This window comes from Caldicellulosiruptor naganoensis (assembly GCF_026914285.1).
Classification (GTDB): domain Bacteria; phylum Bacillota; class Thermoanaerobacteria; order Caldicellulosiruptorales; family Caldicellulosiruptoraceae; genus Caldicellulosiruptor; species Caldicellulosiruptor naganoensis.
In genome coordinates this window covers 2,405,514-2,463,184 of the sequence record NZ_CP113864.1, presented here as the reverse complement: position 1 = coordinate 2,463,184, position 57,671 = coordinate 2,405,514, and the positions used below count along the sequence as shown (strand labels likewise).

Annotated in this window: 44 protein-coding genes, 2 tRNA genes and 10 pseudogenes (2 of these 56 cut by a window edge); 48 read left to right on the top strand and 8 right to left on the bottom strand. The window is 35.1% G+C overall.

What is annotated here, in order from left to right; all coding sequences use genetic code 11:
• From OTJ99_RS12230 to OTJ99_RS13110, 6 genes and pseudogenes are all read left to right on the top strand, one after another.
• On the top strand, positions 1 to 196 hold the 3' end of the coding sequence (locus tag OTJ99_RS12230; RefSeq protein ID WP_045166047.1) for a hypothetical protein. It extends 782 nt beyond the left edge of the window; 196 of the gene's 978 nt are visible here — the last part of the coding sequence; its start codon lies off the left edge, out of view; the stop codon is at positions 194 to 196.
• A gap of 1,286 nt (positions 197 to 1,482) precedes the next feature.
• Positions 1,483 to 2,289: pseudogene (locus OTJ99_RS12225) on the top strand (IS200/IS605 family accessory protein TnpB-related protein); the annotation flags it as partial.
• An 81-nt stretch (positions 2,290 to 2,370) separates the two neighbouring features.
• Positions 2,371 to 2,562, top strand: coding sequence for a hypothetical protein (locus OTJ99_RS12220; protein ID WP_045166387.1), 192 nt, complete (start codon positions 2,371 to 2,373; stop codon positions 2,560 to 2,562).
• Positions 2,563 to 3,529: 967 nt separating this feature from the next.
• Positions 3,530 to 5,410 (top strand): hypothetical protein, encoded by a 1,881-nt coding sequence (locus OTJ99_RS12215; protein ID WP_045166048.1) that lies wholly within the window; start codon positions 3,530 to 3,532, stop codon positions 5,408 to 5,410.
• Between the two features lie 154 nt (positions 5,411 to 5,564).
• Positions 5,565 to 7,349: pseudogene (locus OTJ99_RS12210) on the top strand (IS1182 family transposase).
• Positions 7,234 to 8,079: pseudogene (locus OTJ99_RS13110) on the top strand (Athe_2463 domain-containing protein); the annotation flags it as partial. The pseudogenes OTJ99_RS12210 and OTJ99_RS13110, both read left to right, overlap by 116 nt.
• A 290-nt stretch (positions 8,080 to 8,369) precedes the next feature.
• Here the strand turns inward: OTJ99_RS13110 and OTJ99_RS12205 are convergent.
• Positions 8,370 to 10,073 (bottom strand): IS1634 family transposase, encoded by a 1,704-nt coding sequence (locus OTJ99_RS12205; protein WP_045164485.1) that lies wholly within the window; start codon positions 10,071 to 10,073, stop codon positions 8,370 to 8,372.
• A gap of 159 nt (positions 10,074 to 10,232) precedes the next feature.
• Between OTJ99_RS12205 and OTJ99_RS12200 the strand changes: the two genes are divergently transcribed.
• From OTJ99_RS12200 to OTJ99_RS12160, 9 genes and pseudogenes are all read left to right on the top strand, one after another.
• On the top strand, positions 10,233 to 10,934 hold the full coding sequence (locus tag OTJ99_RS12200) for a hypothetical protein (protein ID WP_235374902.1): 702 nt from the start codon (positions 10,233 to 10,235) through the stop codon (positions 10,932 to 10,934).
• 143 nt (positions 10,935 to 11,077) lie between these two features.
• Positions 11,078 to 11,632 carry an IS607 family transposase gene (locus OTJ99_RS12195; RefSeq protein WP_235375009.1) on the top strand — a complete coding sequence of 185 codons (555 nt, stop codon included), beginning with the start codon at positions 11,078 to 11,080 and terminating at the stop codon, positions 11,630 to 11,632.
• Positions 11,601 to 13,127: pseudogene (locus OTJ99_RS12190) on the top strand (IS200/IS605 family accessory protein TnpB-related protein). Before OTJ99_RS12195 ends, OTJ99_RS12190 begins: the two are co-directional and overlap by 32 nt.
• A gap of 220 nt (positions 13,128 to 13,347) precedes the next feature.
• Positions 13,348 to 13,587: a hypothetical protein gene (locus tag OTJ99_RS12185; protein ID WP_045166049.1), complete on the top strand. Its 240-nt coding sequence runs from the start codon at positions 13,348 to 13,350 to the stop codon at positions 13,585 to 13,587.
• Positions 13,588 to 14,113: 526 nt separating this feature from the next.
• The gene (locus OTJ99_RS12180) at positions 14,114 to 14,455 is read left to right on the top strand and encodes a hypothetical protein (RefSeq protein WP_052671515.1); all 342 of its coding nucleotides are present in this window, start codon (positions 14,114 to 14,116) and stop codon (positions 14,453 to 14,455) included.
• Between the two features lie 204 nt (positions 14,456 to 14,659).
• Positions 14,660 to 15,970, top strand: a complete 1,311-nt coding sequence (locus OTJ99_RS12175; RefSeq protein ID WP_052671516.1) for a hypothetical protein — start codon at positions 14,660 to 14,662, stop codon at positions 15,968 to 15,970.
• A 7-nt stretch (positions 15,971 to 15,977) separates the two neighbouring features.
• Positions 15,978 to 16,694, top strand: a complete 717-nt coding sequence (locus tag OTJ99_RS12170) for an Athe_2463 domain-containing protein (RefSeq protein ID WP_045166050.1) — start codon at positions 15,978 to 15,980, stop codon at positions 16,692 to 16,694.
• 21 nt (positions 16,695 to 16,715) lie between these two features.
• Complete coding sequence (locus OTJ99_RS12165) at positions 16,716 to 17,135, top strand: hypothetical protein (RefSeq protein WP_045166051.1); 420 nt, start codon at positions 16,716 to 16,718, stop codon at positions 17,133 to 17,135.
• 53 nt (positions 17,136 to 17,188) lie between these two features.
• Positions 17,189 to 18,118, top strand: a complete 930-nt coding sequence (locus OTJ99_RS12160; protein ID WP_045166052.1) for a hypothetical protein — start codon at positions 17,189 to 17,191, stop codon at positions 18,116 to 18,118.
• Positions 18,119 to 18,218: 100 nt separating this feature from the next.
• On the opposite strand, the gene thiT is transcribed toward OTJ99_RS12160, so the two are convergent.
• On the bottom strand, positions 18,219 to 18,866 hold the full coding sequence (gene thiT / locus OTJ99_RS12155; protein WP_269015374.1) for an energy-coupled thiamine transporter ThiT: 648 nt from the start codon (positions 18,864 to 18,866) through the stop codon (positions 18,219 to 18,221).
• Positions 18,867 to 19,034: 168 nt separating this feature from the next.
• Here thiT and OTJ99_RS12150 point away from each other — a divergent pair, with 168 nt between their 5' ends.
• From OTJ99_RS12150 to OTJ99_RS12135, 4 genes and pseudogenes are all read left to right on the top strand, one after another.
• Positions 19,035 to 20,318: an adenylosuccinate synthase gene (locus tag OTJ99_RS12150; protein ID WP_045166054.1), complete on the top strand. Its 1,284-nt coding sequence runs from the start codon at positions 19,035 to 19,037 to the stop codon at positions 20,316 to 20,318.
• Positions 20,319 to 20,445: 127 nt separating this feature from the next.
• A pseudogene (locus tag OTJ99_RS12145) lies at positions 20,446 to 20,664 on the top strand (ABC transporter ATP-binding protein); the annotation flags it as partial.
• Between the two features lie 81 nt (positions 20,665 to 20,745).
• A tRNA-Lys gene (locus OTJ99_RS12140) sits at positions 20,746 to 20,821 on the top strand.
• Between the two features lie 22 nt (positions 20,822 to 20,843).
• Positions 20,844 to 20,918, top strand: a tRNA-Glu gene (locus tag OTJ99_RS12135).
• Between the two features lie 401 nt (positions 20,919 to 21,319).
• On the opposite strand, the gene OTJ99_RS12130 is transcribed toward OTJ99_RS12135, so the two are convergent.
• On the bottom strand, positions 21,320 to 21,901 hold the full coding sequence (locus tag OTJ99_RS12130) for a stage II sporulation protein M (RefSeq protein WP_235374904.1): 582 nt from the start codon (positions 21,899 to 21,901) through the stop codon (positions 21,320 to 21,322).
• Positions 21,902 to 22,070: 169 nt separating this feature from the next.
• Between OTJ99_RS12130 and OTJ99_RS12125 the strand changes: the two genes are divergently transcribed.
• From OTJ99_RS12125 to OTJ99_RS12070, 12 genes and pseudogenes are all read left to right on the top strand, one after another.
• Entirely contained in the window at positions 22,071 to 22,703 is a 633-nt protein-coding gene (locus OTJ99_RS12125) for an MBL fold metallo-hydrolase (RefSeq protein ID WP_045166056.1), read from the top strand.
• A gap of 59 nt (positions 22,704 to 22,762) precedes the next feature.
• Positions 22,763 to 24,940: an O-antigen ligase family protein gene (locus tag OTJ99_RS12120; RefSeq protein ID WP_045166057.1), complete on the top strand. Its 2,178-nt coding sequence runs from the start codon at positions 22,763 to 22,765 to the stop codon at positions 24,938 to 24,940.
• A 62-nt stretch (positions 24,941 to 25,002) separates the two neighbouring features.
• Positions 25,003 to 26,076: a glycosyltransferase family 4 protein gene (locus OTJ99_RS12115; RefSeq protein WP_045166058.1), complete on the top strand. Its 1,074-nt coding sequence runs from the start codon at positions 25,003 to 25,005 to the stop codon at positions 26,074 to 26,076.
• Positions 26,077 to 26,121: 45 nt separating this feature from the next.
• A complete protein-coding gene (locus OTJ99_RS12110) occupies positions 26,122 to 27,450 on the top strand; it encodes a hypothetical protein (protein ID WP_045166059.1) in 1,329 nt (442 codons plus the stop codon).
• Positions 27,451 to 27,452: 2 nt separating this feature from the next.
• Entirely contained in the window at positions 27,453 to 28,571 is a 1,119-nt protein-coding gene (locus tag OTJ99_RS12105; RefSeq protein WP_045166060.1) for a glycosyltransferase family 4 protein, read from the top strand.
• Positions 28,571 to 29,662: a glycosyltransferase family 4 protein gene (locus tag OTJ99_RS12100; RefSeq protein WP_045166061.1), complete on the top strand. Its 1,092-nt coding sequence runs from the start codon at positions 28,571 to 28,573 to the stop codon at positions 29,660 to 29,662. The genes OTJ99_RS12105 and OTJ99_RS12100 overlap by 1 nt, the downstream gene beginning before the upstream one ends.
• Positions 29,659 to 30,783 carry a glycosyltransferase family 4 protein gene (locus OTJ99_RS12095; protein WP_045166062.1) on the top strand — a complete coding sequence of 375 codons (1,125 nt, stop codon included), beginning with the start codon at positions 29,659 to 29,661 and terminating at the stop codon, positions 30,781 to 30,783. Before OTJ99_RS12100 ends, OTJ99_RS12095 begins: the two co-directional genes overlap by 4 nt.
• Positions 30,780 to 31,553, top strand: coding sequence for a glycosyltransferase family 2 protein (locus OTJ99_RS12090; protein WP_045166063.1), 774 nt, complete (start codon positions 30,780 to 30,782; stop codon positions 31,551 to 31,553). Before OTJ99_RS12095 ends, OTJ99_RS12090 begins: the two co-directional genes overlap by 4 nt.
• 49 nt (positions 31,554 to 31,602) lie before the next feature.
• The gene (locus OTJ99_RS12085) at positions 31,603 to 32,979 is read left to right on the top strand and encodes an undecaprenyl-phosphate glucose phosphotransferase (protein ID WP_052671535.1); all 1,377 of its coding nucleotides are present in this window, start codon (positions 31,603 to 31,605) and stop codon (positions 32,977 to 32,979) included.
• Between the two features lie 21 nt (positions 32,980 to 33,000).
• Positions 33,001 to 34,134, top strand: coding sequence for an NUDIX hydrolase (locus OTJ99_RS12080; RefSeq protein WP_235374906.1), 1,134 nt, complete (start codon positions 33,001 to 33,003; stop codon positions 34,132 to 34,134).
• A pseudogene (locus OTJ99_RS12075) lies at positions 34,135 to 34,338 on the top strand (sugar transferase); the annotation flags it as partial. It lies immediately after the preceding gene.
• Positions 34,339 to 34,417: 79 nt separating this feature from the next.
• A pseudogene (locus tag OTJ99_RS12070) lies at positions 34,418 to 34,936 on the top strand (hypothetical protein).
• Between the two features lie 69 nt (positions 34,937 to 35,005).
• Here the strand turns inward: OTJ99_RS12070 and OTJ99_RS12065 are convergent.
• Positions 35,006 to 35,557: a macro domain-containing protein gene (locus OTJ99_RS12065; protein ID WP_045166065.1), complete on the bottom strand. Its 552-nt coding sequence runs from the start codon at positions 35,555 to 35,557 to the stop codon at positions 35,006 to 35,008.
• Between the two features lie 427 nt (positions 35,558 to 35,984).
• On the opposite strand from OTJ99_RS12065, the gene OTJ99_RS12060 reads away from it, so the two are divergent.
• The 9 genes from OTJ99_RS12060 to OTJ99_RS12020 all read left to right on the top strand — a co-directional run bounded on the left by OTJ99_RS12060 (position 35,985) and on the right by OTJ99_RS12020 (position 45,764).
• Entirely contained in the window at positions 35,985 to 36,134 is a 150-nt protein-coding gene (locus OTJ99_RS12060) for a hypothetical protein (protein ID WP_235374909.1), read from the top strand.
• A gap of 192 nt (positions 36,135 to 36,326) precedes the next feature.
• A complete protein-coding gene (locus OTJ99_RS12055) occupies positions 36,327 to 36,578 on the top strand; it encodes a hypothetical protein (protein WP_235374911.1) in 252 nt (83 codons plus the stop codon).
• Between the two features lie 118 nt (positions 36,579 to 36,696).
• Positions 36,697 to 36,849 (top strand): hypothetical protein, encoded by a 153-nt coding sequence (locus OTJ99_RS12050; protein ID WP_157841370.1) that lies wholly within the window; start codon positions 36,697 to 36,699, stop codon positions 36,847 to 36,849.
• 92 nt (positions 36,850 to 36,941) lie between these two features.
• Entirely contained in the window at positions 36,942 to 37,664 is a 723-nt protein-coding gene (locus tag OTJ99_RS12045) for a hypothetical protein (protein WP_045166066.1), read from the top strand.
• A 56-nt stretch (positions 37,665 to 37,720) separates the two neighbouring features.
• Positions 37,721 to 38,620, top strand: a complete 900-nt coding sequence (locus OTJ99_RS12040; protein ID WP_045166067.1) for a CPBP family intramembrane glutamic endopeptidase — start codon at positions 37,721 to 37,723, stop codon at positions 38,618 to 38,620.
• Positions 38,621 to 38,834: 214 nt separating this feature from the next.
• Complete coding sequence (locus OTJ99_RS12035; RefSeq protein WP_052671517.1) at positions 38,835 to 39,332, top strand: S-layer homology domain-containing protein; 498 nt, start codon at positions 38,835 to 38,837, stop codon at positions 39,330 to 39,332.
• Entirely contained in the window at positions 39,314 to 43,309 is a 3,996-nt protein-coding gene (locus tag OTJ99_RS12030; protein ID WP_052671518.1) for a transglutaminase domain-containing protein, read from the top strand. Before OTJ99_RS12035 ends, OTJ99_RS12030 begins: the two co-directional genes overlap by 19 nt.
• A gap of 51 nt (positions 43,310 to 43,360) precedes the next feature.
• Entirely contained in the window at positions 43,361 to 43,966 is a 606-nt protein-coding gene (locus OTJ99_RS12025; protein ID WP_045166068.1) for a hypothetical protein, read from the top strand.
• Between the two features lie 166 nt (positions 43,967 to 44,132).
• Positions 44,133 to 45,764 (top strand): CTP synthase, encoded by a 1,632-nt coding sequence (locus tag OTJ99_RS12020; RefSeq protein ID WP_045166069.1) that lies wholly within the window; start codon positions 44,133 to 44,135, stop codon positions 45,762 to 45,764.
• A 41-nt stretch (positions 45,765 to 45,805) separates the two neighbouring features.
• On the opposite strand, the gene OTJ99_RS12015 is transcribed toward OTJ99_RS12020, so the two are convergent.
• Positions 45,806 to 46,303 carry a hypothetical protein gene (locus OTJ99_RS12015; RefSeq protein ID WP_045166070.1) on the bottom strand — a complete coding sequence of 166 codons (498 nt, stop codon included), beginning with the start codon at positions 46,301 to 46,303 and terminating at the stop codon, positions 45,806 to 45,808.
• A 171-nt stretch (positions 46,304 to 46,474) separates the two neighbouring features.
• On the opposite strand from OTJ99_RS12015, the gene OTJ99_RS12010 reads away from it, so the two are divergent.
• The 6 genes from OTJ99_RS12010 to OTJ99_RS11985 all read left to right on the top strand — a co-directional run bounded on the left by OTJ99_RS12010 (position 46,475) and on the right by OTJ99_RS11985 (position 52,087).
• Entirely contained in the window at positions 46,475 to 47,167 is a 693-nt protein-coding gene (locus OTJ99_RS12010) for a response regulator (protein WP_045166071.1), read from the top strand.
• Between the two features lie 52 nt (positions 47,168 to 47,219).
• Positions 47,220 to 48,929, top strand: coding sequence for an ATP-binding protein (locus tag OTJ99_RS12005; RefSeq protein ID WP_045166072.1), 1,710 nt, complete (start codon positions 47,220 to 47,222; stop codon positions 48,927 to 48,929).
• A gap of 72 nt (positions 48,930 to 49,001) precedes the next feature.
• Positions 49,002 to 49,505, top strand: coding sequence for a hypothetical protein (locus OTJ99_RS12000; RefSeq protein ID WP_408612522.1), 504 nt, complete (start codon positions 49,002 to 49,004; stop codon positions 49,503 to 49,505).
• Positions 49,506 to 49,520: 15 nt separating this feature from the next.
• Positions 49,521 to 50,816 carry a hypothetical protein gene (locus OTJ99_RS11995; RefSeq protein WP_045166073.1) on the top strand — a complete coding sequence of 432 codons (1,296 nt, stop codon included), beginning with the start codon at positions 49,521 to 49,523 and terminating at the stop codon, positions 50,814 to 50,816.
• 21 nt (positions 50,817 to 50,837) lie between these two features.
• Positions 50,838 to 51,566: a two-component system regulatory protein YycI gene (locus tag OTJ99_RS11990; protein WP_045166074.1), complete on the top strand. Its 729-nt coding sequence runs from the start codon at positions 50,838 to 50,840 to the stop codon at positions 51,564 to 51,566.
• 236 nt (positions 51,567 to 51,802) lie between these two features.
• Positions 51,803 to 52,087 carry a helix-turn-helix domain-containing protein gene (locus tag OTJ99_RS11985; RefSeq protein WP_052671519.1) on the top strand — a complete coding sequence of 95 codons (285 nt, stop codon included), beginning with the start codon at positions 51,803 to 51,805 and terminating at the stop codon, positions 52,085 to 52,087.
• Here the strand turns inward: OTJ99_RS11985 and OTJ99_RS11980 are convergent.
• Positions 52,055 to 52,998, bottom strand: a pseudogene (locus OTJ99_RS11980) (IS256 family transposase); the annotation flags it as partial. The gene OTJ99_RS11985 and the pseudogene OTJ99_RS11980 sit on opposite strands and share 33 nt — an antisense overlap.
• 196 nt (positions 52,999 to 53,194) lie before the next feature.
• On the opposite strand from OTJ99_RS11980, the gene OTJ99_RS11975 reads away from it, so the two are divergent.
• Positions 53,195 to 54,898 carry an IS1634 family transposase gene (locus OTJ99_RS11975; RefSeq protein WP_045164709.1) on the top strand — a complete coding sequence of 568 codons (1,704 nt, stop codon included), beginning with the start codon at positions 53,195 to 53,197 and terminating at the stop codon, positions 54,896 to 54,898.
• Between the two features lie 477 nt (positions 54,899 to 55,375).
• Here OTJ99_RS11975 and OTJ99_RS11970 read toward each other — a convergent pair.
• Together OTJ99_RS11970 and OTJ99_RS11965 are read right to left on the bottom strand one after the other, a co-directional pair.
• Positions 55,376 to 55,717 (bottom strand): annotated as a pseudogene (locus OTJ99_RS11970) (transposase); the annotation flags it as partial.
• 344 nt (positions 55,718 to 56,061) lie between these two features.
• Complete coding sequence (locus tag OTJ99_RS11965; protein ID WP_083943569.1) at positions 56,062 to 56,724, bottom strand: peroxiredoxin; 663 nt, start codon at positions 56,722 to 56,724, stop codon at positions 56,062 to 56,064.
• A gap of 523 nt (positions 56,725 to 57,247) precedes the next feature.
• Here OTJ99_RS11965 and OTJ99_RS11960 point away from each other — a divergent pair.
• Positions 57,248 to 57,671, top strand: a pseudogene (locus tag OTJ99_RS11960) (IS256 family transposase); it runs 260 nt beyond the window's last position.

Sequence of the window (57,671 nt, the reverse complement as noted above, 5' to 3'; positions counted from 1 at the left end):
TCAACGACCAAATAACAAAAATAGTAGATACAACTATGTCAAACGCCAAGCTATAGAATTTTTTCCTAAGGAAGATTTGAGAGGGCTTGATGAAAATAGCCTCGAATACAAATTTAAAAGATTTAATCAATTTTATACTAATAGAAAATTATTAATTGAGGAACGTAGAACTGGGCAGATTTCTTTCTTTGATTGAAATATAAAAACAAATACGCTAAAAGAAATATTAACCAAACGTTTGCATAATTTTCTACTCCCGGTTGGAATTAAAGCCACAACTAAACATTTAGGCAAATCTGGCACCAAATATATTAGTTTGTACACACCAGAGTACAAAAGACTGGGTTTTATCCCCTTCTATTCATAGGAAAATAAATTAGCACACTTCTTTTGTTTTTATCTTTTCATTAGGAATAACGATGCTCTGATTCCTTTGTCAAGATGGCCTACTGTATTTTAGCTTTCTACTCCGTAAACAAATCCTTTTAAGCAGAAGTTATAAAAGTTTGTACATTCTTTTCAGCTTTGCAATCTTACGTTTTATACTTAAGGTATTTTTGATTAACAAGATTCTTACCAACTCAGGGTATTCTCTTTTTCATCCCTGCTTCTATTACACAATTCCCATGAAAAAACAAAATCCCCATCAGATTTTTCAAATTAACCCAATGCGGTTATCTGCCTTTAATTGAATTTTATATGCGTAAAGTAGAGTATCGTACCTATGTTTGGTAACGAACAATTTCAATCCCCAACGGGAAAGCTACAAACAGACAGGATAACCCAGTCGGTAGGCAAGAAACAACTTTGTTTCAATCCCCAAAGGGGAGGCTACAAACAAGGTAGATGAGCTTGTAAAAATTAGTATTGAGAAAGTTTCAATCCCCAAAGGGGAGGCTACAAATGATTTTGTCGTAATAGAAGAAGATACCAAAAAGGGTTTCAATCCCCAAAGGGGAGGCTACAAACCGTTAAAAAGCTTGATTTTATTATATCAAGATTATACACCTCTGTCAATGTTTTTATATCAAAACATCTGTGGAAAACTCAAATCAGCCCAGAAAAATCAAGCAAGGAAAACCTATTGAACCTTTCCGTCTATCCAGATGTTACCAACAACTTTATAAAAATCTTGCTATGACTAAATGAAATCGCATACAAATTGAATCTCAAAATTTTTGCATTGAAGGTCGACAAACATGACTTTTAGTCAAAATAAATATATTTGCATATGCATGTGAATAAATTTTAATTTCAAATATATGCTTATTTATGCAGCAATAATTCAAAGTATACAATCAAATTGCAAAAGTTTAAACTCCTTTACATATTTAACAGCTTGATGTAAACAAGCGACATGTATTTATAGCAATGTTTATAAAGCAGTCTTTGTAATTTTTATAAACTCAAGATAAGCTTATGGCTGAAAGAAAATTTCACATAGCGGTAGAAATCACCAGTTGGAGATAGCGATGAAAAGCAATGTATACATATTTTACTGTTGATGAGGTTTTTACAAAACCTTAAATAATGAGAAAAAGTTGAGTTACAGGAATAAATGCGAATACATATCCAAGGCATGTGGCATGGACAGACACAGATGAGAAAGAGTGTCTTAGCATACATGACAGGGGCAGAAGAGGCGACTTTTCAGGTAGAAAATCAAAACGGATAAGACACTATTTTGGGTACAGGTCACTTTTGGAGAAGGTAAAACTTCTGGCAAAGCGAGAAGGGATAGAGGTTATAGAAGTAGACCTGGCGTATACTTCTGTGATAGGGATGTTGAAGTATGCACCGCAGTATATGGTGAGCAAGGATATTGCGGCAGCGTATGTAATAGCGCGAAGAGGACTTGGCTTGAGAGAAAGGATACCGCACAAATTATATGCTGCTTCTTGGTAGGCTTGATGTAAACAACCTGGAAGAGCTAAAAGAGTATGTAAGGAAGGTAGTCAAGAACAAACATCTGAGGAGAAAGCAACTCAGAGCGATAGATAGGGTGATAGGGATTTTACAAAGCTCTGGGGGTGAGCCAGGGAGGCTATTTGTGCCTCTGGATGGAACAAGTGCGGGTAGTTGTGTGGTGAGGACCACAATCCCTGGCAAGTTCTCAGGGTAGCGGTGGTAAGTCTACTTTCCCCTGACAGAGTCCTGCGTGATATGTCTGTCTTGAAATCGCTTTTGATTTCAGGACAAGTGGGGAAGACCTGTAAGGGCGCGAGTTTTTGCTTCTTGGGGCAGGGACTATGGCTTTCCCAAATACCGCCTGCTGGGGCTGGTAAAGCTACGATAGGGCGGACTACAAATACCCCAGCCGCCAAACTCGTGCAATTTTGCACAGTTTGGTTGACCAGGAGTGATATCATAATGCCATCAAGAAAACGTCAATTTACCTTGCGTCTGGATGAGGACAATTTCTTAAAAATAAGATACATTGCTCAGCAAAATAAACGTTCAACAGCTAACCAAATCGAATTTCTCATTGAACAGTACATCAAAGAATGGGAAAAAACATACGGTGAAATAGATACATCGCTGGTTGAAGAAAGTGATGATTAGCTTTGTTTTCATTTGCCCCCAACAAATGTTCGTTATTCTAAAATCAATTCAAAGCAAATCGAGATTTCTGAAACTCCAGCAGACACAGGATAGCTCGAAAGCTCAAAACAGACTCCGGTATATGGCACAAAACAAGAATACAAGCGGGTTTGCAGGAAGCAGACATGTCTGCAAAAGGCTTTCGAGCCGGGGTTAAGCAACAAAACAGGCAAAAGGGCAGGGGAAAGGTTTGTAAACGATTTCACAAAAGTGCTGCATAAAAAAAGTCATATCAGCTACAAAACAACTGGCTCAAAAGCCCAAACAAGGCCTGTGCCAGTAGCCTGAGAGCTCTGAAAAACCTCTGCTTAAATTGTATTGCAAAAATTGCAAAAAAGGTGTATAATAAAACCAGTTAGCAAAACCATACCTTAAAATCTGTCTACAAAAATGTAAAAATGAAAATCCTGTTTTCAAACCATGTTGCAAAATCTAAAAATTCGACGTATAATTAAAACAGTTAGCAAAATCATGTTCAAAATGCGTCTACAAAAATGTAAAAATAAAAACCAAACCGCAGATTTTCTGCGGTTTTTATTTTTTTCCGAGGTGTTCAAAATGCTAAAACGACCATCAAGACTTTGTATTCGGGAAGAATTTCAAACTCTAAAACTGCTCCTGCCAGAAGTTATCCTATTCCTCTTAATGCTTGCAATGCTTGTAGTTCGAATACTTGCTGCTTTGCTGTATTGAGTTCTTGCAAAAAGGGAAAACCTTGCCGTGGCTTTTTTGTTTTTTTGGCAGGCAAAATTTTTGTGTAGCAAATTTTAAAGTCATGGTATAACTGTAATGAGAAAAAACTTTAGCAAAAGGAGTTGATATAGCCATGAGAAAACTTTTGAGCTTTGCCTTCCCAGTAGTATTTGTGGGAAAACAAAAAGCATGGTATAACTGTTGATAAGAGTTAAAAGAAAGGGGAGGATTTACTATGAAAAACACATTTAGAAAAGTAACAGTACTTTTGTTTTCAGTTGCATTGATATTTATGGCAGCGTGCGGTAATAGCCCGGCAAAAAAGACTTCACAGCCGAAAACTGTAACCCAGACAAAGCAAACTGTATTAGCTAAGCCTGCACAAACAACACCTGCAATCATAACAGCAAAAGGTTTTACAGAAGCCCTTCTGTCAAGAGCAAGGGTTGAACCTGCAACATTTGAACATGCAAAGACTCTTGGGATTGTTCCCGCAGAGGTTAAACCAGGCAGCGTGCTTACAAGAGCTCAAGCGTCATACATCATGTGGAACGCTATAAAGAAGATTGATTATCTCAAGGTCAAGAACATACCAGTTTCAACAGCAGTGTATGACCTGTGGGAAAGTTACCTTTCAGGGAAAGACATTGTGCTCAACCCCGGTTACTGCACACTTGCAGCGTACCAGTTCTTTGATTTTCTCAGATACGAAATTTACTACCCCGATGGAACAAAGGATGTAAAGTTTGTGTACAACCCTGTGCTTTTGAACGGCAAATGCGCAATGGATACAAAACAAAGCGTCCAGAATCTTATAAGGACATTCAAGAAGAAGTATCCAGACAAACTCAAGATTGCAATACTTGAAAGACCAAACATCAAGGTTGTCAGGAATGTTAAGAGGATATTAAGCTACAAGATAAAAAGTAATGGTGAGAAAGTTCCCTATAAAATAGCAAAGGGCGACATATACTATATACTGTTCGAACGTGATAGATTGCCCAACAACTATTCATACTTTGTTTTAGAAAACGGCGAAAAAATAAACTATTTTCCTACTTTGCTTTTTTACACAGGTTATGACCCGACCCATGGCGTTAAAATACCCGGTTTTTCAGATACAAATGAAAACTTCATCAACGTCATAATGCCCAAGATAGACTTTCGATACAACAAATACATCTACAACTGGCTCAAAAGTCTTCCCAGAAGATACAAGTACTACGACTACAGGAGATTTGAAGCTCAAAGGTATATCGAGGATATAAAGAGCATACCACAGCTTTACAAAGAACCAGTTCTCAGAATGTTTGACCTTGGCATATATATCTGGGATAAGTCTCCTTTCTACTGTCAGAAGGTGAGAGCAAAGCCAGGAAAGACTTTAACTGAACAGGAAGCAAATGAGCTTTTGAACAGGCTTTTTGACAAGACAAAAAGAGATGTGTTTGACGAGTTTAAAAATCAAGTAGCACTTTATCTTACACCGGCAGGAGATGTGATTTGTGGACGTACAAACCTTGGGAAGGCGTTTCAGGTAGCAAGAATGGAACCTTATGATTATAGCAGTGTCATTCGTGAACAGGACGGCGCTATATTCGACACTCCTGTTGCAACTTTAAGACTTCTGCCCGGTGTGGTTCAGGAAATGAAGTGGGATGCAGTCAACGGAATTGATAGAAAAAGGGGCTACCCAGCTATACTTTCATGGGGTTCAGCTTCTCTGCCCCTGGATGTAGGAAGACACGAAGGACTTTACTTTACACTTTATGCTACTCTGGTTGTTTCAGCAAAGTCTGGTTTGCCTACTGTAGATGTCTCTCCAAACTTTTTCTTGATTACCCCTAAAATGGTTGCAGCAAGTAGAGTTTCTATACCACAAGCGTATAAAAAACAGGCCTTTGAAAAGGATGCGAAGTATTACTATTCAACAAAGACAAAAGCGCTTGTTCCCAACAAACCAGGTGTCATAGTTCAGTACGGAGACCTTTATCTTTACATGTATGCTTACACATGGGATGACAATATACTGTTTAGGAACATGAGCTTTTATGAAAAACCTGACATACCCGGCGCAAAATTTGTTGTTGCAAAACCAGACCCGAGCTACAAATAATGTTTGGAGGTGTTGTTTGATATGAGCTTCAAATCAAGATTAAAAAGAGGCTGTCTAAAAAGATGAGGTGACAGCCTCTTTATTTTTACTGTATTTACATTGTAAGATATTTATGATATAATATCTCAGAAATGATTACATAAGGAGGATTAATATGCCACGCAAACATGATAAAATAGTCTTCAAAGAATATAACCCCAACCAATTAATAATGCCAATCGACCCTGAAGCCTTTATCCCTCAAACTCATCTAGTAAGAGCAATCGATAAAATCATTGATAAAATAGATATCTCAACCATAGTAGAGAAATACAAAGGTGGTGGGACTTCCAGCTACCATCCTTTGATGCTTTTGAAAGTACTTATCTATGCTTACATACAGGGGATATACTCTTCAAGAAAGATAGCAAAAGCACTTCAAGAGAATATAACCTTTATGTGGCTTTCAAAACTTCAAACCCCTGATTTCAGAACTATCAATAGATTCAGAAAAGAGATAATAGGTGATTGCATTGAAGAGATTTTCGCACAAGTTATTGAACTTCTTGTAAAACTGGGGTATGTAAACTTTGAGTATTACTACCTTGACGGGACAAAGATTGAAGCAAATGCGAACAAGTATACATTTGTATGGGCAAGAAGTACAAGAACATACAAAAAGAAATTAAGAGAAAAAGTAAGAGAAATTCTTAATGAAATAGAGAGGATAAATGAGGAAGAAGACAGAATTCTTGGCGAGTTGGATGTCAATTTAGAAGCTGATTATGATAGCCAAGAGCTTGAACAAAAAGTTGAAGAACTCTCCCAAAAGATAGCAGAAGCTAACTTTGGGAGCAAAAGGAAAGAAAGGAGAGTGAAAAAGCTTGTAAAAACTCTCCAAAACAACTGCGTATTAAGACTCAAGAAATATGAGTCTTATGAGCAGATCTTAAATGGCAGGAATAGTTTTTCAAAAACAGACAATGATGCCACATTTATGAGGATGAAGGATGACCATATGAAAAATGGGATGCTAAAACCCGGGTATAATGTACAAATCGGCACACAGAACCGATTTGTCATAGGTTTTAGCATCCACCAAAGTCCCACAGACACTGTCTGTCTAAAGGAACACCTTGAGCTTGTGACGAAGATAACAGGTTTCATGCCAAAGAACATTGTAGCAGACAGTGGCTATGGGTCTGAAGAAAACTACCTTCATCTGAAAGAATGTGGCATAAATAGCTACATTAAGTATAACACATTTGACTTGGAACAGACAAGAAGATTTAAGAAGGATATTTTCAATGTAAGGAACTGGGAGTACATAGCTGAAGAAGATGCATATATTTGTCCTGCTGGTAAGAAGGTGAAATACTTATATCCGAAGATAAGTGCAAATGAGAGAGGATTTGTAAGTTATGAGAAGGTATATCAATGTGAAGATATTTGTAATGGTTGTGAACACAGAGAAAAATGTTATAAAGGTAAGAGATGGAAGAAGAGATTTAGTATAAGACCGAGGTTAGAGAAATTGAAGGAAGAGGTGAGGCAAAGGCTGTTAAGTAGAGAAGGCGAAGAGATTTACGAAAAAAGGAAGATAGAAGTTGAGACAGTATTTGGGATAATAAAGAACAATAAAGGGTTTAGGAGATTCCTGCTCAGGGGTATGAAGGGTGTGAAGCTAAAGTAGAGTTTGGTTTGTATTGCCTATAACATAGAAAGATTGGCGAAGATAATAATAGGGGGTTGGGGCAAAATTGCCAGCCAACCCTCTTGCTTTTTACTGCATAGTTCAATATTAACATTAAATACCATCAAATGCTTGATTTTGGTTATTAAAAATTATTGTTTTTGGACAGCCTCTGCTTTTATTTTCCTCATGTTTTGTATGTCCTCAAAAGTCAAAAGCAGGGTATGGAGACCCGAAACCAAAGCGTGTCGAAGCCAGTGTAATTAAAGAATATCTAACAGACAAAGCACTGCAGAAACTTTACAACGGCGATGATTCTGACGGATACTATGTAGAAATTAAGTACTATGAAAACACCCCTATAGAATACTACCACTTTCCCCTCAACAATGAACTTACAGCTTTGCACAATGGACTTCCTGTGTACGGTTCCCCAGAAGATATAAAAGAGAACTTTGACTATTCAGAAAGGCCTGGTTTTAAAGAAGACCCAAACGGAGCATACTGGGCGGTAAAAGTAAAAAATGAAAATGATGAAGTTATATACATTCCTGCAAAACCGAACACTCCTGGTGCTGTTCGAGGATGGTTCAGATATGCAGGGATATCCAATGTAGGCAGAGTTATGTCAGAAATAAAATTTCCACCTGATGTTCCTTACAGAGCTGTAACAGACAAAGTTAAAATTATAAAAGACCCGTGGAATAATCCAATTGCAAGGAATATCAGCGAAGTTGTGCGGCTGTACTATGAAGAGCTGAAAGAAGGAAAAACAAAGCTAAATGCAAATGATACGCAGTGGTTTGAAACATGGTTTCGTGATTATATGTTTACAGACATGAGAGGACAGACCCTCAGAGACGCATTTTTGCAGGCAGGGTTAAACCCTGACGATGTGAATACTCTTATGCACCATGTTGTACCTGTTACAAATCAGGCAGGAGAAGCAGCGGCTGTTGTTTTGATACTGCAGTATCCGGACGGACAAATAGTTTACAGAACTTATGAAAGAGTAGAAAGAAACAATCCATATAATTTTACGTCCCACAGCCCAGGTGTTCCTGCGTCAAGCAAAATTTCATACAAAGCTAAAGTCAAATTTGACAGGAACGTTATCTATACAAAATACCATCCTACAGTAAGCAGTCAGGCAATGGACTCAAAACGACACTCATATGTAAAAATAGATGTCAGAATATGGGACATTCTTGACTTTGTCAGTTTGAAGCTCAAAAAGCTTGGGAGGACTGGGATTGACAAAATATGGACCTCAATTTTGTCACTACATCATTTGCTAATACCAATAAATTCTAAGCCTTCCTCATATGTCATGAAGTTTTTTGGACCCTTTATCTTCATTACATTCAGTATATCTCCAGCTTCTCCCTCAATTTTTTGCTTTATCAAATATTTCTTCCCTTTTATCTCTATTTCAAAAAAGTTCATTGAATATATTGCTTCCATTATCCTTTCACTACTTATTCCTTTACCTTTTCTCCTCAAAATATATTCCAATGTCCTTTGCAGTAAAAATGCCAAAAAACATATCACAAAATGTCCTTTTATTCTGCTTTCTGTAAAGTGATATATCGGTCGCACTTCTAAACAGCTTTTCATTACTCTGAATGACTGTTCTATCTTCCATAAATCGTGATATGCTCCTAAAACCTCTTCTACATCCATATCCTTTTTGCTCGTTTGAATTGCATAATAACCGTCAAATTTCTCATCTCGTTTTATCGCTTCCTCATCCAATACATATTCTTCTGATTTTGATTTCTTCTTCAAATATTTCCTTGCACCTTTCTTTTCTAAGGCTGTTATGCTTCCTTTGTTCTCTAAAAGCTCTTTGGCTTTTCTTACCAATCTCTCTCTGTCTTCTTTGTCTTTCTTGGCTCTCTTGCTTGAATACGTTATTATCAAATTCTCTTCTATTTTGAACTCTTTACCCTCTTCATCCTTGACAATATTTGTTCTTTCCAATACCTTATATTTGAATTCATCACCATAAATTTCTTCAGCATTCAAACATCTTTTGCCATCAAGTCTTTTATATCCTTCTTCATTAAAAACTTCATCTAAAATTTCTTTACTTGCATTCTTTAATCTGCTTGCTACTATATAGTCGTACCCAGCTTCTTTTATCATCTTTAAATTTATTCTGCTGTTAAGCCCTTTGTCTGCTACTATTATTATCTTATCTATACTAAATTTTTCCTTCAGCTTCCTCAGTATCTTTACCATCGTCTTGCTATCTATCGTATTACCAGGAAAAAGTTCATACCCTATCGGTCTGCCTTCTTTGTCCACCAAAAGCCCTAATACAACTTGCACTTCATTTACCTTGTTGTCTTTGCTAAACCCAAAATTTTTAAGTTCATCCGCTCTACAACTCTCAAAGTATATTGTCGTCACATCATAAAACACTACATCAACTACCATCTTAAATAAGTCTTTATTTCTCTGATACAGGTATGTCTCTAAATCTTCTTTTACACTGTCAAGAAAATCTAAACACCTGTACAATTGATTCAAATCTATATCCTCTTCAAATCCAAAATATTTGCTTCTCTGATGATAAGTTCTTAGTTTGCTCATTGGCTCTATCAATCTCTGTATGGTCATTAAAAAACTTACTTTGTCTACATCAAATTTTATCTTTCTCTCTTTTGCTGCTTTCCCTTTTAAAAACTTATCAATTTCAAGCTCCTGCCATAACTTTCTGTATACAATGTATCCCCAGTTTTTTACAACTGCATCCGAAATATCTTCTTCAGATTCAATAGTAACAGCTTTTGCATTCTCAGTAGTTGTTTCAGCGACAATATCAGATAGTTTTTTTACAATGTTTTTAAAAGCGGGGTCATCTTTGAGAATATCAAGTCTACCAAAGTTAAATAGTACTCTTTGCTTTACTTTACCATTTTCACGGTAATTTTCGACTAACCTAACATACTGATAACCGCCAGCATTAGTAATTTTGACAAACATATGGCAACTCCTTGAAGATAGTTTGTTATATTGTACCACAAAATATTTAAAAAGTCAAGCAAATTCAGTATATATTAAGCTAAAATTTGTCCCTACATTTTTTAAAATTTTTTATTTTTCTCTTCTTGAAACCCGCATAAATTAAGACTTTGTTATTTTTTGTTAGCTCAAAAACACCTCTTAACTGACAAAGTCAAGAAAATAGATGTCAGAATATGGGACATTGGATACTACAGAAAAGTGCCTGTTTACGATACAAAAACAGAATACGATGCTGAGGGAAACTCATACACTGCAGTAGTTCTCAAAGGTTACAACCTTGAGTTTGTACCTGCAACAGGAGTCAGTTTCAAAGACCCATATGCAAGAGTTGTAAGGTACAGAAATGCAGGAATAAGGTACGAATCGCCTTACAAAATTGAAAATCTACAAATTGGTCAGAACTCTATAAGTTACACAGTATATTTCATGTTTGAAAAAGCAGGAAGGTCAAACCCATCTGAAGAATCAAATATCTCTGCTATAAACTACAACTCATTAACAGACAGCAAAATATTTTTCCCGTTTGAAGTAAAAATAGACGATCAGTCATTTGAGGTCAACACACTTGTAAAAGACAACGTGCCTGTAAACACGTTCACAGCCACATTAGTAGACCCACCCGGCCCCGACAAAACAAAGATATACAGAATTTTACACCTCAGAGAAAAGAAAATAGAGAACTGTGTGCTGACAGCAGACGGAAAGCTAAGCTTTACTGCCCAGGTAAGTTACTTAAATGCAACACCCCGAATTGGTATTTTTAGGACAAGCGACGCAAGCCTTACATGGTCTATTGAGAGAAATATATATCCACAGTAGACAGGGAAGGCATTTTACCTTCCCTGTTATTTTTTATACAGAGGAGGTCACAACAGTTGAAAATAACAATGCAAAAAGGTATAATTTTAATCAGGTGATGTTAGATATTGCTAAGTGTGCAAAAGGTTAATAAGATATAGAGTATCAGCCGAAGAACACTAATAAACTGGGAGAAGGAAGGGTTAATAACACCTCTCAGGCTACCTATGGGAAGGAGAAGGTATAAAAAAGAAGACATAGAAAAACTACTGGGTATGATAGAGGAAAAACCAAAACCAACCGTTGTTTTGTATGCAAGAGTCTCCACTAAAAAGCAAGAAGAGTACCTTAAAAACCAAATTAGAAGACTTGAAGAAAATGCCAAGTTGCAAGGTTGGCAGTATGAAGTTATATCTGAAATAGCCAGCAAAGTAGATGAAAACAGGAGAGGACTATTAAAACTTTTGAACAAAATCAAAAGAGGAGAAGTTACAAAAGTTGTAATAGAGTATCCTGACAGGCTTGCAAGGTTTAGATTTGAATATCTTAAGTTTTTCATGGAGAGTTTTGGGGTAGAACTTGTAGTGTTAAATGGCAGAGGAAACGAAGAAGAAATTAACAGAGAACTGGCAGAGGACTTAATAGCGATAGTAACATCTTTTGCAGCGAGGATTTATGGACAAAGAGGTGGTAACAGTTCAGGCGAAGCTAATTTTTGACAGCAGCGAAGATAAGCAAAAGGTATTAGACCTTATGAGAAGATGGTCCTCTTGTATGAGGTATGCATACAAAAGACTGCTAGAAGGGCATAAAAGGGATGAACTCAAAAGAGAGCTGCAGGGAATTTTCAATCTTAATTCCCGATACGTTGATGATGCAATAATGAAAGCAAAAAGCATTTTGACCTCATGCAAAGAAAGAGGAGAAAATCCTGAAAAGGTCATTTTTGGTGGTAGGCAACTTTTTGAAAAACTAAGGAGGCGACACATAAACGGCAAGGTATATAGGAAACTTCAACGAAAGTGGCAGGAGAAAAGGAAGGGGAATCTGTACTCAAGAGGAGACAGGAGCAAGAAAGGGAATCTCAATACAAGGATTGAGACAGGTGAAGATTGTGCAAGACTTAGAATCAGCGTGGGAGAAAGGGATTATGTATATGCGACGATACAGCCTGGATGGAAGATGAAAGATGGAACGTATATTGATAGGAATCAACTTCTTGAGGCGATAAGTATTTCTGGACAGCCTTATTCTGCTGAGCTGAAACTTAAAAGTGGTGTAGTATATGCCTATTTCACTGTTGAAGAGGAATTTCCAAAGGCTAAGATAACAAAAGTGAATGGAGTTATAGGGATAGACACTAACGCATATCCAAAGAATGTTGCATGGGTAGAAACAGATGAGCATGGACAGCTTCTGGGATATGGCAGAATACCACTTGAGAAGCTTGAGAGTGGGAGCTCAAGCAAGAGGGAGTATTACAGGTGGCAGTATGCACACATGATAGTACAAATGGCGAAAGAGAAGCAAAAAGCGATAGTGATAGAGAGTCTTAGCATACAGGACAGGGGCAGAAGAGGCGACTTTTCAGGTAGAAAATCAAGACGGATAAGACACTATTTTGGGAGCAGGTCACTTTTGGAGAAGGTGAAACTTCTGGCAAAGCGAGAAGGGATAGAGGTTATAGAAGTAGACCCGGCGTATACTTCTGTGATAGGGATGTTGAAGTATGCACCGCAGTATATGGTGAGCAAGGATATTGCGGCAGGGTATGTAATAGCGCGAAGAGGACTTGGCTTGAGAGAAAGGATACCGCACAAATTATATGCTGCTTCTTGGTAGGCTTGATACAAACAGCCTGGAAGATCTAAAGGAATACGTAAAGAAGGTAGTTAAGAACCCGAACGTTAGGAGAGAGCAACTCAAAGCGATAGATAGGGTGATAGGGATTTTACAAAGCTCTGGGGGTGAGCCAGGGAGGCTATTTGTGTCTCTGGATGGAACAAGTGCGGGTAGTTGTGTGGTGAGGACCACAATCTCTGGCAAGTTCTCAGGGTAGCGGTGGTAAGTCTACTTTCCCCTGACAGAGTCCTGCGTGATATGTCTGTCTTGAAATCGCTTTTGATTTCAGGGCAAGTGGGGAAGACCTGTAAGGGTGCGAGTTCCTGTTTCTTGGGACAGGGACGGCTGTGCAAAATTGCACAGTTTGGTTAACCAGGAAACAGCGCATTCCTCTCCATCTTAAAGAGGATGGAGTCTCCTGCGCTGGGTTGTGATGAAAATTTACAGCAAACACAAAGTCTTCAGTAATCCATATTACGATGTATTTGTGATACATTACGTCAAAACACATGAAAAGTCAATGGTTACAACAGGGTTTTAAGCCCTGCTCTTTGTTGCTAACAATTAATCCACAAGGAAGGGGGTATATCATATGGCTGAGTGTCCAAACCTTACAGGATGTCCATTTTTTAACGACAGAATGGCTAATATGCCTGCAATTGCTCAACTCTACAAAAGAAGGTATTGTCTGGGACAAGGAGAAGGTAAGGAAAGCTGTGCAAGATGGATAGTCGCACAAAAACTGGGTAAAGAATATGTTCCACCAGACCTCTTCCCCAACCAGTTAGAAAGAGCTCAACAGATACTGCAACAAGCGCAGAATCCAAAATAACAGGTTGGGGAAGGTGGGAAAATGCTTAAAACAGTACTTTGAAAAATTTCATTTGCTGTTGGAGTATGGTTCCTGGTAAATTTGCTGTTGTATCTTGCTCTGCTAACCATTGATACACTGAGATTTTTTGCTTTTAACTACTCTGTCTTTTTCGTGATTTAGTTTTGCAAAGATGTATTCCTGATATTTCAACCACTTACGGTCTATGTAGCAGTTGTATTCCCTACCCTTTTATACAGAGTGTCAAATTTTTTAGATGAGTAAAACGAAGGTAAGTAAAATCAAAAGGAAGTTAGCCACGGCAAAAGTTAGGAAGTAAATTTGCCGTGGCTTTTTGTTTTTTAGCAGACAAAATTTCTGTGTAGCAAATTTCAAAATCATGGTATAACTATAATGAGAAAAAACTTTAGCAAAAGGAGTTGATATAGCCATGAGAAAACTTTTGAGCTTTGCAGTCATCCTGAGCCTGCTGAGGTAAGGACGTCACATTTCCTTTTTTGGCTGAAAGGATAGTTGGCGTGATATAATGAAATTAGAGTTAACAGAAGCAGGGGTTAAAACCATGAGGAGGATTTTAACTTTCATAGTTGTATTAAGTTTAGCAATAACTATTTCAGCAGTACCGTTTAACTCTAATGCAGGTACGACCAGTAATTTACTGACACAGGCAGTAACGACAGCAATAAACAAAATAGACTACATCACAGCAGGTGAGTTTGTAACATCGCTCTTAATGGGTGCAAAAGTAAAGCCGGATAAGCCTCTGGACTACTGGGGAAAGGCAGTCAAAATGGGCTTGATACCGGCAGAGGTGAAAAAAGACAAGCCGCTGACACGTGCTCAGGCAAGCTACATTATATGGAAGTAAATCAACGCTGTCCCAGAACTTAAAGATAAAAACATACCAGTAAAAGTTGAGTATCTCTCACCAGTAGATTACACCCTCTGGCCGAAAGGTGAACCAGGTAAAAATTTCAGAGGTGCGTACGTACCCTGGTACAGAGACCCATATTCCTACGGTGATGAACCAATTTATACGAATGCTTACAGGGTAATAAGGACATACAACATTGTGGTGATTGACAAATACTACAAGGATGGTACAGTCAAAACAGTGCATGTATGGAACAGGCTCAGAGATTATGACCCTGCAAAGGACTGGGCAAAACTGTTGCAAAGATTCATGAAAGAACAACCAAACAAGGTTAAGTTTGATTTTCCACAGGAGAGAACAAAGGCTTTAGTGTGGGATATAATGCCAGTCATCTTTTTCAATCTTGACCCCAATAAGCAACTGCCTGCAGGTAAAAAACCATATACTCTGTACAGAGTAGTTCCTGGAGATGTTCTGTATCCTGAATATGGCAAGAAATATCCTGGTGCGTACTACTTCTATTATCCTTATCAGTGGGAAGGGAAAACAGAATATGCAATAGCAAGCTTTGCATTCTTACAATTTGGCAAATATAAGAGCAAAAATCCGGAAGATTGGAACTTGACGGCAGAACTTAACCCGATGTTCAACGAATCGTTGAACCGCTGGTTGATGAGCTTGCCAAGACAATATCCGCTTGACCATACAAGGTTCAAATACATCTGCGTAGACTTCAAATCAGTACCGAAACTTTACCAGGAACCAATGCTCAGACTTGCAGACCTTGGTATAATCACACCTGATGTGAATATCGATAAGAACATATTCAAAACCAAATTCGTTGATGGACAATTGTATTGTGAAGGTAAAGTAAAACCGCCAAAACTTCCAGTACCAGATATCAGATTCAATGCAGGTAGAATACTAACACAGAAAGAAGCAACCGAGATGATAGCAAGGGTATTTGATGAGTCCAGAAGAAAAGTAGTTGATGAGATGACATTTGATTACAGCAAGGAAAAGAATCCTAGAACGGTGGATGAGAAAGGAAGCGTGCTGTACGATGGTGGTACAGGAAATCCTGATGCGCGAACTGAACTTTTGATGTTCCAGCATACTGGTACATCAATAACACTCAGAATTGATGAATTGTGGCAATTGTTCTATGCCCAGTATTTAATGGAGAAATATCCAGACGCACCAATGCTCTTCACTAATGTATACTATTTAAATCCATACCGCTATATATCGAATGATAAGCTTAAAAAACTTGACCCCAAGATGCGTGAAGAGATAATAGGTAGAATGTGGTATAAATTACACGTTGGGTTTGTTTATACACGAGATGATCCAACTCCATGGTTTGGAGCAGTTGGACTAAATAGTTGTATAAGTGTTCAAATAGCGTTAGTAAATGGTGTAAGAGTATCACAAGAAGCAGAAGAAGAATATTTAATCAAAAAGAAAGATATGATCGGTTACTACAGTCAGAACAGTAGCAAGAGGTGATGGAGAGGTGGCTAAAAATAGAATATTATCAGGGAGCAGGAGACTGAAAAAGTCTCTTGCTCTCTTTTTATCTCTTGTTTTTATACTGGAGCTTATATTGCAGGTAGTACCTGTTCAGAAAGTTTTTGCAATAAACTATAGTGCTATTGGCAACAATTACTATGAAGGTGGATTTGATAGTTATACAGGATACGACAAAGTCGCCAAAAAAGAGGTTACTGTATATCGTTATGATATTGAGAGAGATATGGGATTTGCCCCTCTCATTCGGATTGAAAGAAATTACTATGATCTCAACGTAGAGTTAGCGGTAGACTACAGGAAGGCAGTTTATGGACTGCCAACAGACGTTATTGGGCCAAAAAATGACCCACAGGAATGGAAGCCATCATCGATTGGCTACTGGTTTATAGATTCATCGGGGAGAATAGTACCTGTAAAAGACATTAGCAATCCACCAGCAGGAACTAAACGTGTTGTTTTCAAATACATGGGCTACGACCCGGACGGTAAACCCGTAAGAGACCCATACTGGCCAGACGAAAGTATTGAAGACCTCAGCTGGAATGACCTGACTGCAAATACTATCCTGCTTATAAGTGATCCAAGAGTTAAATCAAGTTATCCACAGTTGCTCAATCAAAATACTCTTGCAGACTTGAAAGATTCAAGGACTCTGGACGCTATATTCACTGAAATTATCAACGGTACCATAATGCATTAAGATTGTACTGTTGCTGGTAAGTTGAGAAACTACAGTACAAGCCGAACAATTAATGGCAGATACTCATATGAACTCATTAGTAAACTTGGCGGTAAAGTAAATAAGTGGAACTACAAAAACTATGTTGTGTTACTGGGTTCTCCGAAAGAACTTTATGTCACTGCGTATTTCTTCTTTTTGAAAAACGGAAATGTGTACGCTGTAGGTTTCTCAGGAGCAATAGGAAAGTTTTTACCAATACAATACAAAGATGCTCCTGAACTGAGCGATGTTCAAACGACAGCAGCTACTGTAAAAGAAGTTAAAGGAATAGACCAGAATGGAAATGAAATGAATCTCCCAACAAAAGACGGTAAATACTGGGTAGATACCACTACAGTCAAACAAATAAAAGTTACATTTACTTTGTATGGCAAGTTTTATGATGCTCAAAAATCTTAGAAGAAAATAATGCATTAGACTGGTGGTATACACGAAAAGATGTAACCCAATGGATGACTGTTGCGAACTATTTAAAGTTATCGTATTCTCAAAATGGGCAAACTGTAACAAAAGATTTGACAGACGAATATTTCTATTTTGGGGGACTTTATACGGGTGATGATAGATATAAACAATCCTCAAAACAGAATGTTGACCTAGAAGATTTAAACACAGCTTACTGGTGGGATGATTGGTTAGACCTTAACAATAGAGACATATATCTTCCCACAACCGAGTTAAAGCCTGGTACTAACACATTATCCTTTGCTGGCAAGGTAAGGGTATTTTTCAATGCTGGTTACCATACAGATGCGGTTAATTCCAAGAGCGTGAGCATACAGTTTTTAGTAACCGGTCTGCCAAAACCAACAGTACAGGCGAAAGTTGAACCAGCAGATACTAAAATTGCTTATTATAACGGGCAGTACTATTTAGATGGCGAAGTACTCAACCCGGCAACTTTGGACGAGAAGGTAGGGGCAACAGCGAGCGTTGACACCAACCAACTCTTCCCAGGAGTAAAAATAAAACTGTGGGAGTTCAAAGTGTATAAAAAGCGATATGACCCTGTGCAGGAAAGTTATGTCCCGGTTGAGGTTAAGAACTTCACAATAGATACAGCTAACAATCCAAACATAACGCTTTCTGAGGACAAAGGTACATGCACTTTTGCTCCTGCATCTGACATGGCAGTGTTCACTGAAAACATCAAGAATGTACGAGTCGGTACAACATACACACCAGCATACTACGTAGTCGCAAGATACCAGACGAAGGTCAACTCAGTCACTATCATCTACAACCAGCCATACTTTATGGGTGATGACCACATCTCTGTCCTGAAATTGCTTTTGGTTTCAGGGCAAGTAGGGGATACCGAACTTCGGTGCAAATTCCTGCTTCTTGGGGCAGGGGCAATTGTTCGGTTTGACATAATTTAGTTAACATGATGCAAACAGGTAAAACTGGACAATTAGCACCGCTGCGCCTTTTTATGTATTTTTCAAAAGATTAAAAAGTAAGGCTCAAATACCTAAATAGTTACACACCCTTTTTTAGCTGCTCAATAGCTTTTTTAATGCCAGGAATCAAAGTTACAATCAAACAAACAATCAAATCAGGACCCAAATATGTTGCGTTATAGACTGCAGAATACCACACAGGGTTCATTCCTTTTGGTGCATAAGATGCAAAGAATACAAACCCTGATACAAAGTGGAAGAAAAATCTGCCAAGTCCGCCAACCACAATCCCAGCTGGCAAGCTTTTTTTGAAAAATCCTGCAAGGCCTGAAGCTCCAAATGCCAAGGGATAGTCCAAAAGAAGCTGTGCCCAGTGAACAACATAAGACTCTTGTATGAGCTGCAAGATCCCATAAGCGACTCCTGCAATAATTCCAGCAGCAGGTCCGAAGATGTAGCTATATACAAAAAGTGGAAGCATGCTTGCAGGTGTAATTGAACCACCCTGTGGCATTCTGTAGAGTTTTATAAACGAAAGTGTAAATGAAAGAGCAATACTAAGTCCACCATAAACAATTGCCTTTGTTGATAAATTCTGTCGTTTATAAGTAGCCATCAAAAATAAAGATAAGATAAACAAAACAGATACAATAGCAATTGTATACCATTTTAGCTTTGTGACATCTTTGAAGACGTTGAATAGATATTCAACCATTTTTAAGTTCATCTCCTTTAAGATTGTTTGAATTTCATTATCAATATAAATAATACCAGTCAATACTTATTTCTTCAATTATTAAAATAAAGCTAAATACTTAAAAAACTTACTTCATTCTGATATAATAAAGAAGGATTTTTTATAAAAAATAGCTTTTTAAAAAAGGAGTATGATGAAATGTCACAAATCCGAGCAATAGTTGGCACCCAATGGGGTGACGAAGGCAAGGGTAAGATAGTTGACTTTTTAGCAAAAGAAGCTGACGTTGTTGTCCGTGCCCAGGGAGGAAGTAACGCTGGGCATACAATTGAAGCATTTGGCAAGATTTTTAAACTTCACTTAATACCATCAGGGATACTTTATAAAGACAAGATAAACATCATAGGAAATGGAGTTGTAATTGATCCAGAATCACTCATTGAAGAGATAGAGAGCCTGCAAAAAGAGGGTATAACAACAGAGAACCTGCGAATTAGCGACAGAGCACATTTGGTTATGCCATATCATAAGATACTTGACGAAGAGCAGGAAAAGCAAAGAGGGGAAGAGTCACTTGGTACAACGAAAAGAGGAATAGGCCCTGCTTACACTGACAAAACAGAGAGGACAAACTTAAGAGTTTGTGACATGCTTGATGAAGAAGAGTTTGTCCAAAAGCTGAGGATTGTATATGAGAGAAAAAATCGAATACTTACACAGGTGTATCACAAAACCCCTATGAAGTTTGGTGAGCTTTTGGAACAGTTTATGAAGTATGGGGAGATTCTAAAACCATATATAACAGATACAATAAAGCTTTTGAACGATGCTATAAAAGAAGGGAAAAAAATCCTGTTAGAAGGTGCACAGGCAACAATGTTAGATCTCGACTATGGCACATATCCATATGTTACATCATCACACCCGACAGTTGGCGGATTTTGTATAGGGGCTGGAATTGCACCGAAACACATCCAAGAGGTTATAGGAGTTGTTAAATCATATACAACAAGAGTTGGCAAAGGACCATTTCCCACAGAGCTTTTAGACAGAGTAGGAGATACAATTCGCGAAAGAGGCAAGGAATACGGTACCACCACTGGAAGGCCAAGAAGGTGCGGCTGGCTTGACCTTGTGGTTGTAAGATATGCAGTTTTAATTAACGGAATTGACAAGATTGCACTCACAAAGCTTGACACTCTTTCAAATCTGCCAAAAGTGAAGGTGTGTGTGGGGTACAGGCACGCTGGCAAAATCCTTGATTTGTTCCCAGCATCATTGAAGGTTGCAATGGAATGCAAACCAATTTATGAAGAATTTGAAGGCTGGAGTGAAGAAGAGATAAAAAAGGCAAAAGAGTATGATCAGCTGCCAAAAAGCGCCAAAAAGTACATTGAGTTTATAGAAAAAGAGACAGGTGCAAAGGTATACTTAATTGGAACAGGACCTTCAAGAGAAGATATAATCATAAAAGAAAATTAAAAAGATTCTATAAAATAGAAAGCCGCCCATAAACTTGTATTAGAATGGGTGGCTTTTTGTGTTTTTGGATTAACTATTAATGACGTTCTTAACACTTTTAACAGCACCTCTTACTTGGATACTTCTAAGTGAGTTATTAGTACAGAACGCTTTGAACAAGGTGATGAGAGACAGAACCTCAATTGTAATTGCTCACAGGCTTTCTACTATTAAAGATGCAGATTTGATAATTGTCCTTGACAAAGGCCAAATAGTTGAGATGGGAACACATGACAGCTTAATTTCTAAAAAGGGTGTATACTACGAGCTTTGCACAAGCCAAATAAGGTTTGTTAAAGCAGGATGATAAGAAACAGACAAACAAATTTTTGCTATTTACAAGCTTGCTTTTATGCTTTATAATATAAAACCGCGGCTATCGTTGTGTGGGCCATTAGCTCAGTAGGCAGAGCACCAGCCTTTTAAGCTGGGTGTCCCGCGTTCGAGTCGCGGATGGCTCACCATTTAATTTGAAAAGTGGCAGGTGGCCCCGTGGTCAAGTGGTTAAGACACAGGCCTTTCACGCCTGTAACAGGGGTTCGAATCCCCTCGGGGTCACCATTTGTTTATAGGAGCTGAGTACCTTCCGCGCATGCGGGAGATGAAAAGCTCCAGGCATATTCTGCTTGCCTTGCATGAGGCAACTGGGATATGCTAAATATTTTGCAAATAGAAAAAGAAACACTTTACAAACCAAGAAGGCGGGGCCAGAATCCCTGCCTTTTTATTTTTCTTCTCTGGGAAGCTGCTTTTCTTTATTCTATGGTCAAAATCTCTAAGGCTAATGTTTTCTTTTCGTAAATACTCACATCTCATAAGGCATAGCCCTAAAATGGCAAAGCAAACGATTACATAATTTTTGAAAGGAAAAAGGAGCTTGCTTTACAGAAGGATTAGAAACACAGGAGTTTTAATCTCAGCCCTTATCTTTGGTGCTATGAGGTTTCTTTTTTTTTTGGTTTTCACCTTGCAAAGCTTGATGTGACATACGCCTCAATGAATGCAGCAACCACAACCAAAACTGCACCAAGTATGCTCAAGATGCAAAATCTTTTGAAGACAATCTTAAAATCTTCTTTTTTCTTTTCCAGAACAAGATTTTCAAGAAAAATGGCGGATGCAACAGATCCAATTAAAAATGCAAAAATCTCAATTACTCCATGGGGCAAAAGCAAAAGCAGAGTCTTTCCAAGTGAGGTGTGTTTTGCCGAAAGTGCAGCCACAGCCCCTACAATAATTCCATTTGACATCAAAATAAACAGCGAAACAAGGCCAAATGTGAGCGTTCCTGCAACAATCAAAATAAGATAGACTCTCATGTTGTTTTTGAGTATTGCCAAGAAAAGCTCAAATTTGTTATCAACATTTTTCAAAATCTGCTGGAACATCTTTTTAAGATACATATCAACATATTTGCTTATCATATCGCCAAAATATATTCCGGCCAATATACCCAAGATCAAAAAAAGAAGAAAAATACCAAGACAAATTAAAATAAGTCTTTTTTCTTTTCTTAAAGTTTCAACCAAAAAGCTAAAGCTCAATTTCAAAGCCTCCTCAAAAAGGTTTGTAGAGCTATTTAAAATCATAACAAATTGGTTCTTTTTTGTAAACCAATGCAAGCAGGAAAGATTTTCACAAATTTTTAATTAACATTTCCTCAGTTTAGTATATAATATTGTTGATAGTAAAAAAAAGGGGGAAGTTTGAAACATGAAGATAACATACCTTGCACATGCAAGCTTTTTGATAGAGACAAAAACAGGGGTAAAGATTTTAACAGACCCTTACGATAACTCTGTTGGCTACACAGTGTTTGAATTATCACCTGATATTGTTTTGACCTCTCATAAACACTTTGACCACGGCTATACTGGCGCATTAAAGGGTGATTTTACTCTTGTGGACAAGCCTGAGGAGTACAATGTCAAAGGAGTAAAGATAAGAGGTATAAAGACGTTTCATGACCAGGAAGCTGGGCAGAAAAGAGGGGAGAATATTGTATTTGTCATAGAGGATGAGTTTTCTGTAGCACATTTGGGTGATTTGGGTCATGAGCTTGAAAAAGAGCATCTTGAGAAGATTGGCAAGGTAGATATCCTTCTCATCCCTGTTGGTGGAGTGTATACAATTGATGCAAAAGCAGCTTACAACGTTGCAAAGGCTATAAATCCAAAGATTATAATTCCTATGCACTATAAAACAGAAAAGCTGAAATTTGATTTGGGCAAGCTGGAGGGATTTACAAAGCTTTTTGACAATGTAGAATATGCAAACTCTTTTGAGCTTGAGATAAAAGAACTTCCTGAGGCTCAAAAGGTCATTGTACTTTCGCACAAAGGTTAAAAATGCTTTGAAAATATAGCCTTGGTTGAAACTATACTTACAAAAAAGGAGAAAACACAATGGCGAAAAAGGAAAAGAAAAAGCAAACTTCTTCTTTTACCAGTGCTCAAGAAGCTCTACATCTTTATCCCATAAGATTTGTTTTGCTTTTTGTATTTTCAGCACTTGTACTTATGACACCTTACTACAGAGGGCTTTACTTTGACTATGAACTCACTGTTTTTCAAGCAATAGCCTCTGCAATTTTCATCTTATTTGCCGTTTATCTTTATGCCTCAAAAAAAGGTTTTGAGGTCAAATACAAGCTTGAGTATATCTTTTTACTGTTTATGGTAGCATATATTGTGCCATTTTTCTTTGCAGCAAACAGAAGATTGGCAATAGGTGAGTTTTTGAAATATGCATTCTACTTTGCTATATTTGCAATGGCAATAAGGCTTGCAACTGGCAGGTTCGAAAAGCTTACTATATTAAATGCTCTTTTTATCTCAACAATTGGTGTTGCATTTTTTGGATATCAGGCAGCGGTAGGATTGATACCTGAGACTGCCCGGCCTTTAGGAATGGCAATGAATGGCCTTTGGGTAGGGAATATGATAAACTCAACCTTGCAATACCACAACACAGCAGGAACTGTGCTTGCATTTGGGTTTATAATTGGTCTTTTGCTGGGGCTATATACTGAAAATAAGTTTTTAAGAGCATTTTACTTTGCTGCCTCTTCCTTTGTGCTGACAGCCTTTTTCTTTACATACTCAAGAGGGTCCTATGTAACTTTGCCAATTGCGCTTTTGGTATTCTTTTTGCTGCTTCCAAAGGAAAAGAGGATTTCATTTGTTTTTGACCTGGCAATAATAGGTGCAGTTGTTTTGGCATTTTTGAACAAGGTAGGGGCTCAACTAAATCCAAATGGCAAAGAGAAACTATGGCTGATTTTGCTTATGCAGCTTGCAGTTGTGTGGGCAGCTGCATATGCATTTAGCTTTGTTGAAAAGAGGTTGTATGTGCTCAAAAATGAGGTTTATATCATCTCGGCGGTTACAATTGCAGCACTTGGTATAGTAGGGTTTATAGTTGCTCTAAATATGCACCTTCTTCCAGCATCAATTGTGGAGAAGATAAAATCAATCAGCTTTACAGAAAGAAACTTTGTTGAAAGGCTTGTTTTTTACAAAGATGGACTCAAAATCTTTTTGAAAAGTCCAATTTTCGGCTATGGCGGTGGAACGTGGGTATCACTTTATTTCATGTATCAGTCGTACTTATACTTCACAACACAGTCTCACAACTACTTTTTGCAGGTGCTTCTTGACACAGGGCTTTTTGGATTTGCCATTTTGATGGTGTTTTTATATACGCTCTTTTCAACTGCTTTGCAGGCATGGCTTAAAAAAGATAAGGAGAAAAATATCCTGATTGCAGGTATTATTGCGGGGGCTGTACAGCTTTATCTTCATTCAATCTTGGATTTTGACTTTTCTCTGGCGTCTGTTCAGGTTCTACTTTTTGCAAGCTTAGGTGTATTGGTTGCAACAGCACAAGAAGTGCTTCAAAAGACCAAAGAGGATGGAAAGCTAATTGTGCAAAGAAGAACAAAGGTGCTTTCCCCGGCACTTTTAGTCTTTTACCTTTTTGTGATGATTATTTCAATAAACTTTAGAATAGGAAACTACAATGCAAACATTGGTCAGCAAGCTCTACAGATGAATAACTTAACAGCTGCATACTCATTTTTATCAAAGGCAGTAGAATATGATTCACTCAGTTCTTCAGCTTTAAGTGACTATGCTACAGTGCTTTACAAAATTGGTGACCAGAACAAGGATGCAAACTTGATTGCAAAGGCAAATGATTACTTCAAACAGGCAATTAAAAACGATAGATTTAACGCTAAGATAAGATTTAAATATGCTGTGTATTTACTCTCCCACGGTGCAATAGACGAAGGGCTAAAACAGATAGAAGAGGGGATAAAACTTCAGCCTCTTCAGCCAGCAAACTATGAGCTGAAGGCTGATGCGTATGCAAAGGTTGGAGATTATTACCTGGGTAAAGGTGATAAAGAAAAGGCGAAAAAATACTATGAGGTTGTGTTAAAGATTCCGCAGGAGATTGAGAGAGTAAAAAAAGAGAAAGAAAAAATGCCTGAAGTAGTAAAGCAAGATCCGAATTCTCATAAATTTGGTATAACAGACAGGACATTACAAATAGTAAATGAAGTCAAAAAGAAAATATAATTTTGAGGGATGTTAAGTGCGTATGTAAAAGGATAAATTTGTCATTTGGAGGAAACTAATTAATGTTATGTGTGGTTGATTGTCGGTGCATTAATTTAGAAAAAAATCACGGTATAAGTAGATATACTTATGAGATTATTAAAAATGCTCCGAAGAACATCAAGCAGAATCTAATACTTATTGCTGATATAAGAAACTTTGATGTATTGACTAAAGCATTTGAGGAAGTGATGGAAATTGTGAAAATTAAATCGTCTTTTTTATCTCCGTATGAAAACATAGAAATTCCAAATGTTTTAAAAGAAATTCGAAAGAGGACAAAAGAAGAGATAGCTTATTTTTCGCCTTCATTTTCATCACCGCCAATAATAGATAAAAGGATTAAAAAGTATATAACTATCCATGATTTAATGCACTTGGACTTTTACTCAAGTTTAAAGAACAAAGTATATTATTCAACATTGGTAAAGTATTATATTAACACAGCTGTTTACGTATTTACTGTTTCGAACTATTCTAAAGAGAAAATAATTAATTACTATGGCAATTCAGAAAAGATAAAGGTAATATATCCTGGAATTGATGTGAATACTTTTAGGAAACTGAAAGATGAAGAAATTGAACGTCTTAAAGATGTGTACTCTTATCTACCTGAGAAATTTTTCTTGTTTATAGGAAATAACAAAAAGCACAAGAATTTTTCATATGCTTATGAGCTTTACAAGTGTTTAAAGAGATTTTATCCAGGACATAAACTTATATCGAATGTTTGGGATAATGAAAGTGACAAAGACATTATTAGATTAGAAAAGCTTGATGACAATTTACTCTGTTTTTTGTATAACAGGTGCGAAGCATTTTTATATCCTTCCTTATATGAGGGCTTTGGGTTGCCACCTTTAGAAGCCTTAGCATGTGGAGCAAAAGTTATAGCTTCGAAATGTGCGTCTTTACCAGAGGTTTTGGGTGAACATGCAATTTACATTGATGTATTAAAATCTGCTGAGGAAAATGCTTTTGAGGTGGTTGAAAAGCTCACCAAACTAAAACCTGAGTTTGAAGTTATTAGTCAATATATTTCCAAATATAATTGGCGGGACTTGAGCAGAAAAATATTCGATTTTATATTTTCATAAATTATTGGAAATTATTCTTGTTTAATAAAAATACAGAGGGTGATAATGTTGCAACAATTAACAAAAGAATTATGGCACGAAGGAAAAATAAAAATCATATTTAGTACAGTAGGTACTATATTATATATGTGCTATATATTAACAGGTAATTTTTCAAGAATAATAAAATTACCCTTCTTCCCCCGCACAATATCTTTGATAGAAGTTAGTATATTGGCTTTTGTTGTTATATTTTTTGTCTATGAATTAACTCTTCTTAAGAAAAATAAAGATTTATTCAGAAAATTGAGCTTAAAAGACTTTGACTCAGTTGAAGTATTGTTAACTTTAATATTTCTTTCTATATTGGTTAATTACATAATTTATAAGTTCAATATTTTGCCACTTCTGTACTATTTAAGATTTTTTTCTTTGGTGTATTTTGCATTCATAATTTATTTGTTCTTTAATTTACAAAAAAGTATTAGCAAAATAGAATGGTTTTATACTCAGATTGGGTTACTACTCTGTATAATTGGATGGATTATTTACCTTATTGAGCCAGATACAGAAAGATTGAATAATTTTTTTCAACAACATGGGATTTATCTCAATCTTGATCCTCATAAATTTAGATTAATTGGTAATATTTTTGATCCCAATTTTTTTGGGAATATATTAGTTATGTTTATTAGCATCACAATAATAAGTTTTCTAAGGCAGAGTTTGCAAGACAAAAAAAGTTTAATCCAAAAAGTTGTTTTATTAGTTTTTTTTAACGTTACGTTATTAAAGACTATATCTCGAAGTTCAATTTTAGGTTTATTCTTGGTGGTGTTTTTTAATACTGCTTTGATAGGAAGTTGGAGTTTTGCTAAGAAGAAGATTGAGATTTTTAAAAAACTTATATTAGTAGATACCATTTTGCTGTTTACAACGTTATTGGATAGAGATTTTTACAAGGTTTTCGATCGAATAAAAAGTATTCCGGTAGATAATTCTGCTCATGCGCGAGTGCAAAGCTGGAGTAGTGCACTGGATTATATTGGGAAAACTCCGCTTAAACTATTGATAGGAGATGGGTATGGCTTTCTGAATATAAAATATGGCTTGCAATTTATTGGCTTTGACTCTTCTTTTTTAAATTTAATTTTATATTGTGGATTAGTAGGGACTATTTTTTTCTTGTTGTGGCTGTTTAAAGATATTTATAAGGTGTATCAAAGTATAAGATATGAGGAATTGGATATTAGATTACACTTTGCAAATTTTTGCTCTCTACTACTCACATACTTTATAATAAGCTGGTTTAATAATCTTTTGTTTTATCAGTTTTGGTTGGTGTTGTTTTTACCGTATTATTATTTTGTAATAGATTACGGGAGAAAGGGATAGAAATGAATATTGGTGTAGATGCAAGACCATTGGGGAAGATTAAAACAGGAATAGGATTTTACCTTTATAACTTGCTAAAAGTATTACCTGAAAAATGTAATGATATTAACTTTTTCCTTTTCTCTGATAAAGAAATATTTTTAGACTTTAATTACCCGAATGTAATTACTGTTATTGAGAGTGATTATAAACTTCTCAAAGGAACTCTGTGGTATATGCGAAGAACAGATTATTTGATAAAAAAGTATAATATCAATGTATTTTGGGGAACCCAAAATATTTTGCCGTTTATAAGGAACAAAAATGTAAAAAAAATCTTGACAGTACATGATTTAGTATGTTATAAATATCCACAGACCATGGAAAAGTTAAACTATTTTATCAATAAAGCATTTATACCTCATTCAATTAAAAGCGCTGATAAGATTGTTGCTGTTTCTAATTCAACAAAAGAAGATATACTAAGTTATTTTAATGTTGATCCAAAAAAGATATGTGTTATTTATAATCCAGTGATTGTTACTGATATGGGTAATATTAATGAGGAAGAATACTTATCAAAATATAATCTTGCTAAAAATAAATACATCTTGTATGTAGGTACTATAGAGCCTCGAAAAAATACAGAAATTTTGCTTAAAGTATGTAAAGAGATTTATAATAAAACAGGTATGCCAACTGTTTTAGCAGGAAAAATAGGTTGGAAAAGTAATGAGATTATTCAATGTATTAAAGAATATTCTAAGGTTGGATGCCTCAGATATTTAGAGTATGTAAGTGATATAGAAAAAAACCTACTTATGAGAAACTGTTTTATTTTCGTATTTCCTTCTTTTTATGAAGGATTTGGACTTCCAGTAGTTGAAGCACTTAAAAATGGAGCACTTGTACTTGTGTCTGATACATCTTCTTTAAAGGAACTAATAACCATAGATGAACTTAAGTTTGATCCATTAGATTGCAAGCAACTAAGTGATAAGATAATAAATTTTTATGTTGACAGCGAGGCTTATAAGAAATATAGAAAAAAATGCAATGAGTTATCTTCAAAATTTGAGAACAATCATGTAATAGAGAAATATGTTAAATTATTCTATAATTTAAAGGATGGTGCAAAATAGTGAAAGTATTATTTGTTACTCCACCTTTAGCTTTTCAAAATATAGGTGGAGGAGAAATTCAGATGTTGAAAACAAAAAAGTATCTTGAGAAGTTATTCAAGTTGGAAATAGCAATATTTGATGTTGTAAACACAAAACTTGCTGATTATGACATAATTCATTTTTTTGGCTCAGAATACATTCTTTTTCCTCTTGTGAATGCAGCTAAGAGTTTAAAAAAAAAGGTAGTAATATCGCCTATTTTCTTTGACAATAAGCATTATCTTTCCTATAAAATAGCGACTTTTATTGGTAAAAGGTTACCATTTAGAAGTGCTATATTGGATAGATTAGAACTTCTAAAGCTTGCTGATTGTTTATTGCCAAATTCCTTTTTAGAAGCTGATTATTTGAGAAAGACTTTTAATGTTCTTCCTGAAAAAATTCATGTAATACCAAATGGAATAGACGTTGAAGAAATAACTGGTTATTTAAATACCATAACGCCAGAAGATGAGGAGGATTTCAAGAAAGAATATAATATTAATACGCCTTACTTTCTTTATGTTGCAAGATTTGATAAAAGAAAAAATCAATTAAATCTTATAAAAGCATTTAATAAATTGATAGCTCGGGAAAACAATATAAAACTTATTTTGATAGGATCACCAAATCTTGATGAGATAGAATATTATGACCAATGCAAAAGAGAAGCTTTAAAAAGTAAGGGAAAGATAATTTTTCTACCTGCTTTAAAACATAGTGATAAGAAATTATGGATTGCTTATAAATGTGCTACTGCTCACATAATGCCAAGTTTATTTGAAACACCAGGTTTGGCTTCGTTAGAAGCTGCTTTTTGTGGCTGTAGACTGATTGTTACAACTGGTGGTGCTACACGAGAATATTTTAAAGATAATGCGCTATATGTAAATCCTAATGATATTGATGATATTAGTGAAAAAATGTTGGCAATTTTAAAAGATACAAAAAATAGGGAATTACACAGAAAGTCGGAAATGTTTAAACAAGAGATTTTGAAAATTTATAATTGGAAAAAGATTGCTGAAAGTACATACAAAATATATGAAATGATTGGAGGAGTTCAATGAAGGTTGCAATAGTGCATGAATGGCTGACTACTATGGGAGGCTCTGAAAAAGTTATATTGGAATTGAAGAAATTGTTTCCTGAAGCTCCCATATATACTCTTGTATATAACAGAAAAAAATTAGGAAGGTATTTTGATAAATATCAAATAATTACCTCGAACTTACAAAAAAATCCATTAGCTCAAATTAAGCATCGACTATTTTTCAAATACATGCCAAGAGCTTTTGAAAATTTCGATTTGAGTGATTTTGATTTAGTGATAAGCTCTTCATCAGCCTTTGCTAAAGGGGTTATAACATCACCCAATAGTGTACATATATGTTATTGTCACACTCCACCAAGGTATCTTTGGGATTTGACACATGAGTATTTGAAAGACTATAACCTCATAATCAGAAGATATTTAGAGCGGAACTTTCATTATCTTAGATTATGGGATACCATTGCAGCAAATAGGGTTGACTATTTTGTAGCAAATTCAAATTATGTGGCAAACAGAATAAAAAAGTTTTATAAAAGAGATTGCAAAGTAATTTACCCACCTGTGGATACAGAATATTTTACACCAGCAAAGGACAAAAATATAGAGGATTATTATCTAATTGTATCCAGGCTTGTCCCATACAAAAGGATTGATTTAGCAGTTGAAGCTTTTAATCAGCTATCTAAAAGATTAGTAATTGTAGGAGATGGACCAGAATACAAAAAACTAAAATCAATTGCTAAGTCTAATATTGAATTTTTGGGTTATCAGCCAGATGAAACTATAAAAGATTTATATCAAAGGTGTAGAGCTTTAATTTTCCCAGGCGTAGAAGACTTCGGGATAGTTCCAGTTGAAGTGCAAGCGTGCGGCAGACCAGTGATTGCTCTTAAGAAAGGAGGAGCTGTTGAAACGGTCGAGGAAGGTAAAACGGGGGTTTTTTTCGAAAAGCAGGATGTTGAGAGTTTGAAAGAAGCAGTTTATAAATTCGAAAAAGATATTGAGAGATTCGACAAGGACTATATTAGATCTCATGCTGAAAAGTTTAGTGCCGAAAGATTTAGAATGGAATTCAAGGATTTTATACTCAAAGTTACTGAGTATGAGAGAGGGGAAGGGATGGGAGGAAAGGTATGATAAAAAACATAACATGTGTAATATTGACAAAAAACAGTGCGAGAAATATTGAGAATATAAGAAATGTCTATCATCTATTTGAAAAAATCGTTATAGTAGATGATTACAGTGAGGATGATACGGTCAAAAAGATAGAAGAGATAGATACAGAGAAACGGGTAAAGATATGTAGAAGAAAATTAGATAATTTTTCATCCCAGCGAAATTATGTATCAAGTTTAGCTGAAACAGATTGGGTATTCCACTTAGATAGTGATGAAAGAATAGATGATATGTTAATTCGTGAATTACATATGATTGATGGAAATATCAATAATACTTATTTTATTGCGTTTAAGATTAAAAGAAAAAATTACTTTATTGATATGCATATTGGAACTGAGGATAAAATCAGATTGTTTAATAAGAAAAAGTTGTACTTTAGAGGTGAAGTTCATGAAGATTTAGATATTAAAAGTGAGGATAAAATTGGTATATTAAAAGGTGCTATCTTACATAAATCATATCAATCGATTCAAGATTATTTTAGAAAATTGGTTCTATATATGAAATTAGAAGAAGAAAGATTAAAGCAAAGTGAAAAAGGCTGGTTTTACATTTTAGGACGTCTTGTTAAGAGAACGTTTGAACATTTTAAGACATTGATTAAAAATGTTATAGCTAATAAGAGTTTTTTAAAACCATTATTGTGGTTTTGTTTATGTGAGGCATATGATCTCTTGTATTTTTCAATTTTTTTATATGTAAAGTATTTCAAAATATCGAATTAATACAGGGATAAATAGTGTAAAAAATACATGGATAAAAAGGATGGTAGAGATGCATAACTTGGGACGACTTTATATAAAGATAGCAAAGATTATTGATATTCCAGCAATTTTATTATCATTTATTTTATCGTGGTTTATAAAGTTTAATAGTGGCTTGTTTAATAAGCCAGCCTCATTAGATATACAGACATATTTATTAATTGTTGCTTTACATGTACCTTTGTATTTATTTTTTCTTACAGTATCTGAGAAAGAAAGCATGAGGGGTAATTTCGAATTACTTTCTGATTTTGTAAGAATTTTACGATCAAATATATTTGCTCTGCTGATTATAGTGATGATTTTCTATACTCTAAAACTTATAGATTTTTCAAGAATTTTTCTTTTTATCTTTGTTATTTTAAACTTTCTTATGTCAATACTTCAAAGACTTATTTTAAGAAGAATATTATTCTCTCCAAATTCAAAGATAATTTCTAAAGAAAAAGTTCTTTTTGTTGGACAAAATGAGATTTCAGAAAAATTGAGCAGTATCTTTGAGAAAAATAACTATCAAATCATTGGTTTTGTTGTAAATGAAAGCGATCCTATGAATGAGAGAGTTGTGGGGAAAATTAAGGACATAGAAAGCATTGTAAGTAACAACCATGTTGATGAAATAATCATAGTTCTTCCTCTTAATCAGGAAAAAGAAATAAATTACATCGTCGACGTTTGCGAAAAGTATGGTATAAGAACATATTTAGTACCAGATTACTTTAAATTTATACCATCAAAAGCAGAAATAGAGAAGATCGATAAAATCCCTTTGATAAACATACGCTATTCTCCGCTTGACGAGTGGACAAACAGGTTTATAAAAAGGAGCTTTGATATTGTTGTCTCTCTACTTGGATTAATCTTGTGCCTTCCTTTATTCATAATCATAGCAGTTTTGATAAAACTAACATCAGAAGGTCCAGTATTCTTTACCCAAGAAAGAGTAGGCTATAACAGGCGCATTTTTAAGATGCACAAGTTCCGCACAATGTATATGCAAGATCCTGAGGAAGAAAAGGTGAGATGGACAACTAAAGATGATCCAAGAAGAACTCCAATTGGCAAGATTTTAAGAAGACTTTCTTTGGACGAACTTCCACAGCTATGGGATGTTCTTGTTGGCAACATGAGTTTAGTTGGGCCAAGGCCAGAAAGGCCGTATTTCGTGGAGAAGTTTAAAGAAGAAATTCCAAAATATATGATAAAGCACCGTGTACGTCCGGGAATTACTGGCTGGGCTCAGATTCATGGGCTCCGAGGGGATACTTCGATTGAAGAGAGAATAAAATACGATATCTGGTATATAGAAAATTGGTCTTTCTGGCTTGATATTAAAATTATTCTAGCAACCATTTTTGGTGGCAAGTTTATGGAGAATGCTTATTAGAAAATCAGGGGACGATGAAAAGTGAGAAGGCACATACCTATTACGAATAATGGTTTGACATATGACAATAATTTTGTTGAATTACTTTATGCAGAGGCTAATGAGCACTTGAGAGAAAACGACAAAAAAAGAGACCAAATTTTGATTGTAATTGCAACTTTGAGTGGAGCTATATTTGGCTTTTATGAAAAACTAAAAGGGCTCCCATTGGGATATAAGATAACTATGATGTTATTAGTTTTAATGTTATCTATTTTTGAACCTTTTATTTTAATTACATACAGAAAATGGCATATAATTTACCATTTAGGCGCCAAAGTTTTACAGCAGATTATGTATATTGGTGTGGAAAGGGTTTCTGTACAGCTTATAAAAAGGCTATTAGAAGATAATATAAAAAAGCCTACTCTAACACGATTTATAACTACTACTGAAACCATGATTTATAATCTATCCCTTTTTATGAATATTTCCAACGTGTATATATTATTTTATTCATTTGGCAAAGTGCATCTTGGCTTCATGATAAGCATGTTTATGGGATACTTAATTTTATACAACTATATTCATTTTAGTAATATAAAAGAACTTTTAAGCAAAATTTTGACTGAAAAAGGCTACCAGGAGATATGGCTTTTAGATTTTATAAAAGACCTCTCAGCAGATATTTATGAGAATAAATATTTAAAGATAATTGTTGATGACAAAAATGTAGTAAAAGTAATTAACAAAAATAATGGATGTGTTGTTGTGCCAATTACTTCTGCAAATAAGATTATATTGATTGAAATATTTCGTGATACAGTAAATAGAAATGTTTTAGAATTACCGCGTGGCTTTGCAGAGGAGTCGGAAAGCACAGAAAAAGCAGCCCTAAGAGAACTAGAAGAAGAAATTGGAGGTCAATGCAGCAGAATAATTAAAATAGGAAGCTTCTATCCTGATACTGGATTATATAAAGCTGAAATAGACGTATTTTTAGCTTTGGATACTAAATACGCCATTAGAAAACATTTCCTTGCAGAAAATATAAGAGATATTAAAGAATTTGATATAACAGAAATTTACTCGAAACTGTTAAATGGAGAAATATTTGATAGTTACACTGTTACAGCATTAGTTTTTGCTCTTAGGCATATTCTAAATGAAGTGTAAAAAATTCCAAAATATATAATAAAGCATCTTGTTTGTCCTGGAATTACTGGATGGGCTCAGATTTATGGGCTCAGAGGAGATACTTTAATTGAGGAGAGAATAAAATATGATATCTGGTACATGGAGAATTGGTCTTTCTGGCTTGATATAAAAATAATTCTAGCAACAATCTTCGGTGGTAAATTTATGGAAAATGCCTACTAATTTGAAGTATATTATTACTTGAATATCTGATTTTTCATTTGATAAAATAGTCTAAAGTGAATTTTATGGAGGTAAAGCTATGTCAGAGAAGGAAATATTAGAGAAGATAGCATTGGGTATAGAGGAGATAAAGAGTGATGTTAAAGATGTAAAAGAAAGGCTCAGTAAAGTTGAGGAAAGACTTGATAGAGTTGAAGGAAGATTAGACAAATTAGAGAAAGAAGTGGCTACACTTAAGAATGAATTTGGCAATATGAAGACAGAGATGCAGAATATGCAAGTAGAGATGCAAAATATGCAAACAGAGATGCGAAATATGAAGGCAGAAATGCAAAATATGCAAACAGAAATTCAAAGCTTAAGACAAGCTGTATTAGAAAATACAGGATGTATAGATACGCTATTTAATGCATTTGGAGGAGTTATACAATTTAAAACAGATATAGAAAATTTTAAAGCTGATATAAATTAATTTAAAGATGAAGCTTCAGCTAAAATAGAAAATTTTGTTGAAGTTACTAACAAAATAAAAGAAGAGTATGGCAGACATGATATAGATCTTAGGATTCTGAAAGAAAAAATAGGGATTTTGATATAAACTACATAAATAAGTTGTTTTTGTATATTACAAGAAAAAGGGGCAGTTCAGGTTTAAAGCCCCTTTTAATTATTCTTTTAATAAATTTTTATAATACTCTTCAAAATACCCATAGGTCTCATCATCAAATAGGCAAAACACAACCTTTTCAATGCTTGTCTGAAAACTTTCTAAAAATTCAATTGCAGTGTCAATCAAAACCTTTGCGCACCTATCTTTGGGAAATCCAAAGATACCGCTTGATACAGCAGGAAAGGCAATGCTTTTTAAATTATAAAGGTGTGCAAGATACAAGCTATTAAAGATCGCTTTATGAAGCTTTTCATCCTCATTGCCTTCACCATAGATTGGACCAACAGTATGGATTACAAACTTGCAAGGCAGCCTATATGCATTTGTAATAACAGCATGGCCTGTTGGAACCATTCCAATCTTTTTTATAATCTCATCAGACTCTTTTTGAATTTCATTGCCCCCCGCTTTGACAATTGCAAGTGCAACCCCGCCACCATGCTTAAGGTGACTATTTGCCGCATTTACAATTGCATCAACATTTTCCTTTGTGATATCTCCTTTTTTTATAATAACTTTTTCAAACGCCGTTTTCGAAGAATTGGTCATTTAAAATACATCCCCCTTTTTAATTTCCTTATTTCATTTTAATTTAATTGTTTACAGGAGAGCAAGTGGATTATAATTTATCATACATAAACAATCTAAGCAAAAAAGCAAAAAAATAAAAAGAAAATTTGAGAAAACAGCAAATTTTCTTTGAAAAAATCGTGATTTTGAAAAAAAAAGATTGCGATTTTGAAAAAAAGGAAATTGACATACTTAAAAAGGGAATAGTAAAATTTTACATGTAACTGAGCTGCCAGAAAAGGATTAATTTAAATGTAAAGCTAATAAGAAAAGCAAAGGTATGCAAATGACCAGTAGAGAAAAAAACAGAAGGAAGAGTGACAACAACCCTCTGATACAAACCTTTGGCGCCAATGGGGTAGAGGGGTTGCAATAAAAAACAAAATGTAAAGATGGGAGTGTAATTATGCTTAAAAAGGCTTTGGGCATTTTGCTGATTGTTGCTTGTGTACTTAGTTTTAGTGTAGTATTTGCAGATGAGGTGCAGTTAAGTGGCGGCTCTTCAACATCACCAGTGATTTCACCAATAAAACAGGCAGCTATGGGGGAACTGTAGGAAGCAGTGTTTATGATATTACGCAGTATAACTATTTTTGGGAAGGTATAAAGCTTGTTGTTACAAAAAGGTCACGTTATATAGGTCGTTATGTTTTAGTTTATCAATATGACAATACAAGATCAAAACTACCTGTAGAACTCACAACACAGCAGACAAAGCAAATCACATTTACTGTAAGAAATGAGTATAGTGGTTCAGTGTCTGGAGATATTATTAAAAGCTCAACTTGGTGTAGATGTCTCAGCCTCAAAGACAGAGTCGTTTAGCCAAAAGGTTACTATTCCGGCTGGCAAATGGTGGAGAGTATATGCAGCTGGTGCAGGTGAAAAGATAGATTTTGATATATATAGGCCGTATTTCTTAAAACCAGGACGATATAAAGATGGGAGCGGATATGTTATAAATTATACAGGCATTTCATGGAAAGCGGAGTCTAACTAATGATAAGTTATTGGAAGAATGATGCTGATTTTATCAAGAAAGACTTATTTTAACGCAGGAGTATTTTTTGTGCTCCTGGGTGTTTAGTTTTTTAAAGAGGTCAAAGGAGGCAGAGTTAATGAAATCTTATTTTCAAAATAGAATCACAGCAGCAATATTTTTGGGAATATTTTTATTCAATGTTATTATATGCCAGGCAACTGGAGTTTTAAAAAACAGATTAATCTTGTATGATTTTGATAAAGAAAAATATATTTTACAAAAACAATAGGATATGAGCAGGGGAATATTGTCTTTGGGGTAAAAGGGATAGAAGCAGTAGCTGGACCACAAAAAAAAGCTACAGAAGGAAAAGCTACTAAGATGTATCCTTCTGTTCCTTTGATGATTATTGCCTCTCCAAAACTATTGAAAAGTTTTAAGATATTAAGGTTAATAGGTGATAACAGTATAAGTTTTAACGCAAGAAAATATTACATCAGAAAAGATATACCATATACAACAAGTGGCATTCACAGTTATGAAATTGATATTGAAATTGATACTTTAAGAGCAAAGGCAGGAAAATATAGGCTAAAAGAAATTGAATATTCTTTTAAAGGTCAAAAATATCGCTGCAGGGCATTAAATGTGGTAATTGAAATACTAAATCAAACACCAAGATATGATTTGATGTGGAGTGGAGGGTTTTCAAAACGTGATGAAGTTTTAGATGAAGATTCTTTTGTTTTTAAATATAGAGGGAGAATAATTGAAGACGAATTTACTAACATATCTAACAAAAAATTAATAGTATATGATGTGGAATATCCATCAGAGATATATGATCAAACAAAGGTACTTGTAGGAGTACCTAAGGGCGGAGTGGTGTTAAAACCAAAAGAGAGTTTTAAGGTTAAATTTTACCATTCAAGAAAATATGATGAAAATTATTATACTTTAATATACACTCCAAGAGTGATTTACAAAATAGAAGGAGAAAATATCTTAAGGGTAGCGTTTCCTGTTTCACATTCGGGCGAAAGTGCACTGATAAATTTAATTGATGACCCAAGAAAATTAAAAAAGGTAATAGCAAACCCGTAAGCAGCTACTATTTACTAAAAAACAATACATTATATTTAATTTTTACGATTAAGGAGATGATAAGCAATGATAGAAAAATAGCAAACAGGAGATTAAAAAATCTAATACATATAGCGGTAACAGTGGTTTATTTTATAATTGTCTTAATTCAAATTGACTTTTACCAACGTTTTATTGAATCTAAAATACATAAAATATTTAATGTTTTTGATACCACAAATCCAGGTAAGTTTTTAACTAACAATATTTCATCGTTAGTGAGTTATTTAGCACAAGCAGTGTTTTTTTTATTGTCTATTATTGTTTTTGTGATTATTACAAAAGGTTTTATTGAGTTGAAGAATGCAGGCAAAGATTTTGTAGATGCATTAAATAACAAATTTTTTGTTTTGGCATTTTTAGAGGGAATAATTTTAAGCATAATTTTAACTTATATAGCAATTTTAATTCCATTTAAAGGCAGTTTTATAATGATAAAAGCATACGAATATCAAACAGCCCTCTTATGGACGAAAGCATCCAACTATTATATACCTTATTTAATGTTAAACTATTTGATTGTGGCTTTGATGGAAGAAATTATTTATAGAGGCATAATATATATGGGAATAGCAAGAGCTATCAACAGGCCGGTAGCGACTGTATTTACTTCAATAATTTTTGCTGCCTCTCATTATTATGATTCAAATGGGTTTGGTATTATATTTATCAGAAATTTAGTGATTTCGTTATTATTGATATATATTTTGGTAAAAACACGTTCTCTGTGGTATTCAATAGGGATACATTTCGGACTTAATACTTTTGTTTTCCATATTCTTTATCCAGAGTCAAGCTGGAAAATGGCATTGGTAGTAATAATTACATTTATAGTTTATATGATTTTAGATTGTTTGATTAGAACGCGTTTTGCTGAAAAAGGCAAAAAGATAGTTTATCATGAGATGAATACATAAATGTTGAAAAGGCAGAAAAGTTAGCAAGTAGCATAAGAAACATTTGAAAAGGGAGCATCAAAGAATATTAAAAATAGTGTTATTGGACTAATTTAGGTGCAATTAAATGTTATCTGCAATATTGACACAAAAATGATAAACATTATAATATTTTCTAAAGATGTCTACAGCAAACAAAGTTCAATACAAATCTTACCTGAGGGGGAGGAGAAGGTTGAATTCAAAGAAAATTTTCAAAATTCTTTCCTGGGTAGTAATCCTCTCTTTTGTATTAAGTCTTATAAACCCAGCTGTTTTTGCAAAAGATTTTAAAGACATATCAAATCATTGGGCAAAAGAGATAATTGACAAATGGGCAAATACATACAATGTGGCAAATGGGTATTCTGATGGTAGTTTCAAACCATCAAATGCTATTACAAGGGCTGAATTTGCTCAGCTTGTGAGCAGAGTAATTGGTGAGGCTTTAGTTAGGCCTGAAATTAACTTTAAGGATGTAAAAGAAAAAGATTGGTTTTACTCTGCTGTCAAAAATCTTGCTGATTATATAAGTGGGTATCCAGATGGTACATTTAGACCAAAAAACAATATAACAAGAGAAGAAGCAGCATGCCTTTTGGCAAGAGTGTTTGCTATTGACAAATCACAGAGCAATGTTCTTTCGAAGTTTTCTGATTATAATCAAGTGTCCTCATGGCAAAAGAGTATTTAGCAGCTATGGTTGAAAATGGATATATGCAAGGTTATGGAGATAATGCATTAAAACCTAAAAATTACATTACAAGAGCTGAGGCACTGACTATTTTAGATAACATTGTTGGGCTTTTGTTATCAAAAAAGGGTATGTATGTAGGAAGAGAAGTCAAAGGGAGTTTCATTATTAGTAGCCCGGGTGTTAGGGTATCAGGATTTAGTGTGAGTAAAAACTGCTTGATAGCAGAGGGAACAAAAGATGGAGATGTTACAATTACTAATACGCAGGTAAACGGTAATATCATTGTTCGTGGCGGAGGAGAACACAGTGTTGTTTTGAAAGATGTTAGAGCTTCTGCAGTTATAGTTGTGAACAAACAAGCAGATACAAGAGTAGATATCAGTGGCAATTCAAAGATAGACAAGATTGTAGTTGAGAAGCCAGCTAATATTTTAATTGAGAAGACTGTAGAAGTGAACACAGTAGATATCAAAGCTGACAAAACAATTTTGAAGGCAGAAGGCAAAATAGAGAGGATAGCAGTAAATGCAAAAGATGTAAAAGTAAATGATAAGGAAGTCCAGCAGGGCGCTATACTAACAATTACCAGTACCAATGAAAACGAGAAAAAGACTCAATCTACAAATACCAATACTTCGCAGGAGTCAACACAAAGTGGCACTACATCTCAAACATCTAATAATACTTCAGGTGTGCAAACAAATACTGGAACATCAACTGGAAATATATCTTCAGGCACTTCAACTGGTGGCTATACAGGTGGAGGAAGTGTATCTGGGGGCGGTTCTTCGGGTTCTGGAACAAGTGTTCAATATGGACCTGTAAGTGAAGTGTTGGTTGACAAGGAAACCATCCCTGTTGGTCAGAACGTCCAAGTAACAGTTACAGTGAAGGATGCAGCGGGGAATTTGTTGCCAAACAAGGTTGTAAGGATTGAAGGGCGGTCTGCTTATACAAATTCCTTAGGTAGCGCAACATTTACTTTATCAGTTCATGATAGCAAAGAAATAGTTATAAATGTAGATGGCAAAGACTATTATGGTCTTTTGTACGCAATTAAACCAACTGAGGGAGTTTTGACCTTTAAGTTAAAGTCGGCAAATGGTAACTTTTTAAGTGGATTTAATGTGAAACTAGTAAATCAAGCTAAGCAATTTTCTGAGTTAAAGTCTGCCACAGCTGAACAAGTGTCATTCATTGTACCTGCAGTTGATGGATACAAAGCTTTAATATGGTCATATGATAGTCGAAATGGGCTTATATATACCATCTTAGATAATCTGTCAGTTGGAAATGGTATTGTAAGAGTTGTTGCAGATACAACATTACCAAATTATGTACAAGTTACACTGGATTTTAGCATAAATAACCAACCCCTCAATAACTATGAGTTTGCAATTCTCAATAGCTCAAAATCTGATACTTTTTCAATTGATGATGTAAAGCTAAATATTTCTTCAAATCAGCTTAAAATTACAGCAGATGCGGGCAGTTATTCAATCAAGGTAGCAAAAGATACTCAAGATGGTAAGCTATATTTTATGAGAAATTTGAATCTCCAACAGTCAGGGCAAACTTTTTCATTTAACTTTAGCTCTCTTAAGAGAGTTATATTCAATTTTGTTGGTATTGGTAATTTGCAAAAGAGTATATCTGTAAAATTAAACGGTAGCTGGTTTGAACTCTCAGGGGAGAATGATGTATATCTGCAAAGAGGAGTTTATAACCTTGAGGAAGTTTTTATAAAAACATACGATGAGAACAGTAAAGAGGTTGATTATTCATATAAAGTGCCAGCAGGCAATAATCCAATTGTAGTTGACGCGACAGGAAGCGATGAAGAATGCTCTGTGGATGTAGACCTTTCAATAGATGATGTCTCAAGCAGTGTATATGCTACTAATATAGATGGGAATGAATTTTCTTCTATAAAGGCAGGTTCTCTTGTAGATTTTGTAGTGATTTTAAAGACGAAAAGTGGGCTGAACTTAGCTTTGTTAAAGCCATCTGAAAAGATGTCAGATACAGCACCATTGTTTAAAGCAAGTGATATGGTAGCAAATGTATCAAGCGGAAATGTAAAGAATAATATTGAACTTCTTTGTACAACAATAGAAGATGATAATATTTCGCATGTACTCGGATATTTGCCAAGGAATCTTCAAGATGGTACCGTTAGCGTAGTATTTACGGCAAAAATAGGTTTGCTTTATGGAAGCTCTATTACAAGCAACATTATGCTTTCTATAGACAATCAAAATGGTGACAGTAGAGGTTATGTATATCCACAAAATACAACTACAAATGCTGTATACTTTGTATGTGATAAAATTGACAGTGAAGCAAGCGACTTTTTAGCACTCAGTCTTCCTGCAAGTGAAACTTGTGACATCAATCTTCTTGCCGACAAAATATATTTTGAACTCATGACAGAGAGGCCGCTTGCTTTTGAATACGGATTTGATAGAATGTTTGGACTGAGCTTTAATCTCACCAGTGAAAACCTCTACATGATATGGCCTGTTTACCTTTTCAGCAAAGATGAAGGTCTTACAAGAAGACAAGCAGTTGAACAAAAGGCATTGCAAATAGTATCTACAGTTGTAGACCAAACTTACAATGACTATGACAAAGTTTTAGGTTTGCATGACTGGCTTGTTTTGCAAACCCAGTACGATTTGGAAGGGTATCTTAACAACAACATACCTTATGAGTCTCATACAGCCTATGGTGCACTAATTAATGGTATTGCGGTTTGCAACGGTTATGCAACAGCTATGCTTGCGCTTTTAGAGGATGCAGGTATAGACTCAAAAGAGATCTATGGTATGGCAGGTGTAGGTAATTCAAAAGAAGCCCACGCATGGAATATGGTAAACTTAGAGGGTAATTGGTACCATTTAGATGCAACATGGGATGACCCAGACTGGGGTAATTATGTTGAACATGTCTTTTTCAATGTTCCAGATAGTAAAATTGAGTCAACACACGATTGGGAAAGAAGTCTTTATCCCGCTGCTACAGCTACAGATTACAGCTATGGTAACTATTACAATGTTGAAGTCATTCCACAGAATGTTTATTATAATGAGGACAATATTGTAACAATAATTGTCAAAAACTATAAAAGAGAACTACAAGCTAATAAACTTATTACCGTAACAAAATTAAACCAGGCTGGAGCTGAAGACATTGCATTTGCTGGCTATACCTCTGCTGATGGTACAGTAACATTCAATGTAAAGCCTACTGATATGACATCTTACCATATCTATATAACCTCTTTTATGGAAGACAAAGGATACATTAATGTTGTTGAAAAACTAAAGCCAGTGACATTGAGTTTAAATATTAACAATCAACCAATTAATGAATTTTATATCTCAGATGGTTTGAACTTCTTGAAAGTCACAGGTGGTCAGCGGCAGGTTGAACTTAGCAGGTGGCGCGAGAATAATCTAATTTTCTATGGTTTAGGTTTTGTAATAAAGAAAAGTTTAACATTTGACAGCTATGATCCGACGCACCTTACAGTTTGTAACGATGTATACGATTCTTACGTACTTTTAAGTGTATATAACGGTGCTTATGCAGTTGTCAGTGCGGAGGTTTATGTGATTGACAAAGATACTTTTAAGGAGCTTTTTGTAGGCAGCACAGACTCAGAAGGAAAGATTCCACTTGTTCTTACAAACGGAAAATACATTGTAAAAGTTGCTAATTATAATTCAGAAACAAATTCTCAAGATTTTTACTATTCGATTTTACAGGTAACACAAAATAGTGTAACTTCAATTGATTTATCTCAGTTTAATCAGATTCAATATATACCGGGATTTACCGAAGGCGGCGTTGAAATGGGAGACAAGCTGTTACTTGGTTTCGACTTTGACTATGATGGAAAATTTGTTGTGTCATCGATCGGGCACTCAAGAAAGGCTTATTTTGCACCGGGTGATTATGGTTGGGTATAGATTTTAGCCCATAACCCATATGACATAGAAGATGATGTTGCAGCATCATTAGTGTACAAACCTTTACAAAGACTGATTATTCCAGAAAGTGCATCTCAGCAATATACTGTTGATTTGAGAGTTGACAGAAGCAAAATAGTCTTGAACTGTGAACGCCGACCAGAAGGAAGCTGGGATTTTATTCCAACAACGCTTGATATGGTATATGAAAAGGATGACCTTATAATTGATATTTATATTGCAACCAATAGTCAGAACTACGTTGTGGGCGGGGATACTGTACCTCAGCAGTTTATCGAAGATGACGGAGATGTACGTATTATGTGGGTAGGTATTGCTGGCATTTATCCAATCAGAACGTATACTATTTCAAATAATACGCCATATGAGCTGTTTACAGAACACCATGGTCTTGTTGACGATACTAATAGCTGGCGTATAATTGTACTTGATGTAGTAGGCGATCTGAATTCAGTATTAAGAATAGTACTGCCATTATCACCGTATGACATTGATGTTATTATCGACAAGGAAATTACAATTTACCCGCTTTCTGTGGGTTCAGGTGGTTCGCGAAAAGAGTCATATATTCAAAAGGCTAAGATTTACAATCAAATAATCAACACGCAGCTTATCAAAAAAGAGAATAAAAAATAACTGAAAAATGGCTATCCTCGGAGCAAGCTAAAGAGGATAGCCTTATTTTTGTATTTCAAACAAAATAACCCCATTGATAACCTGATGTAAATAAATTAAAATATTAAAGTTAACGTGTATGGTAGAAAAAATAAATTAACATAGATTGCCGGAGGTCATCTTAGAAATGGAAAAGCAAGTAAAATACATCTTTGTCACAGGCGGGGTAGTGTCCGGGCTTGGCAAAGGGATCACAGCAGCATCAATAGGAAGACTTTTAAAAGCGCGCGGCTTGAAAGTTACAATGCAGAAGTTTGACCCGTATATAAATGTTGACCCTGGAACTATGAGCCCATATCAGCACGGTGAGGTCTTTGTCACAGACGATGGGGCTGAGACCGACTTAGATCTTGGTCACTATGAAAGGTTCATTGATGAAAACCTTACAAAAAACAGCAATGTCACCACAGGGAAAATTTACTGGTCTGTAATTCAAAGAGAGAGGCGTGGCGATTTTCTTGGTGGCACGGTTCAGGTAATACCCCACATTACAAATGAAATCAAAGAGAGAATCTACAGGCTTGGCAAAAGCAACTCAACAGATGTTGTGATAACAGAGATTGGCGGCACAGTGGGTGACATCGAAAGCCTTCCATTTTTGGAAGCTATAAGACAGGTTGCAACAGACATTGGCAAGGAAAATGTATTGTATGTGCATGTGACTCTTGTTCCATATCTTTCAAAGTCAGGAGAGCTCAAAACAAAACCTACACAGCACTCTGTAAAAGAGCTGCGATCGATTGGTATTCAGCCTGACATAATTGTCTGCAGAACAGAAAAGCCTCTTTCGCCTGAGCTCAAAGCAAAAATTGCCCTATTTTGTAATCTCAGACCTGAATTTGTAATCCAGAATATTGATGCTGAAAGCCTGTATGAAGTCCCTCTCATGCTTGAAAAAGAGGGGCTTGGTGAAATAATCTGCCAAAAACTGGGTTTTGCGTGTACAAAGCCTGATCTTTCTGACTGGATTGAGATAGTAGAAAAAGAAAAGAACCTCAGAAAAAATGTGAAGATTGCACTTGTTGGAAAGTACGTTGAACTCCATGATGCTTACCTTTCAGTTGCAGAGGCGCTAAAGCATGCAGGAATTGCAAATGATAGTCACGTTGAGATTTTATGGATTAACGCAGAACATGTTACTTATGAAAATGCGCCAGAGATTTTAAAAGAGGCAGATGGGATTTTGGTGCCGGGCGGATTTGGCGACAGAGGAATTGAAGGCAAGATTGCAGCTATAAGATATGCAAGAGAAAATAAAATTCCGTTTTTTGGAATATGCTTGGGAATGCAGTGTGCTGTGATTGAGTTTGCACGAAATGTGCTTGGGCTTGAAAAAGCAAACTCTACAGAGTTTGATGAAGCAACACCATACCCTGTGATTGACATCATGCCAGAACAAAAAGACATATTTACAAAAGGCGGTACTATGAGGCTTGGACTTTACCCGTGCAAGCTTGAGGAAGGCACTCTTGCCCACCGAATTTACAATGATGAGCTTGTATATGAAAGACACAGACACAGATATGAGTTCAATAATGAATTTAAAGAAAAATTTAAACAAGCCGGCATGGTGTTTTCAGGAATTTCTCCTGACAGGAGGCTTGTTGAGATAATAGAGCTGAAAGACCATCCGTGGTTTGTGGGTGTGCAATTTCATCCAGAGTTCAAGTCACGCCCACAAAGACCTCATCCACTCTTTACAGACTTTATAAGAGCATCTTTGGAAAATAGAAGCAAAAAAGAGGGGACACTATCTTAAATGAAGAGAAGGGTCCCCTTTTTTTCTAAAATCGCATCAGGCTAATACCTTTTTCGCCGAGGTGTGTATGTAAGATCAAGTTTGCGTAAATATGAACCTTTTGGACGTGAACTCTCTGAAAGAAGATATAGAACAACAATGTGTATCAAAAAAAGTACAAGGTTTAGCCCAACATGCACATAAACGTACACTGGCCTTTGCATGACCATCCTTGGAAAAGCTTCTCTTACATACTCAACAAACCCCATCAGGTGAATAGAAAAAATCTGCAACAATAAATTGTACAATGGTGAATACCGGACATTGAACATAAAAAAGATTGCAAGAAGGCATGAGATTAGGAAACCTGGCAAAACTAAAAGTGTTGATGTTATGTAAAATCGAAAAGCAATGGTAATTAAGAAGATTGCCAGTGTACACACAACTGACCAGATAAAAAGAAGAACTTTGTCAGACGAAAATAGGTTCACACCAGCAAAAAAGCAAAGGTATATGACAAGCCACAGAAAGACTTCTAAAGCTACATTTCTATTCTCCATAGCCTATTGTGCTCTTAAAATTTGTGTTTTTAAGAGCCTTTTTCCCCCCTTTTTGCCCTTTTGTTTCACAGCACAAGAGATGTCATCCAAAACAATTATACAATAAAAAGTTTGATTGTTGTATAATTAAATTAACAAAGGGGAATAATCAAAGGGGGATTTTATAAAAAAATGTCTAAAGCACATATTTTGGTTGTTGATGATGAAAAGCCGATTGTTGACATAATCAAGTTCAATTTAGAAAAGGAAGGATATAAGGTTACAACCTCATATGACGGAGAAGATGCGCTAAATAAAATCAAAAATGAGAACTTTGACATGGTCTTGCTTGATGTGATGCTGCCCAAAATAGACGGCTTTACAGTGTGCAAAAAGGTCAGAGAATTTTCAGAAGTGCCAATTATAATGATAACAGCCAAAGCAGACGAGGTTGACAAGGTTTTGGGTCTTGAGCTTGGAGCTGATGATTACATAACAAAGCCATTTGGTGTAAGAGAGCTGATTGCGAGAATCAGAGCAAATTTGAGAAGAACTTCTCAGCAGTCAAACAGTAATGGCAAGGTGTTAAAAGCAGGAAAGCTCACTTTAAATTCTGAGACATTCGAGGTTAAAAAAGATGGTCAGGTAATTAATCTCACTGTTCGTGAATATGAGCTTTTAAAGTTTTTGATGTCTCAAAAAGGTCAGGTTTTTTCAAGAGAAGAGCTTTTAGAAAAAGTTTGGGATTATGAATACTATGGCGATGTCAGAACAGTTGATGTGACGGTGCGAAGACTACGCGAGAAGATAGAAGACAATCCTTCTGAGCCAGTTTTCATTCTTACAAAAAGAGGAATTGGATACTATTTCAATCCAAATATCTGAAATAACTACAGCAGTTCTAAATCAATAAGATCAAAGGGGAATATAAAAAAAGATGACAAAAAGTATAGAAAGTAGGCTTATCATTGTTTTTGGACTTTTGATATTGATTGTGATGTTTATATCAAGCTTTTTCATCATAGACAGGGTAAAAAATTACTTTTATGAAGATATGCAAAAGAAGATAGATTTTATGGTCAACTCTTCTTTGGTGCAGCTTTTGCAAGACAAAGATTTGAAAAGATCAGAACTTCAGAATATAATTGACCAGACGATGAAAGAAAGCCAGTATGGATTCATGATAAATAAGCTGATTGTCACAGACTCACAAGGCAAGGTAATTGCTTCATTTCCAAGACTAAGCATTAGTTTTTTTCCATCTGATGAGATTTTAAATAGCTTATCAGGTTATAAAGTTATAAAACAAGATGGTGAGAGGCAAATTTTGATTTTTTCATACCCTATCAAGGATGGCAAAGTTGTCCAAAGAGCACTTTATTTAGAGGTATCCAGCCAAAATGTCCCCGGTACAGTAAGAGACATCAAGAACATCCTTCTTATGGCATATTTGGTGTCAATAACGTTTTCGCTTTTGATAGGTCTTTTGTTTGCAAAGACGCTTTCAAATCCGCTGAGGAAGCTCACAAACCAAGCGCTCAAGATGGCAGATGGCAATCTTGATGTCAATATAGATGTAAATTCCAGAGATGAAATAGGAAAGCTTGCAGATGCATTTGCAAAGATGGCAAGAAATATCAAAATGTATATATCAGAGCTTGAGTTTGAAAAACAAAAGCTGGAAAGAATCCTTCAGAACATGTCTGATGGGGTTGTTGCAGTAAATTCAAAAAATGAAATAATTCACATAAATGAAAGTGCCAAGAAGTTTTTAAACGGCAACATAGAGGATTTTATAAACAAAATGGAACAGGAAAGCCATTCGGATTCAGATATCACAATCTATACAAGTGGGAACCTTACCTTAGAGGTCAGCAGAGCAACTTTTATTGATTCATACTTGAATCAGGGATTCATCTTCATAATTCATGATATAACCCAGCAGGCAAAACTTGACAATATGAGAAAACAGTTTGTTGCAAATGTCTCACATGAGCTCAGAACCCCAATTACAACTATAAAGACATATTCTGAGACGCTTTTGGATGTTGACGATGAGGAGACAAAAAGGCATTTTTTGAGTGTTATCATAAAAGAGTGTGATAGAATGACACGGCTTGTAAGTGATCTTTTGTACTTGTCGCGACTTGACAGTGGTGAGAACATTTTGAATTTAGAAGAGGTTAATTTGAGCGAGCTTGTCAGGTTTGTCTGCGAAAAGCTCAAAATTCATGCCAAGAAGAAGAACCAAACCTTGAGCTGCAGTATCTTGCAAGATGTTGTTGCAATGGTCGACAGAGATAAGATAGAACAGGTTTTAATAAACTTAGTTAGCAATGCAATTACCTATGTCCAAGAAGGTGGCAAGATAAACGTTGTTTTGCAAAAAGAAGAGGATAGCATAAAAATAATTGTACAGGACAACGGACCTGGTATTCCAGAAGAGGACCTGCCACGGATATTCGAAAGATTCTACAGAGTGGACAAGGCACGTTCACGAGAACTTGGAAAGTCTGGCTTAGGGCTTTCAATAGCCGATGAGATTGTAAAAGCTCACGGCGGCAGAATTTTGGTTGAGAGCAAAGTAGGAAGTGGCACTACGTTTACAGTTGTTCTTCCAGCAAAAGAAGTAGAAAACCTTTTGTAATGTGCTCTTAATGGCTTTGTAACACTTTTGTAATAATTTAATTGTATAATGGTAAATAGGAGAAATATATTTTTGCTGGTGAGAAAAATGAAACGAGCGATGGTGTTTTTGCTGACAGCAATTTTTCTATTATTTAACATAAGTGTTGCATTTGCTGAAGGTAAAAGTCTTCAGAAGGCAAGATATATAGATTCAATTGAGATAGATGGGAATAAGATAAGCTCAACTACAAAGACTCTTATAGAGATTACAGAATATAATCAGAATCTAAATACCTCTACATTTGTGCTTTCTGGCAAGGGTAGCGAAAGTACTGAGATTAGTATATATACAAAAAAGAATAAAAAAGAACCCTTTGGGCAAGATAATTTAGTTGACAAAATCACAGTGGGAAAGTCTGGTTATTTTGCAAAAAAGATAGATGTTTCTGAGGGCAATACTTATATCTTAGTTGTTGCTACCAAAGATAAAGATACACAGCTTGCTATACTGAGAGTTTACTACGAAAAGAAAGAAAGTTTTCTGACAAAGGTAGAAAAGGCTATTTCAAATTTGATAAACTCAATCACAAAATAAAAAGAGGGTAGGTTTATGAACAAAATCAAAAAAGAAGTTATAAAGAGCATAGTGCTGGGTATACTTGTTATACTCAGCATTTATTTGTATTATAAGGTGTATTTTAATTACGATCTAGAAGATTTTGCAAATGTTCTGAACATTAGCGAAAATAGACTTTCAGAGGGTGAACTTTTAGAAAAGGCTCATATTATCCTTGCAACGCCAAAGGATATGTACTTGAATGTATCTAAAAATGTGGTTATTGGAGTTTTGAGTACACAGAAGGAATACTTTGATGTAGTCTCGAAGTTTGTAAGCAAAGTAAAAGAAAGCATAGTAAAAAAGAGTTACAGTTTGAATTTCAAGAAGAAAAAAATTGATGAATTCAAATCAAGCAAGGTTTTATTTTTCAACTATGGCTACTTTATAGATTTTTATACATTTGTTTATGAGCTTACAAAAAGAAGCATTTTGCCTGCTAAAAAGGATTTTAAGTTTGATAAGGTTTTTATAAAGGAGTCAAATTTAAATACTGAAATCTACTTTTTCAACTCAAAGACTGAAAAAGCAGTGGTTTTACAATGTCCAAAATATGGATTTTCTCAGCTTGAGGATAGAATTGAACAAAGTTCTTATCTTATATTTTCTTGGTCAGACGGACTTGGTTTTACAGAGCTTGTAAGCAAAGATACTCTAATTCCTGTTGAATTCTCAAATGTTCAGTTTTCAGAAGTCAAGATAAAGGAAAGTGATTATAAAAAAGACCTCATAATTAGGCGGCTTTTTCCCGATACAATACTTACCAAAAAAAATGTACTCAAAAGTGGAGAGATTATGATAACAGATGAAAGGCGAGAGTTTGTAATAAAACCTGATGGCAGCTATATTTTTAAGTTTACAAAAGACATATTTTGTGACAAAATAGAATCAATTACAGAAGCATTGATGAATTATATGAGAAATTTTTACACAAATGAAGATGTAAGAGTACGCAAAATCGAAAACACTCAAAGTAATATCAAGATTTACCTCATAAGCAGGATTGATGGGGTTGACCTTTTGCCACAAGATGGAGATTGGTGCGTTTATATAGAAATTTCAAACGGGAAACTGAAAAAGATAGCAGGGCATATTTTTGATGCAGTTGCAGTGAGGACATCCAAAATAAGGGTTGATGGGATTACTGCTATTGACACTATAAAAGAAAGAAAAGGTGATATTTTTATAAGAGATTTGAACTTAAAATACGTTGCAAGCGAAAAGCCGTCTTATCCTTATTGGGAAGTTAGCACAGACAGCGGAACTGTGTATGTGGAAGCAATTAAATAAAAAAGGAGTTTTGTTTTAAAAATGAACTGGTCAAAAGTCAAAACAATAGCAATTGGTGTGTTTTCAGTTTTGGTCCTTTTTCTTGTTGTAAAGTACTTAAATTTACTTCCAAAAGAAGAATTTCTTTCAGACAAGCAAATCCAAACAGCACAAAATATACTTGCTCAAAATTCAATAAAACTTTCTTGCGCAATTGACAAGAGAATTTACTATGTCTCCAAACTCAATGTGAAAACTGAATCTGCATATGACAGTATTTTAACCAAGCTTTTTGGAAAGAGAGTAGACAAGTATCAAAATGAGTTTGAAAGTAGTATCTATCATTTAAAGATAATAAACCAAACACTTTTTTTAGAGTCAAAGTACAACCAGGACCCGTTTGAACTTTTTGATTTGAACAAAAGCGATTATATAAAAGACTATGATGGCAGCTACATTCAGGTTTACAAAGGCTATCCGATATTTGATAGCAAACTGAAAATCCAAAAACAAAATGACAAAATACTTTATATCTTCACAAAGGTCATTCCGCAAGGCTTTGAAATCAAAAGAAACAGGGCAATTTCAGCCTTAGAGGCTATATTCAATCTTTTGAACCAGCAAAAGAATGTAAAAGAGATACAGAACATTAAGTTTGGCTTTTATCTAAAAGACTTCAATGTCATCCAGGGTCAGGCAGTACCAGTTTGGCGAATTGTTGCAGATGGTGAGGTTTATTATATAAATGGGTTTACGGGGATGTTGGAATAGAAAAAGTGAGCTACTTGGTATGGGAGTGATATGCTCCCCATATAGTAGACAGTTGAAAAAATAAAACTGTTTATTAAGAGGGGAGCATGATTTTTTATGGAAAAAAGTGAAAGCAACATTTGAAGAGAAATTAAAAGCAGTAAAGGAATATCTTGAGGCCAAGAAACGCCAAAAGCAGTTAGCAAGTGAGCATATAATGTTTCAAAAGCCACAATACTTGAGTGGATTTCAGTTTATTGAAGTATAATAGTCATGAGAGAATAAAATCTTCAAGTACAGGAAGAAAACTTTTCATGACTAAAGGACGTGCCACCATATTTGAAGAAAGAGTCGAGATAGTCGAATATTGTATTGAACATGGCAGGGATTACAAAGAGACAGCCCAGATGTGCAATGTTTCATATCAACAGATTAGAAACTGGACAGTCAAATACAAAGAATATGGAATAGATGGGTTAATTGACCGAAGGGGGAAACGAGAAGACTTGTCAAGAATTTTGTGTTTCCAATTTATAACGTAAGTTGTAAAGTTGGGTTATGTTATTGATGCATTTTCTAAGACTGGAAACTCCATTTTTCCATTTTGTACGGCGTAAGTTCTCTCGCTGTAAGTAAATATTAATTTCTAAGACTTTGGCAGTCTGAAAGTATCCACCTGAATTTACTTCTTTACTTTTCAATCATGCTGTTTACACTTTCAACGGCATTTGTGGTATATATGTGCTTTCTTAATTCCTCAGGGTATTTCATATAGGCAAGATAAAACTCTGCTTTTTCTGATATTGTTTTAACAAATCGAGGATACTTTAGAAGGTATTCACCACAAAGTTCTTTAAATTTCAATACAGCTTCACCGAAATCAGGAGAAGAGATTTTATTTTGTCCAAACTTTTGTTAAAAGCTGAAAGTTCTATAATTTTGTGATATGTTTTCAGCTATTTCGTTTGAGGTGGACAAAAACAAGCTCAAGGTCAGCAAGAGGGTAGGCAAGTTTGACAGCATCTATAATACCAGGAAAATTATCGCTTATAACAATTAAAACTTCTTTAATACCTCTAGTAATTAAGTCGTCAAAAGCTTTCATCCAATCAGCCTTATTTTCTTTGCCGAAGAAAGTGTAAATACCAAAGATATCTTTTTTATCTTCCAGATCGATACTAAGGCTGGCATTGCAAGTAGTTTGTTTAACATTAGAATTGTCCTTAACTTCGTAGTGATAACCATCGATGATAAGAGCAAAAGCACTTGTGGGTAATTCTTTTTGTTTGAATAATTGAAGTTCATTTTTGAGGTCTTCTTTGATTTTTAGGATTTCGTTTTCGGAATAAGGGAGATTTAAATTTTTCAAAAGTCCGAATGAAGAAGCGATCAAAAATAACCATTGACATACTTGCGACATAAGAAGATCGGTGTACGAACTTTCAATTTTTCTTGACTTTGTCAGTTAAGAGGTGTTTTTGAGCTAACAAAAAATAACAAAGTCTTAATTTATGCGGGTTTCAAGAAGAGAAAAATAAAAAATTTTAAAAAATGTAGGGACAAATTTTAGCTTAATATATACTGAATTTGCTTGACTTTTTAAATATTTTGTGGTACAATATAACAAACTATCTTCAAGGAGTTGCCATATGTTTGTCAAAATTACTAATGCTGGCGGTTATCAGTATGTTAGGTTAGTCGAAAATTACCGTGAAAATGGTAAAGTAAAGCAAAGAGTACTATTTAACTTTGGTAGACTTGATATTCTCAAAGATGACCCCGCTTTTAAAAACATTGTAAAAAAACTATCTGATATTGTCGCTGAAACAACTACTGAGAATGCAAAAGCTGTTACTATTGAATCTGAAGAAGATATTTCGGATGCAGTTGTAAAAAACTGGGGATACATTGTATACAGAAAGTTATGGCAGGAGCTTGAAATTGATAAGTTTTTAAAAGGGAAAGCAGCAAAAGAGAGAAAGATAAAATTTGATGTAGACAAAGTAAGTTTTTTAATGACCATACAGAGATTGATAGAGCCAATGAGCAAACTAAGAACTTATCATCAGAGAAGCAAATATTTTGGATTTGAAGAGGATATAGATTTGAATCAATTGTACAGGTGTTTAGATTTTCTTGACAGTGTAAAAGAAGATTTAGAGACATACCTGTATCAGAGAAATAAAGACTTATTTAAGATGGTAGTTGATGTAGTGTTTTATGATGTGACGACAATATACTTTGAGAGTTGTAGAGCGGATGAACTTAAAAATTTTGGGTTTAGCAAAGACAACAAGGTAAATGAAGTGCAAGTTGTATTAGGGCTTTTGGTGGACAAAGAAGGCAGACCGATAGGGTATGAACTTTTTCCTGGTAATACGATAGATAGCAAGACGATGGTAAAGATACTGAGGAAGCTGAAGGAAAAATTTAGTATAGATAAGATAATAATAGTAGCAGACAAAGGGCTTAACAGCAGAATAAATTTAAAGATGATAAAAGAAGCTGGGTACGACTATATAGTAGCAAGCAGATTAAAGAATGCAAGTAAAGAAATTTTAGATGAAGTTTTTAATGAAGAAGGATATAAAAGACTTGATGGCAAAAGATGTTTGAATGCTGAAGAAATTTATGGTGATGAATTCAAATATAAGGTATTGGAAAGAACAAATATTGTCAAGGATGAAGAGGGTAAAGAGTTCAAAATAGAAGAGAATTTGATAATAACGTATTCAAGCAAGAGAGCCAAGAAAGACAAAGAAGACAGAGAGAGATTGGTAAGAAAAGCCAAAGAGCTTTTAGAGAACAAAGGAAGCATAACAGCCTTAGAAAAGAAAGGTGCAAGGAAATATTTGAAGAAGAAATCAAAATCAGAAGAATATGTATTGGATGAGGAAGCGATAAAACGAGATGAGAAATTTGACGGTTATTATGCAATTCAAACGAGCAAAAAGGATATGGATGTAGAAGAGGTTTTAGGAGCATATCACGATTTATGGAAGATAGAACAGTCATTCAGAGTAATGAAAAGCTGTTTAGAAGTGCGACCGATATATCACTTTACAGAAAGCAGAATAAAAGGACATTTTGTGATATGTTTTTTGGCATTTTTACTGCAAAGGACATTGGAATATATTTTGAGGAGAAAAGGTAAAGGAATAAGTAGTGAAAGGATAATGGAAGCAATATATTCAATGAACTTTTTTGAAATAGAGATAAAAGGGAAGAAATATTTGATAAAGCAAAGAATTGAGGGAGGAGCTGGAGATATACTGAATGTAATAAAGATAAAGGGTCCAAAAAACTTCATGACATATGAGGAAGGCTTAGAATTTATTGGTATTAGCAAATGATGTAGTGACAAAATTGAGGTCCATATTTTGTCAATCCCAGTCCTCCCAAGCTTTTTGAGCTTCAAACTGACAAAGTCAAGAGAAGATCGGTGTACGAACTTTCAATTTTTTGTAGCGGAAAGAAGAAGATATAAGGTGGGAAATTCTAAGGGCGTGTACGAGGGACAGAAATTTCGAGACGTTAGGTAGGTGTTGCAAGTTTTACTTGAATAAAAACCATTGCCTTTGTCATTGTCATTTTTCAGCAAGGAAGACTTTTCTTTCCGATAACATAAAGCAATCGAGCAAGTTTTGCCTGTAGTTGCTTTAGAACCGGGCGGTTAGGACCATCACAGGAAGCAATACATATTTAATACTTGCTTCTTGGGCCATGTTTTTAGCAGTTTCGTAAATTTCGTTTTTATTCGACCTCAGTAACCTCCTTTGATAATTATTTCAATACTAATTATACAGTGGACACAATTTTATTTTAACTCCCTTTCTAAATCTTGAGAATGTAGAGATAGAGGGTATAGTATCGAAGTTGCAGAAGGATTTAAGCTGGTAAGAGTTGAGCAAGACAGCACGGAGTTGAGTTAAGGTAGAGAATTTGAAGATTTTTTGGATGAAGAAAGCACATAACATAGATTGCAAAGAGAAGCATCTATGTTTACCGAAGTATTTATAGTAGGCTTTAAAGAAGGATTGAGGGATGAAGCTATTGATATTGATGTATTTATTGAAGAAGCCAAGAAGGTTATGAGGGTTATTGAGAGCGAGGTTTTAAACGTCCTCATAAAGTTCTAAAAAAGGGAGTTGTTTATTATGATTTTTAAACATTTTATCCTCCTCCTCATAGAAAATATGTTTTATACAGTTATATTTTACACTATCTATAAGGAGGAAGGAATACTTTTTTGAAGATTGCATAAAGCTTGATAACGCTCATTTTGAGCGTTTCTGCAAAAGGCTAATTTTTTACTTATTATTTTATATCATTTTTTTACTTTTACCAAGAGTAAGGTTTTATCTTAAATTCTATAAATATTTTTTCCTTTTAAAATTTTAAATACTTGGCTAGTAATCTAATCCTGACTTTTAATGAAAAATTCACATTCCAAAAACACAAAATTAGAGAGACCATCCACTCTCCTTTTGGATAGTCTCTCTCAAAGCTATTTATTTTACAGCTTCTTATAACAAAACCACCAATCAAAACACTCAATCTCGCCGGCCTTGGCTTTTTGAAGTCTTTCTTTTGCCAAATCTTCTGTTGCTGCAGGTGGAATTATTACTTTATCGCCAATCAACCCGTTGTTTGGCCAGTTCTCAGGAGTAGCAACACCGTTTTGGTCTGATGTTTGTAGTGCCTTTAGCGCTCTTAATATCTCATCAATGTTTCTTCCAACTTCTTGAGGATAGTACATCATAAGCCTTAAAATTCCCTTGTCATCTACTATGAAAACAGCTCTGACTGTGTTTGTCCCTTTTGCTTCATGAAGCATTCCCAAAGTGGTTGCCACTTTGCCAAGCTCATCTGCAATAACAGGGAACGGAATTTTTACACCAAGCTTTTCTTCAATCCACTCAATCCACTTTATATGAGCAAAAACTTGGTCAACCGAAAGTCCAATCAGCTCAGCGTTAAGTTTTTTAAACTCCTCTGCCTTCTTTGCAAATGCTACAAACTCTGTTGTGCACACTGGTGTAAAGTCCCCAGGATGCGAAAAGAGCACAAACCATTTGCCCGCATAGTCATCAGGAAGCTTCTTTACACCGTGAGTTGTTTTTACCGTCATGCTCGGGAACTTCTCTCCAAGCAATGGAATTCTGATTGTATTTTCCACTATAACCACTCCTTTAAAACTTTTTTGTCTAATTTATTAATACCATTGTAAAAAGACTTATAAACACAAATTAATAAACAAATTTTTATTTATTGTTATTCTCAAAATTGTATAAATTGCAAAATTGAAATGATTTTTTCTTTTCATTAGCAAAGTTGAGTCTATATAATTGTATAAAAAGGGATTGAGGCACCCCTCACCCTCTGGTTAGAATAGAAATTAAGAAGAACCAAAAACCAAATTCTTTCAGGCGGGATGAGGAATAGCTCAATACAATATTACCATAGATTCTGAAATTTTGCATTACCTTTTTACAACAGGCACAAAAGACGAGAAATTAGCCAAGTTATTAGAATCAATACTTAATCAAATTTTAGCGTATCTTGCTACTGAACAAATTAAGGCTTAAGCCTATCGAGAGGACAGAGGAAAGACAAGATTATCGTAACGGTTATTATTTCTGTGAATTTAATTACCAGAGTAGAGACTTTGACTTGCGACCTTTTTGAACGCTATCAGCGAAGTGAACAAGCGCTTTTATTGGCTATTTAGTGAGATGGTGGTAAATGGGGTATCCACACGAAAGATTGAAGAAATTACTTATGAGTTATGTGGGACTGAGTTTTCAAAATCCACCATTTCAGAGCTTTGCAAAAATCTTGACCCTGTAATTGCGCAGTGGAATTCGAGGTCTTTGGAAAAAAAGAAGTTTCCTTTTGGGTAAGCCTATGCGATGGTTGTAAAGATAAGAAAAGAAGGTCGGGTTCGACAGAGAAGTCTTCTAATTGGTGTAGGTGTAAATGAAGAAGGTTACAGAGAAGTTTTGGGGGTTATGATAGGAAACAGCGAATCAGAAGAAAGCTGGGGAGAATTTTTCTCATGGTTAAAGGAAAGAGGGCTCAATGGAGTCGATTTGGTTGTTTCAGTTCATCACAAAGGGCTTGTAC

Bases quoted from the DNA above. Each gene is read 5' to 3' on its own strand.
- OTJ99_RS12220 (WP_045166387.1), top strand. From the start codon at position 2,371: ATGCCATCAAGAAAACGTCAATTTACCTTGCGTCTGGATGAGGACAAT.
- OTJ99_RS12215 (WP_045166048.1), top strand. From the start codon at position 3,530: ATGAAAAACACATTTAGAAAAGTAACAGTACTTTTGTTTTCAGTTGCA.
- OTJ99_RS12205 (WP_045164485.1), bottom strand. From the start codon at position 10,073: ATGTTTGTCAAAATTACTAATGCTGGCGGTTATCAGTATGTTAGGTTA.
- OTJ99_RS12185 (WP_045166049.1), top strand. From the start codon at position 13,348: ATGGCTGAGTGTCCAAACCTTACAGGATGTCCATTTTTTAACGACAGA.
- OTJ99_RS12180 (WP_052671515.1), top strand. From the start codon at position 14,114: ATGAAATTAGAGTTAACAGAAGCAGGGGTTAAAACCATGAGGAGGATT.
- OTJ99_RS12160 (WP_045166052.1), top strand. From the start codon at position 17,189: ATGACTGTTGCGAACTATTTAAAGTTATCGTATTCTCAAAATGGGCAA.
- thiT (WP_269015374.1), bottom strand. From the start codon at position 18,866: ATGAACTTAAAAATGGTTGAATATCTATTCAACGTCTTCAAAGATGTC.
- OTJ99_RS12150 (WP_045166054.1), top strand. From the start codon at position 19,035: ATGTCACAAATCCGAGCAATAGTTGGCACCCAATGGGGTGACGAAGGC.
- OTJ99_RS12125 (WP_045166056.1), top strand. From the start codon at position 22,071: ATGAAGATAACATACCTTGCACATGCAAGCTTTTTGATAGAGACAAAA.
- OTJ99_RS12120 (WP_045166057.1), top strand. From the start codon at position 22,763: ATGGCGAAAAAGGAAAAGAAAAAGCAAACTTCTTCTTTTACCAGTGCT.
- OTJ99_RS12115 (WP_045166058.1), top strand. From the start codon at position 25,003: ATGTTATGTGTGGTTGATTGTCGGTGCATTAATTTAGAAAAAAATCAC.
- OTJ99_RS12110 (WP_045166059.1), top strand. From the start codon at position 26,122: ATGTTGCAACAATTAACAAAAGAATTATGGCACGAAGGAAAAATAAAA.
- OTJ99_RS12105 (WP_045166060.1), top strand. From the start codon at position 27,453: ATGAATATTGGTGTAGATGCAAGACCATTGGGGAAGATTAAAACAGGA.
- OTJ99_RS12095 (WP_045166062.1), top strand. From the start codon at position 29,659: ATGAAGGTTGCAATAGTGCATGAATGGCTGACTACTATGGGAGGCTCT.
- OTJ99_RS12090 (WP_045166063.1), top strand. From the start codon at position 30,780: ATGATAAAAAACATAACATGTGTAATATTGACAAAAAACAGTGCGAGA.
- OTJ99_RS12085 (WP_052671535.1), top strand. From the start codon at position 31,603: ATGCATAACTTGGGACGACTTTATATAAAGATAGCAAAGATTATTGAT.
- OTJ99_RS12065 (WP_045166065.1), bottom strand. From the start codon at position 35,557: ATGACCAATTCTTCGAAAACGGCGTTTGAAAAAGTTATTATAAAAAAA.
- OTJ99_RS12060 (WP_235374909.1), top strand. From the start codon at position 35,985: ATGCTTAAAAAGGCTTTGGGCATTTTGCTGATTGTTGCTTGTGTACTT.
- OTJ99_RS12050 (WP_157841370.1), top strand. From the start codon at position 36,697: ATGAAATCTTATTTTCAAAATAGAATCACAGCAGCAATATTTTTGGGA.
- OTJ99_RS12045 (WP_045166066.1), top strand. From the start codon at position 36,942: ATGTATCCTTCTGTTCCTTTGATGATTATTGCCTCTCCAAAACTATTG.
- OTJ99_RS12040 (WP_045166067.1), top strand. From the start codon at position 37,721: ATGATAAGCAATGATAGAAAAATAGCAAACAGGAGATTAAAAAATCTA.
- OTJ99_RS12030 (WP_052671518.1), top strand. From the start codon at position 39,314: ATGGCAAAAGAGTATTTAGCAGCTATGGTTGAAAATGGATATATGCAA.
- OTJ99_RS12020 (WP_045166069.1), top strand. From the start codon at position 44,133: ATGGAAAAGCAAGTAAAATACATCTTTGTCACAGGCGGGGTAGTGTCC.
- OTJ99_RS12015 (WP_045166070.1), bottom strand. From the start codon at position 46,303: ATGGAGAATAGAAATGTAGCTTTAGAAGTCTTTCTGTGGCTTGTCATA.
- OTJ99_RS12010 (WP_045166071.1), top strand. From the start codon at position 46,475: ATGTCTAAAGCACATATTTTGGTTGTTGATGATGAAAAGCCGATTGTT.
- OTJ99_RS12005 (WP_045166072.1), top strand. From the start codon at position 47,220: ATGACAAAAAGTATAGAAAGTAGGCTTATCATTGTTTTTGGACTTTTG.
- OTJ99_RS11995 (WP_045166073.1), top strand. From the start codon at position 49,521: ATGAACAAAATCAAAAAAGAAGTTATAAAGAGCATAGTGCTGGGTATA.
- OTJ99_RS11990 (WP_045166074.1), top strand. From the start codon at position 50,838: ATGAACTGGTCAAAAGTCAAAACAATAGCAATTGGTGTGTTTTCAGTT.
- OTJ99_RS11975 (WP_045164709.1), top strand. From the start codon at position 53,195: ATGTTTGTCAAAATTACTAATGCTGGCGGTTATCAGTATGTTAGGTTA.